The organism is Pseudomonas sp. SBT1-2 (genome assembly GCF_028640875.1).
Classification (GTDB): Bacteria; Pseudomonadota; Gammaproteobacteria; order Pseudomonadales; family Pseudomonadaceae; genus Aquipseudomonas; species Aquipseudomonas chlororaphis_I.
In genome coordinates, this window is the sequence record NZ_JAQZAA010000044.1 from 55,949 (window position 1) to 106,271 (window position 50,323).

The 50,323-nt window shown below is 61.4% G+C and carries 47 protein-coding genes, 1 tRNA gene and 2 pseudogenes (1 of these 50 only partly in view); 35 read left to right on the forward strand and 15 right to left on the reverse strand.

From position 1 onward, the window contains the following. Positions 1–648, reverse strand: the 5' portion of a protein-coding gene (locus PVZ78_RS03995) for an RDD family protein (protein WP_009050491.1). Its footprint begins 75 nt before the window's first position; the window shows 648 of its 723 coding nt (coding positions 1–648); it begins with the start codon at positions 646–648; its stop codon lies off the left edge, out of view. 182 nt (positions 649–830) lie between these two features. On the opposite strand from PVZ78_RS03995, the gene sbcB reads away from it, so the two are divergent. Next, on the forward strand, positions 831–2,261 hold the full coding sequence (gene sbcB / locus PVZ78_RS04000; protein WP_124314277.1) for an exodeoxyribonuclease I: 1,431 nt from the start codon (positions 831–833) through the stop codon (positions 2,259–2,261). 104 nt (positions 2,262–2,365) lie between these two features. Here the strand turns inward: sbcB and mvaT are convergent, their stop codons facing one another. Beyond that, positions 2,366–2,740, reverse strand: a complete 375-nt coding sequence (gene mvaT / locus PVZ78_RS04005) for a histone-like nucleoid-structuring protein MvaT (RefSeq protein ID WP_007931174.1) — start codon at positions 2,738–2,740, stop codon at positions 2,366–2,368. Between the two features lie 338 nt (positions 2,741–3,078). On the opposite strand from mvaT, the gene purU reads away from it, so the two are divergent. Both purU and PVZ78_RS04015 read left to right on the forward strand, forming a co-directional pair. Then, the gene (gene purU, locus PVZ78_RS04010; RefSeq protein ID WP_007931173.1) at positions 3,079–3,927 is read left to right on the forward strand and encodes a formyltetrahydrofolate deformylase; all 849 of its coding nucleotides are present in this window, start codon (positions 3,079–3,081) and stop codon (positions 3,925–3,927) included. Positions 3,928–4,036: 109 nt separating this feature from the next. After that, a complete protein-coding gene (locus tag PVZ78_RS04015; RefSeq protein WP_016703378.1) occupies positions 4,037–4,219 on the forward strand; it encodes a hypothetical protein in 183 nt (60 codons plus the stop codon). Here PVZ78_RS04015 and PVZ78_RS04020 read toward each other — a convergent pair. The 5 genes and pseudogenes from PVZ78_RS04020 to PVZ78_RS31720 form a co-directional block, all read right to left on the reverse strand. After that, a complete protein-coding gene (locus tag PVZ78_RS04020) occupies positions 4,206–5,201 on the reverse strand; it encodes a lysylphosphatidylglycerol synthase transmembrane domain-containing protein (protein WP_009050488.1) in 996 nt (331 codons plus the stop codon). The two genes, PVZ78_RS04015 and PVZ78_RS04020, sit on opposite strands and share 14 nt — an antisense overlap. Next, entirely contained in the window at positions 5,198–5,974 is a 777-nt protein-coding gene (locus PVZ78_RS04025; protein WP_273828255.1) for a polysaccharide deacetylase family protein, read from the reverse strand. The genes PVZ78_RS04020 and PVZ78_RS04025 overlap by 4 nt, the downstream gene beginning before the upstream one ends. After that, positions 5,967–7,088, reverse strand: coding sequence for a glycosyltransferase family 4 protein (locus PVZ78_RS04030; RefSeq protein WP_273828256.1), 1,122 nt, complete (start codon positions 7,086–7,088; stop codon positions 5,967–5,969). The genes PVZ78_RS04025 and PVZ78_RS04030 overlap by 8 nt, the downstream gene beginning before the upstream one ends. 169 nt (positions 7,089–7,257) lie before the next feature. Then, positions 7,258–8,022 (reverse strand): methyl-accepting chemotaxis protein, encoded by a 765-nt coding sequence (locus tag PVZ78_RS31715; protein WP_371920946.1) that lies wholly within the window; start codon positions 8,020–8,022, stop codon positions 7,258–7,260. 93 nt (positions 8,023–8,115) lie between these two features. Next, a pseudogene (locus PVZ78_RS31720) lies at positions 8,116–9,147 on the reverse strand (HAMP domain-containing protein); the annotation flags it as partial. Between the two features lie 180 nt (positions 9,148–9,327). On the opposite strand from PVZ78_RS31720, the gene PVZ78_RS04040 reads away from it, so the two are divergent. Beyond that, positions 9,328–10,815, forward strand: coding sequence for a helicase HerA-like domain-containing protein (locus PVZ78_RS04040; RefSeq protein WP_009050484.1), 1,488 nt, complete (start codon positions 9,328–9,330; stop codon positions 10,813–10,815). Between the two features lie 15 nt (positions 10,816–10,830). Here PVZ78_RS04040 and PVZ78_RS04045 read toward each other — a convergent pair whose 3' ends face one another. Beyond that, positions 10,831–11,286: a DUF721 domain-containing protein gene (locus tag PVZ78_RS04045; RefSeq protein WP_009050483.1), complete on the reverse strand. Its 456-nt coding sequence runs from the start codon at positions 11,284–11,286 to the stop codon at positions 10,831–10,833. 306 nt (positions 11,287–11,592) lie between these two features. Between PVZ78_RS04045 and secA the strand changes: the two genes are divergently transcribed. The 4 genes from secA (at position 11,593) to PVZ78_RS04065 (ending at position 17,347) form a co-directional block, all read left to right on the forward strand. Further along, complete coding sequence (gene secA, locus PVZ78_RS04050) at positions 11,593–14,334, forward strand: preprotein translocase subunit SecA (RefSeq protein WP_009050482.1); 2,742 nt, start codon at positions 11,593–11,595, stop codon at positions 14,332–14,334. A gap of 123 nt (positions 14,335–14,457) precedes the next feature. Continuing rightward, entirely contained in the window at positions 14,458–15,675 is a 1,218-nt protein-coding gene (gene argJ, locus PVZ78_RS04055; protein ID WP_016703382.1) for a bifunctional glutamate N-acetyltransferase/amino-acid acetyltransferase ArgJ, read from the forward strand. A 104-nt stretch (positions 15,676–15,779) separates the two neighbouring features. Continuing rightward, entirely contained in the window at positions 15,780–16,412 is a 633-nt protein-coding gene (locus tag PVZ78_RS04060; RefSeq protein ID WP_273828257.1) for a glutathione S-transferase, read from the forward strand. Next, on the forward strand, positions 16,409–17,347 hold the full coding sequence (locus PVZ78_RS04065) for a Nudix family hydrolase (protein ID WP_273828258.1): 939 nt from the start codon (positions 16,409–16,411) through the stop codon (positions 17,345–17,347). Before PVZ78_RS04060 ends, PVZ78_RS04065 begins: the two co-directional genes overlap by 4 nt. A 79-nt stretch (positions 17,348–17,426) precedes the next feature. On the opposite strand, the gene PVZ78_RS04070 is transcribed toward PVZ78_RS04065, so the two are convergent. From PVZ78_RS04070 to PVZ78_RS04080, 3 genes are read right to left on the reverse strand one after another with little or no spacing between them, the layout of a single operon-like run. Next, positions 17,427–18,005 carry a cob(I)yrinic acid a,c-diamide adenosyltransferase gene (locus tag PVZ78_RS04070; RefSeq protein ID WP_016703383.1) on the reverse strand — a complete coding sequence of 193 codons (579 nt, stop codon included), beginning with the start codon at positions 18,003–18,005 and terminating at the stop codon, positions 17,427–17,429. Between the two features lie 2 nt (positions 18,006–18,007). Next, the gene (locus tag PVZ78_RS04075) at positions 18,008–20,044 is read right to left on the reverse strand and encodes a sensor histidine kinase (protein ID WP_016703384.1); all 2,037 of its coding nucleotides are present in this window, start codon (positions 20,042–20,044) and stop codon (positions 18,008–18,010) included. A 45-nt stretch (positions 20,045–20,089) separates the two neighbouring features. Further along, positions 20,090–21,007 (reverse strand): putative 2-dehydropantoate 2-reductase, encoded by a 918-nt coding sequence (locus tag PVZ78_RS04080; RefSeq protein WP_273828259.1) that lies wholly within the window; start codon positions 21,005–21,007, stop codon positions 20,090–20,092. Between the two features lie 145 nt (positions 21,008–21,152). Between PVZ78_RS04080 and PVZ78_RS04085 the strand changes: the two genes are divergently transcribed. Both PVZ78_RS04085 and PVZ78_RS04090 read left to right on the forward strand, forming a co-directional pair. Beyond that, positions 21,153–21,638, forward strand: coding sequence for a YajQ family cyclic di-GMP-binding protein (locus PVZ78_RS04085; protein WP_023966912.1), 486 nt, complete (start codon positions 21,153–21,155; stop codon positions 21,636–21,638). Between the two features lie 137 nt (positions 21,639–21,775). Further along, the gene (locus tag PVZ78_RS04090) at positions 21,776–22,615 is read left to right on the forward strand and encodes a mechanosensitive ion channel family protein (protein WP_009050475.1); all 840 of its coding nucleotides are present in this window, start codon (positions 21,776–21,778) and stop codon (positions 22,613–22,615) included. Between the two features lie 192 nt (positions 22,616–22,807). Here the strand turns inward: PVZ78_RS04090 and PVZ78_RS04095 are convergent, their stop codons facing one another. Then, entirely contained in the window at positions 22,808–24,154 is a 1,347-nt protein-coding gene (locus tag PVZ78_RS04095) for an OprD family porin (protein WP_273828260.1), read from the reverse strand. A gap of 923 nt (positions 24,155–25,077) precedes the next feature. On the opposite strand from PVZ78_RS04095, the gene PVZ78_RS04100 reads away from it, so the two are divergent. Together PVZ78_RS04100 and PVZ78_RS04105 are read left to right on the forward strand one after the other, a co-directional pair. Then, positions 25,078–25,503 (forward strand): HIT family protein, encoded by a 426-nt coding sequence (locus tag PVZ78_RS04100; RefSeq protein ID WP_028683237.1) that lies wholly within the window; start codon positions 25,078–25,080, stop codon positions 25,501–25,503. A 3-nt stretch (positions 25,504–25,506) separates the two neighbouring features. Continuing rightward, entirely contained in the window at positions 25,507–25,713 is a 207-nt protein-coding gene (locus tag PVZ78_RS04105; protein WP_009050472.1) for a SlyX family protein, read from the forward strand. Between the two features lie 78 nt (positions 25,714–25,791). Here PVZ78_RS04105 and PVZ78_RS04110 read toward each other — a convergent pair whose 3' ends face one another. Beyond that, the gene (locus tag PVZ78_RS04110) at positions 25,792–26,397 is read right to left on the reverse strand and encodes a cold-shock protein (protein ID WP_009050471.1); all 606 of its coding nucleotides are present in this window, start codon (positions 26,395–26,397) and stop codon (positions 25,792–25,794) included. Between the two features lie 458 nt (positions 26,398–26,855). Here PVZ78_RS04110 and PVZ78_RS04115 point away from each other — a divergent pair, with 458 nt between their 5' ends. From PVZ78_RS04115 to PVZ78_RS31725, 22 genes and pseudogenes are all read left to right on the forward strand, one after another. Further along, positions 26,856–27,329, forward strand: a complete 474-nt coding sequence (locus PVZ78_RS04115) for a Dps family protein (protein ID WP_009045289.1) — start codon at positions 26,856–26,858, stop codon at positions 27,327–27,329. A gap of 262 nt (positions 27,330–27,591) precedes the next feature. Continuing rightward, entirely contained in the window at positions 27,592–27,813 is a 222-nt protein-coding gene (locus tag PVZ78_RS04120) for an FmdB family zinc ribbon protein (protein WP_007931131.1), read from the forward strand. 96 nt (positions 27,814–27,909) lie between these two features. Next, positions 27,910–29,685: an aspartate--tRNA ligase gene (aspS, locus tag PVZ78_RS04125; protein ID WP_009050470.1), complete on the forward strand. Its 1,776-nt coding sequence runs from the start codon at positions 27,910–27,912 to the stop codon at positions 29,683–29,685. 117 nt (positions 29,686–29,802) lie between these two features. Then, positions 29,803–30,549: a YebC/PmpR family DNA-binding transcriptional regulator gene (locus PVZ78_RS04130; protein ID WP_007931120.1), complete on the forward strand. Its 747-nt coding sequence runs from the start codon at positions 29,803–29,805 to the stop codon at positions 30,547–30,549. A 162-nt stretch (positions 30,550–30,711) separates the two neighbouring features. Beyond that, the gene (ruvC, locus tag PVZ78_RS04135; RefSeq protein ID WP_007931118.1) at positions 30,712–31,236 is read left to right on the forward strand and encodes a crossover junction endodeoxyribonuclease RuvC; all 525 of its coding nucleotides are present in this window, start codon (positions 30,712–30,714) and stop codon (positions 31,234–31,236) included. A gap of 114 nt (positions 31,237–31,350) precedes the next feature. Beyond that, positions 31,351–31,959 carry a Holliday junction branch migration protein RuvA gene (ruvA, locus tag PVZ78_RS04140; protein ID WP_273828261.1) on the forward strand — a complete coding sequence of 203 codons (609 nt, stop codon included), beginning with the start codon at positions 31,351–31,353 and terminating at the stop codon, positions 31,957–31,959. Beyond that, a complete protein-coding gene (gene ruvB, locus PVZ78_RS04145) occupies positions 31,960–33,018 on the forward strand; it encodes a Holliday junction branch migration DNA helicase RuvB (protein ID WP_009050468.1) in 1,059 nt (352 codons plus the stop codon). It abuts the gene before it with no gap. Between the two features lie 139 nt (positions 33,019–33,157). Continuing rightward, positions 33,158–33,625, forward strand: coding sequence for a tol-pal system-associated acyl-CoA thioesterase (ybgC, locus tag PVZ78_RS04150; RefSeq protein ID WP_009050467.1), 468 nt, complete (start codon positions 33,158–33,160; stop codon positions 33,623–33,625). After that, on the forward strand, positions 33,615–34,310 hold the full coding sequence (gene tolQ / locus PVZ78_RS04155; RefSeq protein WP_009050466.1) for a protein TolQ: 696 nt from the start codon (positions 33,615–33,617) through the stop codon (positions 34,308–34,310). Before ybgC ends, tolQ begins: the two co-directional genes overlap by 11 nt. A gap of 14 nt (positions 34,311–34,324) precedes the next feature. Further along, on the forward strand, positions 34,325–34,777 hold the full coding sequence (gene tolR, locus PVZ78_RS04160; RefSeq protein WP_007931110.1) for a protein TolR: 453 nt from the start codon (positions 34,325–34,327) through the stop codon (positions 34,775–34,777). Continuing rightward, positions 34,777–35,856 carry a cell envelope integrity protein TolA gene (gene tolA, locus PVZ78_RS04165; protein WP_007931108.1) on the forward strand — a complete coding sequence of 360 codons (1,080 nt, stop codon included), beginning with the start codon at positions 34,777–34,779 and terminating at the stop codon, positions 35,854–35,856. The genes tolR and tolA overlap by 1 nt, the downstream gene beginning before the upstream one ends. A 38-nt stretch (positions 35,857–35,894) precedes the next feature. Further along, on the forward strand, positions 35,895–37,154 hold the full coding sequence (tolB, locus tag PVZ78_RS04170) for a Tol-Pal system beta propeller repeat protein TolB (RefSeq protein ID WP_007931107.1): 1,260 nt from the start codon (positions 35,895–35,897) through the stop codon (positions 37,152–37,154). 52 nt (positions 37,155–37,206) lie between these two features. Then, positions 37,207–37,704, forward strand: coding sequence for a peptidoglycan-associated lipoprotein Pal (pal, locus tag PVZ78_RS04175; protein WP_003178634.1), 498 nt, complete (start codon positions 37,207–37,209; stop codon positions 37,702–37,704). A 6-nt stretch (positions 37,705–37,710) separates the two neighbouring features. Next, positions 37,711–38,535: a tol-pal system protein YbgF gene (ybgF, locus tag PVZ78_RS04180; RefSeq protein ID WP_028683233.1), complete on the forward strand. Its 825-nt coding sequence runs from the start codon at positions 37,711–37,713 to the stop codon at positions 38,533–38,535. A gap of 166 nt (positions 38,536–38,701) precedes the next feature. Beyond that, entirely contained in the window at positions 38,702–39,349 is a 648-nt protein-coding gene (gene queE, locus PVZ78_RS04185) for a 7-carboxy-7-deazaguanine synthase QueE (RefSeq protein WP_009050465.1), read from the forward strand. 1 nt (position 39,350) lies between these two features. After that, positions 39,351–40,052: a 7-cyano-7-deazaguanine synthase QueC gene (gene queC / locus PVZ78_RS04190; protein ID WP_053269774.1), complete on the forward strand. Its 702-nt coding sequence runs from the start codon at positions 39,351–39,353 to the stop codon at positions 40,050–40,052. 63 nt (positions 40,053–40,115) lie between these two features. Then, positions 40,116–40,191: transfer RNA gene (locus tag PVZ78_RS04195), tRNA-Lys, on the forward strand. Between the two features lie 546 nt (positions 40,192–40,737). Continuing rightward, complete coding sequence (locus PVZ78_RS04200; RefSeq protein WP_009050463.1) at positions 40,738–43,038, forward strand: hypothetical protein; 2,301 nt, start codon at positions 40,738–40,740, stop codon at positions 43,036–43,038. Positions 43,039–43,133: 95 nt separating this feature from the next. After that, the gene (locus tag PVZ78_RS04205; protein ID WP_016703391.1) at positions 43,134–44,816 is read left to right on the forward strand and encodes a hypothetical protein; all 1,683 of its coding nucleotides are present in this window, start codon (positions 43,134–43,136) and stop codon (positions 44,814–44,816) included. Between the two features lie 4 nt (positions 44,817–44,820). Next, positions 44,821–45,789 carry a hypothetical protein gene (locus PVZ78_RS04210; protein WP_028683230.1) on the forward strand — a complete coding sequence of 323 codons (969 nt, stop codon included), beginning with the start codon at positions 44,821–44,823 and terminating at the stop codon, positions 45,787–45,789. Continuing rightward, the gene (locus PVZ78_RS04215; protein WP_273828262.1) at positions 45,786–46,709 is read left to right on the forward strand and encodes a hypothetical protein; all 924 of its coding nucleotides are present in this window, start codon (positions 45,786–45,788) and stop codon (positions 46,707–46,709) included. The genes PVZ78_RS04210 and PVZ78_RS04215 overlap by 4 nt, the downstream gene beginning before the upstream one ends. Positions 46,710–46,806: 97 nt before the next feature. Further along, a pseudogene (locus PVZ78_RS31725) lies at positions 46,807–46,935 on the forward strand (DNA polymerase V subunit UmuC); the annotation flags it as partial. A gap of 14 nt (positions 46,936–46,949) precedes the next feature. Here the strand turns inward: PVZ78_RS31725 and PVZ78_RS04220 are convergent. Both PVZ78_RS04220 and PVZ78_RS04225 read right to left on the reverse strand, forming a co-directional pair. Then, a complete protein-coding gene (locus PVZ78_RS04220; RefSeq protein ID WP_009050459.1) occupies positions 46,950–47,672 on the reverse strand; it encodes a FadR/GntR family transcriptional regulator in 723 nt (240 codons plus the stop codon). A 109-nt stretch (positions 47,673–47,781) separates the two neighbouring features. After that, positions 47,782–49,518 (reverse strand): IlvD/Edd family dehydratase, encoded by a 1,737-nt coding sequence (locus tag PVZ78_RS04225; protein ID WP_016703395.1) that lies wholly within the window; start codon positions 49,516–49,518, stop codon positions 47,782–47,784. 193 nt (positions 49,519–49,711) lie between these two features. Between PVZ78_RS04225 and PVZ78_RS04230 the strand changes: the two genes are divergently transcribed. Next, on the forward strand, positions 49,712–50,323 hold a 612-nt coding region (locus PVZ78_RS04230), incomplete at its 3' end, for an MFS transporter (RefSeq protein ID WP_273828263.1).

Consider the following 50,323-nt stretch of genomic DNA (forward strand, 5'->3'; position numbering starts at 1 on the left):
CTCGGCGAGCAGGGCGGCCAGTTCCTGGACCCGCTGCGCGGACAGTTGCTCCTGGCGTTCGGCGAAGCTGAGGATAGCCCGCTGTTCGGCCAGGCTCAGGGCGAAGGCGGCGGTTTTGGCGGGCACGGCCGGCAAGGTTGGGCGGACCACCGGCTGCTCGCGATAGATCACCAGCGTGCCGGCGGCCAGGTCACCGAGGCGCTTGAAGGTCGGGTGCTGCAAACAGCTGATGGCGCCGAGGAAATAACCGAACGGCAGCATGTCGACAAAACGCAGCAGGTTGCGGGTCAGGGAAGGGCCCCAGCCGATCGGCGTGCCATCGTCCTGCACGACCCGCAGGCCCATCAGTTGCTTGCCGGGCGAGCGGCCCTGGTTCAACACCTCGAACAGCACCATGTACCACCAACTGACCAGAAACAGCAGGATCGAGCCCAGCCCCATGCCGAGCTGTCCGAGAAACCCCAGGACAATAAACAGTACGCCGAGGATCAGGCCGCGAAAGCCCAGGTCGATGGCAAAGGCCAGGGCGCGCGACATCAGCCCCGCCGGCCGCAGCGGCAGGTCGATGCCTTCTGGCGTTTCGACCTGGTAGCGAGTGTCCAGTGGCGGGGGCAATGCTTTCCCTGGCAGTGCTGTCGTCTCGAGCATAGGCAACGTGAGGCTGGCCTGGTGGCGATGAATGACCGCCTGATGCTAGCAGTGTCGGAGGGGCGAACGACATCATTAACTGTCCCGCGTGACGTGCGCCGTTACCCTTGAATCGCAAGAAGGCTGGCCGCGGCCGGTGCCAAGCGCCTAGACTTTGCCGGTCTTTTGCTCAGGAACAGCCCGTGACTTCCATCTTCTGGTACGACTACGAAACCACCGGCATCAACCCGCGCAGCGATCGGCCGTTGCAGGTGGCAGGGATTCGCACCGACTTCGAACTCAACGAGATCGGCGAGCCGGTCAATCTCTATTGTCAGCCCAGCGACGACATCCTGCCCCATCCGGCGGCCTGCATGATCACCGGCATTACCCCGGGCCGGCTGGCCGAGCAGGGGCTGAGCGAAGCCGATTTCATGACCCGGGTGCACGCCCAGCTGGCGGCGCCGGGCACCTGTGGCGCCGGCTATAACACTCTGCGCTTCGACGATGAGATGACCCGCTACAGCCTGTACCGGAATTTCTTCGACCCTTATGCCCGCGAGTGGCAAGGCGGCAACAGCCGCTGGGACCTGATCGATGTGGTGCGCACCGCCTATGCTTTGCGCCCGGAAGGAATCGTCTGGCCACGGGACGAGGAAGGGCGGGTGACCCTGAAGCTGGAGCGCCTGACCGCCGCCAATGGCATCGATCACGGGCATGCCCACGAAGCGCTGTCCGATGTGCGCGCCACCATTGCCTTGGCCAAGTTGATTCGCGACAAACAGCCGAAGTTGTATGAATGGCTGTTCCAGTTGCGCAGCAAACAGAAGGTCATGGACCAGATCCGCCTGCTGCAACCGCTGGTGCATATTTCCGGACGCTTTTCCGCGGCGCGCAGTTATGTCGGCGTGGTCCTGCCGCTGGCCTGGCACCCGCGCAATCGCAACGCCCTGATTGTCTGCGACCTGCACCTGGACCCGCAGGGATTGCTCGACCTGGACGCCGAGACGCTGCGCCAGCGCCTGTATACCCGCCGCGAAGACCTGGCCGAAGGCGAGCTGCCGGTGCCGTTGAAGCTGATCCATATCAACCGCTGTCCGGTCGTCGCGCCGCTGAATGTATTGCGCGGCGAAGACCAGCAGCGCTTGCAACTGGACATGGCGGAATATAAGGCCCGGGCGCTGCGGCTAAGTGACGCACAAGAAGTTTGGCGGGATAAACTTGCGGCGATTTATGCCAGCGAGGATTTTGCTCCCAGCCTCGATCCCGAGCAGCAGTTGTACGACGGTTTTATCGGTGATCGCGACCGACGCTTATGCGAACAAGTGCGCAATGCCGAGCCGGTTCATTTAGGGCAAGAGCAATGGCCGTTCGATGATGAACGTTTGCCGGAATTATTATTTCGTTATCGCGCCCGTAACTTTCCTGACACCTTGAACGGGGAGGAGCAAGAGCGCTGGAAAACATTCTGTCAGCAGCGTCTGTGCGACCCGCAGTGGGGAGCGCCCAATACCCTGGAAAGTTTCAATCAGGCGGCTGCCGAACTACTGGCGAGTGCTACATCGATTCAGCGTCAGGTGCTGGATGAATGGCAGGATTACAGCCGGTCGCTGGCCCTGCGCTTCGGCCTTTGATTGTTCGGCTTAGAACATTTCGGGTATTTGCCGGAAATAAAAAAACGCCAGCAAGCTGGCGTTTTTTCATAAGGTCGCAAATCCCTCTGTGACGGGCGTACGGCTTAACCCAGCAGGGTTGCCCAGCCTTCGACCACGTCGCCGCCCCACTTGGCTTTCCACTCTTTCAGGGTTTTGTGGTTGCCACCCTTGGTTTCGATGACTTCACCGTTGTGCGGGTTCTTGTATTGTTTGACCTTGCGCGCGCGCTTGGTGCCGGTAGTTTTGGCGGCAACACGTGGCGCCTTAACTTTCGAGTCCGGATCCAGCAGCGCGATGATGTCGCGCAGGGACTTGGAGTATTCACCCATCAGGGCGCGCAGTTTGCCTTCGAATTCCAGCTCGGCTTGCAGTTTGTCGTCTTGCGACAGGTTCTTCAAACGGGCTTGCAGCTCTTTGATAGCTTCTTCTGTGGCGCGGTATTCGTTGATCAGGGACATGAGAATTGCCTTATGTTGAGTGCTGAGTGGCAGGTGATAATGGCGTAATAATAGTCAGGCAGTTTGCCCAAGTAAACAATAAAGCCGGCTTTTATTTAATTTGATTAGAGTGTTTAGCAAAGAAGCTGAGTGATGAGTTAAATGTTGTGAGCGAGTCCGCAGGAATATTTCCCAAAGAGTTATGGGACTATTTCCAAGTGTGACTGATTTCCCGCTCGCATCGGGCATGAGCCCTACAGGTGGCTCAGAGGAATCGGATTCCGACATCACGAATACTGCAGTTTTGTCGCGCAATCGCTAGAATGGCGGCCTTTGCGAAGTTCTGGAGTTTCCCCCTCATGCGCACTTTTCGGTTGGTGATTTCTTGCCCGGACCGCGTTGGCATCGTTGCCAAAGTCAGTAACTTTCTGGCGTCCCACAACGGCTGGATCACCGAAGCCAGTCACCACTCGGATGACCTGAGCGGCTGGTTCTTCATGCGTCACGAAATACGTGCCGACTCTTTGCCGTTCGGCCTTGAAGCCTTCCGTGAAGCCTTCGCACCGATTGCCGAAGAATTCTCGATGGACTGGCGTATCACCGATACCGCGCAAAAGAAGCGCGTGGTGTTGATGGCCAGCCGCGAGTCCCATTGCCTGGCTGACCTGCTGCATCGCTGGCACAGCGACGAACTCGACTGCGAAATCTCCTGTGTGATTTCCAACCACGACGACTTGCGCAGCATGGTCGAGTGGCATGGCATTCCTTATTACCACGTACCGGTCAACCCGCAGGACAAGGAGCCGGCGTTCGCCGAGGTCTCGCGCCTGGTCAAGCAGCACGACGCCGAAGTGGTGGTGCTGGCGCGCTACATGCAAATCCTGCCGCCGGAACTGTGCAGCGAATACGCGCACAAGGTGATCAACATCCACCACAGCTTCCTGCCGTCGTTCGTCGGCGCCAAGCCTTACCACCAGGCTTCCCTGCGTGGTGTGAAGCTGATCGGCGCGACCTGCCACTACGTGACCGAAGAGCTGGACGCCGGCCCGATCATCGAGCAGGACGTGGTCCGTGTCAGCCACAGCGACAGCATCGAAGACATGGTGCGTTTCGGCCGTGACGTCGAGAAGATGGTCCTGGCCCGCGGCCTGCGCTACCACCTGGAAGACCGCGTGCTGGTGCACGGCAACAAGACTGTAGTGTTCTAATCGAGAGTATTCTGATCGAGAGTGCTCTGATCAAAAAATGCTCTGATCGAATTCGCCGGGCCCGGGCATCCAAGCTCCAGGCCCGGCGATTTTTGATGAGGATCGGCCGATGAGTGATCCACTGGATAAAGCCACATCCAAGGCACCCGCCACCCTCGGCGAGGGCTGCCTGAGTCGCTACGACCCGGACGACATGAGCGCCGAGGACGGTACCGAGTTTCCCGGCGCCGCCGAGTTGTGGCAGCAGTTGCAGCAGGATGCCCCGGACACAGACCCGCCTAAGCCTGCTTGAGCTTCATCAGGGTGCGCAGCAAGGGGCGCCCGACCATCAGCAGGAATACCGGCCCGCCGGCCAGCAGATAGAAATAATAGGTAACGGCCCGCCAGATCAGGATGGCCGCGGCCGCCGTCGTTTTCCCCACCATGGGCGCCAGCAGCGCCGCCGATGTCAGCTCCGCCGCTCCCGCGCCGCCGGGCAGCAGGCTGAATTGCCCTGCGCTCAGGGCGAGCATCTGGATCAGAAAGGTCCAGGCCCATTGCAGGTCCACCCCCAGCCCGCGCAACGCCAGGTACAGCATGCTGTAACGCAGCGCCCAATGCAGGCAGGTCAGGGCAAAGACTCCCGTCAGGGTCTGCCAGGGCAGTTTCAGGCTGTCGCCGAAGGCCTTGAGGAAGTGCAGCCACTTGCGCGCCAGGCGTCGACGGGTAGCGGGGCGAACCTTGAAGGGCGCCAGTAGATGGCCGCTGAGCAGGATCAGGCGACGGTGGTAGAGGGCTATCGCCAGGCAGATGCATAACCCGCCGAACAGCGAAAGGCTGCTGAGGATCAGCAGCCATTCCAGGCGCTGGCTGAGGTTCTGGAACAGCGCGTAGAACAGGATCCCCAGCAGCGCGCAGAGGAAAAACAGCAGGTCGCTCAACTGATCCATGGCAAACACCGCACTGCCGCGGGCCGGGCGCACGCCATTGCGCGCCAGCAGGGCCATCAGCGTCAGGGGGCCGCCACTGCCGCCGGGCGTGGCGCAGATGGCGAACTCGGTGGACATCACCACCGCGAGGCTCTTCCAGCGTCCCAGCTGGCTGCGGTGTCGGCCCAGCAGCAGGCTCAGGCGCAGCGAATTGATGACCCAGCACAGCAGGATCATGCTCAGCATGCCGAGCAGTAACGGCAGGGAAAAACGCTGGACTCGCCCCCACAGTTCGCCGCCGCCCAGCAGCAGCGGCACCAGGATCGCCACCAGCAAGGCCATGGCCAGCCAGATCGCCCGGCTCATGGGGTACCGCGCGCCCTTGGCGGCTGGGTGTCGAGCCAGTCGGCCTTGGTCAGCGGCTTTCGTCCTTGTTCCAGCAGGCGCTCGAGGGTGTCCAGCCAGTACTGGCGCGAGTCGGGGTAACGCATGTCCACCGGGTGCAGGCCGAGGCGAATCACCGGTGCCTGCCGCCAGCGTCGTTCACGTTGCAGGCTGACCAGTCGGGAGGCTTTTCGGCGCCAGGCGCTGCGGGCACTCCACACCAGGCCGGGGGCGGCGATCGGCGAGAAGTCCGGCAGCCGGTACAGCTGTTGCGGGCCGCTGGTGTAGCGCAGAGGCAGTTGGCGCAGGGCCTGGCGTGTGCCCGGGCTCATCAGCCAGGCGGGGGCGACGAACCCCTGCAGGGGCCAGTTATAGCGCTGGAACAGTTCCAGGCCAGCATGCAGGCGTGCCAGGGCAGCATTTTCCGAGAGGCTGTAGAACTCGCCCTCATGGGTGTACACGCGGCGCATGAACCCGTCATACGGGGTACGCGGTGGCGGACCCTCATCGCAATGGAAGTAACCGTGCAGCACCAGTTCGTCGCCCCGTTCCAGGCGCGCGCTGAGCAGCCGGCGAAAACCGGGATGAGCGTCGAGCGGGTTGTGCCGGTGAAAATCCGGTACCACCAGCCAGGTCATCGGCACGTTGCCCATGGCGTCGACGGCTTCGACGAAGGGTTGGTAGTCGATCCAGGTCTGTGGCGCGACATCGTGCAAGACCAGCAGCACGCTGTGCACACCGGCGGACTCAACCATGGGCCAGCATCGGCTGTTGGATGCCGAGTACGGCGCGGTAGTGCTCCAGCAGGCTGGCGACCACCGTATCCCAGGCGTAGTAGCGTTCGACATGGCGGCGCGCCCGTTGGCCTCGCTCGGCACAGCCTTGGGCGAACAATTCCTGTACGGCCTGGGCCATCGCCAGCGGATTGTTTGGCGCGCACAGCAGGCCACCTTCCGCGGTGACGATTTCCTGAAAGGCCCCGGCGGCCACCGCGACCACGGGAATGCCACTGGCCATGGCTTCCAGGATCACCAGGCCAAAGGTTTCCTGATCCCCGGCATGTACCAGGGCGTCGGCGCTGGCCATCAGGCGGGCGACCTGAGGGGCCGGGCAGAACTGGTCGATCACCGTGACATTCTCCGGCACCGCGGTCGGCATGGCCGAGCCCACCAGCAACAGGTGGTAGCGCTTGTCCAGGCGCTGCATACAGTTGAGCAGCACCGGCAGGTTCTTTTCCTTGGAGCCACGGCCGGCAAAGATCAGCAGGCGGCTGTCTTCGGCAATCCCCAGTGCGGCGCGCAGGCCAGGGTCGCGGTGGCTCGGGTGGAAGGTCTGCAGGTCCACGCCCAGGGGTTGCACATAGACGTTGCGCACGCCCAGGCCGATCAGTTTGTCGGCCATGACCTGGCTGGGGGCCAGGACCCGGTCGAAATTGCCGTACAGCTTGCGCACATAGGCCTCGACATTCGGGGTGAACCAGGGGCCCATGCGGTTGCTGACCAGCAGCGGCAGGTCCGAGTGATAAAAGCCGATCACAGGTACATCCAGCTGGCGGCGGGCATCCAGGGCCGCCCAGGCGGTGAGGTAGGGGTCGCCGACTTCGATCAGGTCCGGTTGCAGGTCATGGAGCACATTGCGCCAGGGCCCCAGGCGCAGGGGAAAACGGTAGCCCTTGCCAAAGGGCAGGGCGGGAGCGGGGACTTTATAGATGCCGTCGCGTTCGCTGAAGTGAGCCCCGGGGATCAGCAAACTGTGGCGGATTCCTGGTTGGCGTCCCAGGCGACGATGCTTGGCGTCCAGATAAGTGCGCACGCCACCGCTGGCAGGGGCGTAGAACATGGTTATGTCAGCGATATGCACGATGATCATCCCTCCGATCCGGTGTTCTCCTTAGGGTTGACCCTTATCAAGGATAGATGTTCGGTCGGGATGCCGTGGCGGTTGGCGACGCGTCTGGATGAACGGCTTGCTGTGGATCCAGGGGCGATTGTTGCCAGCCGATGCCTGGGTTTTGCCCAGGCATCGGCTGGCGGAAGGGTCAGATACGGAAGCTGCCGACCAGTTGCTTCAGGCGGGCGGCCTGCTGCTCGAGGTCGGAACAGGCACGCAGGGTCGACTGCAGGTTTTCCACCCCTTCCTGGTTCAGGGTGTTGATTTCGGTGATGTCCATGTTGATCGACTCCACCACCGAGGTCTGTTCCTCGGTCGCGGTGGCGACCGACTGGTTCATGCCGTCGATCTCGCCAATGCGCTGGGTCACGCTGTTCAGGCGTTCGCCGGCCTGGTTGGCGATCTCCACGCTGTCCTGGCTGTGGCGCTGGCTGTTGCTCATGGTGCTGACCGACTCGCGGGCACCAACCTGCAGCTCCTCGATCATGGTCTGCACCTGTTGCGCCGATTCCTGGGTGCGATGGGCCAGGTTGCGCACTTCATCGGCGACCACGGCGAAACCGCGTCCGGCCTCGCCCGCCCGCGCCGCTTCGATGGCGGCGTTGAGGGCCAGCAAGTTGGTCTGCTGGGAGATGCTGGTGATGACTTCGAGGATCTGCCCGATGTTCACCGTCTTGCTGTTGAGGGTTTCGATGTTGCTGCTGGAGGCGCTGATCATGTCCGACAGCTGGTTCATCGCCAGGATGCTGCGGTCCACCACCTGCTGGCCGTCCTCGGCCAGGCTGCGCGCATCGCTGGCCTGCTGCGAAGCCTGGGCGGCGTTGCGGGCGATTTCCTGGGCGGCGGCGCCGAGCTGATTGATCGCCGCGGCCACGCTGTTGGTGCGGCTGGCCTGCTCGTCGGAGTTGAGCATCGACGAATTGGAGGCGCTGACCACCCGCAGGGCGACTTCGTTGACGTGCTCGGTGGCCGACGACACTTCGCGGATCGAACCGTGGATGCGCTCCACGAAGCGGTTGAACGCGGTGCCGAGGATGCCGAATTCATCCTGGTTCTGGATGGTCAGGCGACGGGTCAGGTCGCCTTCGCCGTCGGCGATGTCCTGCATGGCGCGGGTCATGACGTGCAGGGGCTGCATCAGCACCCGGATCAGCATGCCCAGCAGGGCGATGATGATGGCCACGGCGATGATAGTGGCAATGATGGCGGAGGCGCGGAACTCGCTGAGCATCGAGAACGCCTTGTCCTTGTCCACGGACAGGCCGATGTACCAATTCACCGACGGCAGGCCCTTGATCGGGGTGAAGGTGACGATGCGGGTCTTGCCCTCGACTTCGATTTCGCTGAAGTCGCCACTGATGCGTGGGGTGTTCTGCGGATAGGCCTCGCTCAGGCTCTTCATCACCAGCGCCTTGTCCGGGTGCACCAGGATCTTGCCGTCGGCGCTGACCAGGAAGGCATAGCCCATGCCGTCGAAATCCAGGGCATTGAGGGTTTCGACCAGGGTCTGCAGGCTCAGGTCGCCACCCACCACGCCGATGCTCTGCCCGGCATGACGCGAGGCGGTGGCGACGGAAATGATCAGCTGGCCGGTGGCGGCATCTATATAGGGTTCGGTGAGGGTCGAGCCGCTGCTGCTTTCGGCGCCCTTGTACCAGGGGCGAACCCGGGGATCGAAACCGTCGGGCATCTTCGCATCCGGGCGGATGGTGAAGCTGCCGCTGGCATCGCCCAGGTAGGAGGCCATGAAGGTCGAGGTCAAGGCCTTCTGTTCGAGCAGGCTGGCGACCTTGGTCGATTGCGGGTCGATTGCCAGGTTCTGCGCCAGGTTTTCGATCAACAGGATGCGCCCGGTGAGCCAGGTCTGGATGTTGCTCGCGGTCACATCGCCCATTTCATGCAGGTAATTGTCCAGGTCTTCGCGGATCGCGTTGCGCTGTAAATAATCGTTGTACAGCGTAAAGGAGGCGAAGGCGGCAATAACGATGAGGGCGGCGGCAAGCAGGATTTTATGGCTGAAGCGCAGGTTTTTGTTCATGGCTTGTGGTGTCCGCTAGGTCTTAATGTCACGAGCGTGCTCTTATAAAAGCGCGCAAAATGGGCGGGGTTGAAAGTAAGTTGATATTTCCACCTCTCCTTGGGGAATTATCTGGCCTATTTTTCAGTCTTTTCTGATCTATCGGCCGGTCAAGGCTAAAGATTAACCATGGGTGACAAAATGCCGGATTCATCGCAACTCGTTATCGGTGCCGATCTCGCGGGGCAACCGATTGCCCAGGCCATGCGCCTGGCAAATCGTCACGGGCTGGTGGCAGGCGCTACCGGGACAGGGAAAACCGTCACCTTGCAACGGCTGGCAGAAACCTTCAGCGATGCCGGTGTCGCGGTGTTCGCCGCGGACATCAAGGGTGACCTGTGTGGCCTGGGCGCCGCGGGCAATCCCCAGGGCAAGGTTGCCGAACGTATTGCCGGGATGCCGTGGCTGAACCACAAGCCCCAGGCTTATCCGGTCACGTTGTGGGACATTCACGGGCAGTCCGGGCACCCGCTGCGGACCACCCTGAGCGAAATGGGCCCGCTGCTGCTGGGCAGCCTGCTGGAACTGACCGACAGTCAGCAATCGGCGTTGTATGCGGCATTCAAGGTGGCTGACCGCGAAGGCTTGTTGCTGCTCGACCTGAAAGACCTCAAGGCGTTGCTCAACCACCTCAAGGACAACCCGCAGCTGCTGGGGGATGACGCGGCGCTGATGACCACCGGCTCCAGCCAGGCCTTGTTGCGGCGCCTGGCCACCCTGGAGCAGCAGGGCGCCGAAGCCCTGTTCGGCGAGCCGGCCCTGCAACTGGAAGACATCCTGCAACCGGCCAGTGATGGGCGCGGGCGGATTCACCTGCTCGACGCCAGCCGCCTGGTGCACGAGGCGCCCAAGGTCTATGCGACCTTCCTGTTGTGGCTGCTGGCCGAGCTGTTCGAGCAACTGCCGGAGCGCGGCGATGCGGAAAAGCCGCTGCTGGCGCTGTTTTTCGACGAAGCCCACCTGTTGTTCGCCGGCACGCCCAAGGCGTTGCAGGAGCGGCTGGAGCAGGTGGTACGGCTGATTCGCTCCAAAGGCGTGGGCGTGTACTTCGTCACCCAGTCGCCAGGCGACTTACCGGACGACGTGCTGGCGCAACTGGGGCTGCGCGTCCAGCACGGCTTGCGGGCATTCACCGCCAAGGAACAGAAATCCTTGCGCGCCGTGGCGGACGGCTTCCGGCCGAACCCGGCGTTCGATGCCCTGTCGGTGCTCACCGAGCTGGGGATTGGCGAGGCGCTGGTCGGTACCCTGCAGGAAAAAGGTACGCCGGAGATGGTCCAGCGAGTGCTGGTGGCACCGCCGCAGTCGCGCATCGGGCCGTTGACCGAGGCCGAGCGTGCGGCGCTGATCAACAGTTCGCCGTTGGTCGGTCGTTATGACAAGCCGGTCGACCGCGAGTCGGCCTATGAAGTGCTGATGGGACGCAAGGGCCTGGCACCGGAGGCCGAGGTTGCGCCAGGCAAACCGGCCGCCGAGGAGCCGAGCTTTACCGATCGGGCTGGCGAGTTCCTCGGTACCGCCGCCGGTCAGGCCCTGAAGTCCGCCATGCGCCAGGCCGCCAATCAATTGGGGCGGCAGCTGGTGCGTGGGCTGATGGGGTCTCTGCTGGGTGGCAGCAAGCGCCGCTGATCGGCGGTTGGCCAGTTACGTCCGTGATTTGGCGTGGCTGGCCAGGCGCTCCAGGGCGGCGCGCAGGTTGGGATCGGTGATGCCGTCGGCAGTGGCCTGAATGGTCTCGGCGGCGTTGCTCGACAGGTCCATGGTGTGTCCGGTCGCACCGCGTTGCACGGTGGGAGGCTGCACTTTGAACAGGATTCGCGTCAGATTGTTGAACTCATTGAACTCCAAAAGCTGACGTTGCAGGCGTTTTTGCTGATAACGCAGGCGCGTCGCCCAATGGCCGTCGGTGACGATCAGCAGCAGGCTGCCTTCGCGCCAGGACGCAACATGGCAGTGCTCGCGCGCGGCCGGTTGCAGCTGGCTTTCCAGCAGGCGCTGCAAGTGCGCCAGGCGCTGGGCGTGGCCGAGTATGGCTTTGAGAGGCTTGGCTTCGCGAAGGAGTACGGCGGGTGCTCTGGCCGTAAGAGGGCGAAATGCCATGATCAGACACCTGAAGTTACAGAGCCGCCATGGTAGCAGAAAGCGCCGGCCTGACCTCGTTCATCGCTGCGACGAGGCTTTATCCATTAAATCAATGGTTAACTTCGTACTCGTCCGGGTTGAAACTGGCGTAAAAGGCCTTATTGTAAGTGGGCCCCGTCACAGCGCTGTACCAGCATCGTGGAATAACGCCACTTTCCTCACCATCGTTTCCGGGTAGAATACTCGTTCGCATGCGGCCATGAGGGCTGCACGGGCGACTCACGGGGCCGCCCTCCATCCCTATGTGTGGAAGATCCTGCCGATATGTTTGCGCCTTTGTTAAAGAAACTTTTTGGAAGCAAGAACGAGCGTGAAGTCAAACGCATGCTCAAGACGGTACAGATCGTCAATGCCTTCGAAGAGCAAATGGTGGCCCTTTCGGACGATCAGTTGCGCGCCAAGACTGCAGAGTTCAAGGCCCGCATAGCCAAAGGTGAATCCCTCGACAAACTGCTTCCCGAAGCCTTTGCGGTCGCCCGCGAAGCCGGCAAGCGGGTCATGGGTATGCGCCACTTCGACGTACAGTTGATCGGCGGCATGACCTTGCATGAAGGCAAGATCGCCGAAATGCGTACCGGTGAAGGCAAGACCCTGGTGGCAACACTGGGCGTTTACCTCAACGCGCTGTCCGGCAAGGGCGTGCACGTGGTTACGGTGAACGACTATCTGGCCCGCCGCGACGCCAACTGGATGCGCCCGCTCTATGAATTCCTCGGCCTGACGGTCGGCGTGGTCACGCCGTTCCAGCCGCCGGAAGAGAAGCGCGCTGCCTACGCCGCCGACATCACCTACGGCACCAACAACGAATTCGGTTTCGACTACCTGCGCGACAACATGGCTTTCAGCATGGAAGACAAGTTCCAGCGCGAGCTCAATTTTGCCGTGATCGACGAAGTCGACTCGATCCTGATCGACGAGGCCCGTACCCCGCTGATCATCTCCGGCCAGGCCGAAGACAGCTCCAAGCTCTACACCGAGATCAACAAGCTGATCCCGCGCCTTGAGCAGCACATCGAGGAAGTGGAAGGCGAGGTGACCAAGGCCGGTCACTTCACCGTCGACGAGAAGACCCGTCAGGTCGAACTCAACGAAGCCGGTCACCAGTTCATCGAAGAGATGCTGACCCAGGTCGGCCTGCTGGCGGAAGGCGAGAGCCTGTACTCGGCGCACAACCTGGGCCTGCTGACCCACGTGTATGCCGGACTGCGCGCGCACAAGCTGTTCAACCGCAACGTCGAGTACATCGTCCAGGATGGCCAGGTGGTCCTGGTGGACGAGCACACCGGTCGTACCATGCCGGGTCGCCGTCTGTCCGAAGGCCTGCACCAGGCCATCGAAGCCAAGGAAAACCTCAACATCCAGGCCGAGAGCCAGACCCTGGCGTCGACCACCTTCCAGAACTACTTCCGTCTGTACACCAAGCTGTCCGGCATGACCGGTACCGCGGACACCGAAGCCTTCGAGTTCCATCAGATCTACGGTCTGCAGGTGATGGTCATCCCGCCGAACAAGCCGCTGGCGCGCAAAGACTACAACGATCTGGTGTTCCTGACCGCGGACGAGAAATATGCCGCGATCATCAACGACATCAAGGAATGCATGACCCAGGGCCGTCCGGTTCTGGTGGGCACCGCGACCATCGAAACTTCCGAGCACATGTCCAACCTGCTCCAGAAGGAAGGCATCGAGCACAAGGTCCTGAACGCCAAGTTCCACGAAAAAGAAGCGGAAATCATTGCCCAGGCCGGCCGTCCGGGTGCCCTGACCATCGCCACCAACATGGCCGGTCGCGGTACCGACATCCTGTTGGGCGGTAACTGGGAAGTCGAAGTCGCCTCCCTGGAAAACCCGACTCCTGAGCAGATTGCTCAGATCAAGGCCGACTGGCAGAAGCGTCACCAGCAGGTGCTGGAATCCGGCGGCCTGCAGGTGATCGCGTCCGAGCGTCACGAATCGCGCCGAATCGACAACCAGCTGCGTGGTCGCGCCGGTCGTCAGGGCGACGCCGGTTCCAGCCGTTTCTACCTGTCCCTGGAAGACAGCCTGATGCGCATCTTCGCCTCCGACCGGGTGAAGAACTTCATGAAGGCCCTGGGCATGCAGTCCGGCGAAGCGATCGAGCACCGCATGGTGACCAACGCGATCGAAAAGGCCCAGCGCAAGGTAGAAGGCCGTAACTTCGACATTCGCAAGCAACTGCTCGAGTTCGACGACGTCAACAACGAACAGCGTAAAGTGATCTATCACATGCGTAACACGTTGCTGGCCGCGGACAACATCGGCGAGACCATCTCCGACTTCCGCCAGGACGTGCTCAACGCCACCGTCAGCGCGCACATCCCTCCACAATCGCTGCCTGAGCAGTGGGACGTGGCCGGTCTGGAAGCAGCGTTGCAGAGCGACTTTGGTGTCACCCTGCCGATCCAGCAATGGCTCGACGAAGACGATCACCTGTACGAAGAAACCCTGCGCGAGAAACTGCTGAACGAGCTGGTGGCGGCGTACAACGAGAAAGAAGACCAGGCCGGTGCCGAAGCACTGCGCACCTTCGAGAAGCAAATCGTCCTGCGCGTCCTGGACGACCTGTGGAAAGACCACCTGTCGACCATGGATCACCTGCGTCACGGTATTCACCTGCGTGGTTATGCGCAGAAGAACCCGAAACAGGAATACAAGCGCGAGTCCTTCACCCTGTTCTCCGAACTGCTGGATTCCATCAAGCGCGACTCGATCCGCGTGCTGTCGCACGTTCAGGTTCGTCGCGAGGATCCGATCGAGGAAGAGGCGCGCCTGCGCCAGGAAGCCGAGGCACTGGCTCAGCGCATGCAGTTCGAGCACGCCGAAGCTCCGGGCCTTGAGCAGCCGGAAGCGCTGGAAGAGGGCGTCGATGTCGACGTGGCCCTGGCCTCCGCTCCGGTACGCAACGAGCAGAAACTGGGCCGCAATGAACTGTGCTACTGCGGTTCGGGCAAGAAGTACAAACACTGTCACGGCCAGATCAACTAAGATTTTCGCCAGACACTGAAATACCCGCGCCGCGACCGGCATCAGCCGTCGCGGCGTTTTTCCATTCGCCGCCCTGCCTTTCGCGATGGCAGTGCACACATCAGGTTAAAGAGGAGCGCATTCATGGCTGTTGGTCTTGGTCCTTTGCCAACGTTGCACCCGGTTGCCGGTTTTGAACTCGGTATCGCTTCGGCGGGCATCAAGCGCCCGGGGCGCAAGGATGTTGTGGTCATGCGCTGTGCCGAAGGTTCCACGGTGGCTGGTGTGTTCACCTTGAACGCGTTTTGCGCCGCCCCGGTGATCCTGGCCAAGCAGCGTGTGCAAGGCCCTGTGCGTTACCTGCTGACCAACACCGGCAACGCCAACGCCGGTACCGGCGAGCCAGGCCTGGCCGCCGCGACCCGCACCTGCGCCAAGCTGGCCGAGCTGACGGGCGTCGATGCCAGCGCCGTACTGCCGTATTCCACCGGGGTCATCGGCGAGCCACTGCCGGTCGAGAAGATCGAAGGCGCGCTGCAGGCCGCGCTGGACGACCTGTCCGTGGACAACTGGGCCGCCGCGGCCACTGGCATCATGACCACCGACACTCTGCCCAAGGGGGCCAGCCGCCAGTTCCAGCACGACGGCGTGACCATCACTGTCACTGGTATCAGCAAGGGCGCGGGCATGATTCGTCCGAACATGGCGACCATGCTCGGCTACATCGCCACCGATGCCAAAGTGTCCCGTGAAGTGCTGCAGAACCTGCTGCTGGACGGCGCCAACAAGTCGTTCAACCGCATCACCATCGACGGTGATACTTCCACCAACGACTGCTGCATGCTGATCGCCACCGGCCAGGCAGCCCTGCCGGAAATCACCGAGGCCAGCGGCCCGTTGTTCGCCGCGCTGAAGCAGGCGGTATTCGAAGTGTGCATGGACGTGGCCCAGGCCATCGTGCGTGACGGCGAAGGGGCGACCAAGTTCGTCACGGTCGAAGTCAACGGCGGCGGCAATCACCAGGAGTGCCTGGATGTCGGCTACACCGTGGCCCACTCGCCGTTGATCAAGACCGCGCTGTTCGCGTCCGACCCGAACTGGGGGCGTATCCTGGCCGCTGTCGGTCGTGCCGGCGTGCCGGACCTGGATGTGAGCAAGATCGACGTTTTCCTCGGCGAAGTCTGTATCGCCAGCCGTGGCGCGCGTGCCGCCAGCTACACCGAAGCCCAGGGCGCGGCAGTAATGCAGCAGGAAGAAATCACCATCCGCATCGAGCTGGGACGCGGTGATTGCAGCGAAACCATCTGGACCACCGACCTGTCCCACGAGTACGTGAAAATCAACGCGGAATACCGTACCTGATACACCGCTACTCGCTTCTACATGGACGCGACGCATCACGTGTAGGAGCGAGCCTGCTAGCGATGGAGGCCCATGGCCTCCATCTCCTCTGAAAGGTGCCCGACATGAATCTTCACCTGATCATCGGCGACAAGCTCTATTCCTCCTGGTCGCTGCGCGCCGCCCTGGCGCTTGAGCTGGCCGGCGCGACTTACACCGAAGAACTGATCAAGCTGAACCAGCCCGATACCCGCGAGCGGATTCTCAAGCATTCGCCGACCGGCAAAGTCCCGTTGCTGAAGACCGAACACGGCACCATCGCCGATTCCCTGGCGATCGCCGAATACCTGGTCGAGCGTTTCCCCGAAGCCGAGCTCTGGCCGCGCGATGTGGCTGCCCGGGCCCAGGCCCGCTCCGCCTGTGCGCAGATGCACAGCGGTTTCTTCGGCCTGCGCGGCAACCTGCCGTTCGACCTGAGCCGAGATGCCGCGCTGTCGCCCATGCCACCCGAAGCCCAGGCCGATATCGAGCGGATGCTGGCCTTGTGGGCCGAGTGTCGCGCGGCCGCGACCGAGCCAGGACCTTTCCTGTTTGGCCGGGTCAGCCTGGCGGACGTCTTTTTTGCGCCGATCGCCGTGCGCCTGCGCACCTATCGGGTGGCGCTGCCGGCTGTCGATGCAGCCTATGTTGAAACGATCTATCAATGGCCAGCCTTCAAGGCGTGGCAGAAAGCCGGTTTAGAGGAAGTAGTGCGGTGAAACGAGTACATGTGGCGGCGGCCGTGATCCGTGATGCCGACGGCAGGATCCTGATTGCCCGACGTGCCGATACCCAGCATCAGGGCGGCCTCTGGGAGTTTCCCGGCGGCAAGGTCGAAGCGGACGAGGCGGTGGAAGCGGCGCTGACCCGTGAGCTGCAGGAAGAGCTGGGCATTCTGGTGTCCCGGGCGCGGCCATTGATCAAGGTGCAGCATGACTACCCGGACAAGCAGGTGTTGCTGGATGTCTGGGAAGTTTCCGCCTTTACCGGCGAGCCCCATGGCGCCGAGGGCCAGCCTTTGGCCTGGGTCACGGCCCGCGAGCTGGAGAACTACGAGTTCCCGGCGGCCAACCAGCCGATCGTGGCGGCAGCGCGCTTGCCGAGCGAATACCTGATCACCCCGGAAGGGTTGGAAACGTCGGCGCTGTTGCGGGGCATGCAGAAAGCCATTGCCGGTGGCAGCAAGTTGATCCAATTACGTGCCCCCAACGGTTACGACCCGCAATACCGCGACCTGGCGGTGGATGCAGTCGGCCTGTGCGCGGGCAAGGCGCAATTGATGCTCAAGGGGCCGTTCGAATGGTTGGGGGATTTCCCCTCGGCGGGCTGGCATATCACCTCGGCGCAGCTGCGCAAATACGCCAGCGCCGGGCGTCCCTTTGGCAAGGAGCGCTGGCTGGCGGCGTCCTGCCATGACGCTGAAGAGCTGTCCTTGGCGCAGCAGATGGATGTGGACTTCGTGACGCTGTCGCCGGTCCAGCCGACCCAGACCCACCCTGATGCGCAGCCGCTGGGTTGGGAGCAGGCCGCCCGACTGATCAGCGGTTTCAACAAGCCGGTGTACCTGCTGGGCGGCGTCGGTCCGGACCAGCGCGAGCAGGCCTGGCAGGCCGGGGCGCAAGGGGTGGCGGGGATTCGCGCGTTCTGGCCCTGAGGCCAGTCACCGGCCGGTTCGCTCCCGTATAAGCTGCAGGAGCGGGCTTGCTGGCGATCAGAGAGGGTAAAGGCGCCTGCTATTCGGGTTTCGCCGCCGCCTGCCAGAGAATCTCGGCGATCCCCTGGCGCTTGGCAATCAGGCGCGCCGCCACGAACAGCAAGTCGGACAGGCGATTGATGTAGGCCAGGCCGACCCCCTCCAGCGGTTCCACTGCATTCAAGTGCTGGCAACGTCGCTCGGCACTGCGCGCCAGGCTGCGGCAAACATGAGCCTGGGCGATCAAGGCCGAACCGCCCGGCAAAATGAAATTCTCCAGCGGCCCCAACTCTTCGTTCCAGGTATCGATAGCTGCTTCCAGGCGTTCGACTTCCGTGGCATTCAGTGCCTGATACACCGGCATGGCTAACTCACCACCCAGGTCGAAGAGGCGGTGCTGGCAGGGCGCCAGGACATCGATCAATTCCTGCAAACCCGGATGCTCGGTGCGCTGTTCAATCAGCCCGGCCAGGAGCAGCCCGAGCTGGCTGTTCAGCGTATCGACTTCGCCGATGGCTTCGACCCGCGGATGGTCCTTGGGAACCCGGCGCCCGTCACCCAGCCCGGTTTCGCCTTTGTCGCCGGTGCGGGTGTAAATCTTCGACAAGCGAAAGCCCATGCTTACCTCTCCAGTGGGGGATGTTCCAGTGGTGGCGGCTGACTGCCCGCCAGTGGCAAACGCAAGGTGAAGCATGTGCCCTGGCCCTGCGTCGACTGCACTTCCATCTGGCCTTTGTGATTGTTGGTGATGATGAAGTACGAAACCGACAGCCCAAGGCCGGTGCCCTGGCCGATTTCCTTGGTGGTGAAGAACGGCTCGAAGGTCCGTTTGCGCACGTTTTCGCTCATGCCGATGCCGTTGTCCTCGACCTGGATTTCCGCCCAGGGCGGGTTCAGCCGAGTACGCAGGATAATGCGCCCGGGTTCGCTGTCGTCTACCCGCTGGTGAATGGCCTGGGCGGCGTTTTTCAGCAGGTTGAGCAGGACCTGTTCCAGTTCGTTGGCGGTACCGGGCACCGGCCCCAGTTGCGGGTCGAACTGGCGGATGATGGCCTGGCCCTTGAAGTCGAAGCCTATGGCCAGGTCGAAGTCGTTGCCGGCAATTTCCACGGCCTGGTCGATCAGTGCCGGCAGGTCACAAGGCGCCATCTGCCGGTTGCTGCGCCGGCTGAAGCTGAGCATATGGGTCACGATCTTCGCCGCCCGGGCGCCGGCCTGCTGGATGCCGTCGAGCAGTTGCGGCACTTCGCGGCTCTGCAGGTAATGGTTGACGGTTTCCAGTTCGATGCCCAACTGCTCGGCATGCTCCAGGTTCTTCGGCAGCTCGGGTGACAGGCGCCGACGAATGTTCTGCACGTTGTGCAGGATCGCTCCCAGCGGGTTGTTGATTTCATGGGCCATGCCGGCGGCCAACCCTCCCACGGAGAGCATTTTTTCCGACTGCACCATCATTTCTTCCAGGGACAGGCGCTGGGTGATGTCGTCGATCCGGATCACCACGCCGCGCCCGGCACCGCCCATCAGCGGGTAGAAGGTAAGGGCGTAATGCCGGGCCTCGTCGTCCTTGACCCAGGTGACCCGCTCGACCTTGGTGACCGTATGCTGCTCCACGGTTTCCTTGAGTTGCGGCAGGAACGGCTTGAGTGGTTCGAAGGCGAGGAAGATCGGCTGGTTCAGCGCTTCGTCCAGGCGCGTGCCTGAGAGGGCGCTGGCTTCCTGGTTCCATTGGGTGACATAGAGCTGCTCGTCCAGGGCGATCAGGGCCGAGGGCATCGAGTCGATGATGCTGTTGAGGTAGTTCTGGAAGCCGGTGAGTTTCTTTTCGATCTTGCTGCGCACCTGGACTTCCAGTTCCAGCTTGCGGTTGGTGTGGCGGGTTTCTTCGGCCAGGCCCTGGGCCTGGTCATAGGCCGCCTGGGAGTCGTCGCGGGCGCGCTTGAGTTGCTGCTCTCGCGCCTCGATGCGCGACAGCATGGTGTTGAAGGCCTCGGCCAGGCTTCCGATCTCATCGCGGTTGCCGCGGGCGGCGCGCAGGGAATAGTTTTCCTCGCGTGTCACTTGTCGGGACAGTTCTTCCAGCTGGTGGATGGGTTGGGTGATCAGCCGCTTGATCTGCCGGGCAATGATCAACCACAGCAGCACACTGAAGATCAGGATACCCAGGCTCGCGGTCAGGGTGCCGGTGTAGAAGGCCATCGGCAGTTCACTGCTGGCCACCAGCAACAGATGGCCGGGGGGCTGGCCGGCGCGGGGCAGGGTGATGATCTGGTTGCTGCGAAATTCGGTCAGTTGCCAGGCTTCGATATGCCGATAGCGCTCCGGCAGGCTCAGGCGTTCGCCATGTTGCAGTTGGGCCAGGCGCATGCCTTTGCCGTCATAGATCGCTGCGGCGCGCAGGGGGGAGTAGCTGTTGAGTTCGTTGAGCAGCTTCTCGGCGTTTTGTGGCGAATCCAGCGCCTGCGCAGCCAGGGTCGGGTTGGATACCAGCCTTCCGATGGTCTGCAAGGCTTGCGGCGCCATGCTTTCCTGGGAGATCCAGTAGGCGGCGCTGATAAAGGTCAGGTTGGCGACCAGCAGTACGGTAATCAGCAGGACGAGCAAGGCGGCCAGCAGTTTTTGGCCGACCGGTAGGTTTTCAAGGCGCTGGCGCAATGGCATCGGGGACGTCGCTAGAGAGGAACACGTGGGCAGCGTAGCCGCTGCTCAGTCGCTGGGCAATCCGCGCTGTCGCAGGTGTTCCACCAATAGCCGGCGCAGGCGGCTGAGGTTGGGCAGGTGCAGTTGGTGCCTGGCGGCAACGTCGCAGGCATGCCCCAATAAGTAGCTGATTTCGGTCCTGCGCCGGCTGGCGACGTCCTGGTACATGGAGGAGTAGTTGACGGCGGTCGCCTGGATCACCCGCTCCACTTCCTGCTGCAGGTTCTCGGCCGCGGCGGGCTGGCCGCAGCGTTCCAGCAGTTCGCTCAGCTCGACGCACAGCATCGCCACTTCGCAATGATGCTGCAGCAGGCCACCGTTGCGGCAGTCATGCAGGACCGTCAGGGGATTGATCGCGCAGTTGAGCGCCAGCTTGCGCCAGAGGCGGGTCAGGATGTCCGCGCTCCATTCATGGGGGATGCCGCTGGCGCTCAGGTCGTCGAGCCAGAAGGGCGCGGTGGGGTGGCTGGCGTCCCCCAGCCAGGTGTAGCCATGACCGGCGAACACCACGCGCCAGTCGCCATCGCGAAAGGCGCCTTCGGTGCTCGAGGCATAAATGCAGCGGGCCTGCGGTACCTGGGCGGCCACGGCGTCCTGGCTGCCCAGGCCGTTCTGCAGCAGGATCAGTTCGGCATCGGGCGTCAGGCGCGTGGCCAGCTGGCTGACGGCCTGTTGCGCGTCATAGGCCTTGCAGGCCACCAGCAGGCGGGCAATGGGCTCAGGGCTATCGACGGTTTCGCCGGGAATGGCATGGAAACTGGCCTGTCCCTGTTCCACCAGCGTCAGTCCGCCCGCGGCCTGATAGGCCTGCAGGCGAGCCTGGTCGCGCAGAATCAGGCGTACCGGCAAGCCGGCCCGGGCCAGGCGTGTCGCCCAGAGGGTGCCGAGGCTGCCCGCGCCCAGAATGTGCCAGGTGGTCGACATCAGCGTGGTGCTCGGTTTGGCAGGCGCATGCGCGGCTCGCAGTGAAGGAGGGGAAAGACCCGTTATAATGAGCCCGGATTTTAACCGCAAACCGGGCGTGCTCCATCTTTATCGAGCTGCGCCCCTTTTTTATTGGAGAAATTACATGCCGTCGTTCGACGTGGTATCCGAACTGGACAAACACGAAGTCACCAATGCCGTGGAAAACGCCGTCAAGGAGCTGGACCGCCGCTATGACTTGAAGGGCAAGGGCAGCTTCGAGTTCAAGGAAAAGGAACTCACCGTCAACCTGACCGCTGAAGCTGAATTCCAGCTGGAAGCGATGATCGAGATCCTCAAGCTGGCCCTGGTCAAGCGCAAGATCGATGTGCAGTGCCTTGAGGTCAAGGACGCTTACGCTTCGGGCAAGGTGATGAAGCAGGAGGCGGTGCTCAAGGAAGGTATCGACAAAGAGCTGGCGAAAAAGATCGTTGCCCACATCAAGGACGCCAAGCTGAAGGTCCAGGCTGCCATCCAGGGCGAGCAGGTACGGGTGACCGGCAAGAAACGCGACGACCTGCAGGAAGCCATCGCCGCCCTGCGCGCGAAAGAGTTCGGCATGCCGCTGCAGTTCAACAACTTCCGCGACTGATCGGTTTTTTCGGGAACCTCGCAAGCTTATTGGCGTCCGAGGCCCGAGTAATGGGCAGAAACGATTGAGCCTTTATAAAGCTACTCGTTCTGCCCTTGTTTTTTGTGTGCCCGACCGTCGGGAATCAGGAGAGATAGATGGATTTGAATGCTGAAGTGGACAACCTGGTCAAGGCTTCCCAAGCCTGGATTCCGATGATCATGGAGTATGGCAGTCGGGTACTGCTGGCCGTCATCACGCTGGCCATCGGCTGGTGGCTGATCAACAGTCTGACGCAAAAAGTCGGCAAGCTGCTGGCGCTGCGTAATGCCGACCAGGCCCTGCAGGGGTTTATCAGCAGCCTGGCGAACGTCATTCTCAAGGTGCTGCTGATTGTCAGCGTGGCCTCGATGATTGGTGTCGAAACCACTTCGTTCGTTGCCGCGATCGGTGCGGCGGGCCTGGCCATCGGCCTGGCCTTGCAAGGTAGCCTGGCCAACTTCGCCGGTGGCGTGCTGATCCTGCTGTTCCGTCCATTTCGCATCGGTGACGTGATCGAAGCCCAGGGCATCAGCGGTACGGTCGACAGCATCCAGATTTTCCACACGGTGCTGCGTACCGGCGACAACAAGACTGTTATCGTGCCTAACGGCAACCTGTCCAACGGCATCATCACCAACCACAACCGCCAGCTGACCCGCAAAGTGATCTTCGATGTCGGCGTGAACTACGAGGCTGACCTGCAAAAGGCCCGTGAGGTCCTGCTGGACCTGGCCAAGGACGAGCGCGTGCTGGCCGATCCGGAGCCAGTGGCGGTGGTTTCCATGCTGGGTGACAGCGCCATCACCCTTTCCCTGCGTGTCTGGGTGAAAACCGCGGATTACTGGGACGTGATGTTCCGCTTCAACGAGTTGTCCCGTGATCGCTTGAAGGAAGCTGGTATTGATATTCCGTTTCCACAACGAGTGATTCGTGTGGTTCAGGAAGCGGCTGTTTGAGTAAGTAAGGGGGATAGGGGTTAAGAGTCTGATCGAGTGGTCAGACTTTTAACGCGTTACTTGCTGGAGGATGTTTGAAACCTGGTTGTAACAATAAACTGTCGATAACCGGAGCTTCAGCGAGTCGCCAGCCCCAACAAAAAAGGCCCATCGAATGATGGGCCTTTTTTATTACTTGCTAAGTAACCGCTATTACAAGATCGACAGTGGGTAGTCGACGATCAGGCGGAACTCGGCGATATCGCCTTCGCCTTGATCTGCGTTGGCAGTGTGCCAAGCTTGGCGAGCACGGAACGACAGGTCTTTGGCTGGGCCAGTCTGGATGACGTATTTGGCTTCCAGGTTGGTTTCGTGGTGTTTGCCATCTTCACCGTAACCGTAGTTGCGGTATGGGCTGTCAATGTCCATTTTGGTGCCGTCGATGTCCCAGCCTTTCACGTAGCGGGCCATGAAGCTCAGGCCTGGAACGCCGTATTCAGCCATCTTCAGGTCATAACGAGCCTGTACCGATTTCTCGCCTGGGCCGTTGAAGTCGGAGTACTGGATGGAGTTGGCGAGGAAGATCGAGTCGCCGCCGCGGTTGTTGTCACCCACACCGATATAGTCGAATGGAGTGTCACCGTTGACCTTCTGGAAGCCCAGGGTAAGGGTGTGCGCCTTCAGGAACGAGTAGGCCGCTGCCAGCGAGTAGGTGGTGTTGCTGATATCACCAGCTTTGGCTTTGCCGGTATCGGTGGTGCGGTAGATGTTACCGTCCAGGTTGATCGACTGGTCGCCGCCCAGTGGAATGGTGTAGTTCAGGTTGGCGTAGTACTGGTTCCAGACGTCTTCCAGTTTGCCGCCATAGAGCGAAGCACTCAGCTCTGGGGTGATCGCGTACTTGCCACCAATGTAGTTCATGGTCTTGGAGGTGACAGCAAGTGCGTCAGAACTGGCGTAATTAGCATGCAACTCACCGTCGCGGTTCATTTCGTCCTGGCTGGAAGCCGAGTAGAAATGACCAGCCTCGAGATCGAGACCTTCGAGTTCGCTGCTCTGCAGTTGGATACCGCTCGCAGTTTGAGGCAGCAGACGAGAACCGCCTACGGCGAACACTGGGCTGGTGGAAGGCTGCATGTCGCCGATTTTCAGCTCGGTCTTGGAGACGCGGAACTTCACTGCCGCACCGGCTTTACCGAAGCTGTCATGGTTATGACCTTCACTGTCGGTGCTCAGGTTGCCCGAACCGGAATAACGGTCTTCACCGTCCAGTTTGATACCCAGGTAACCGAAAGCGTCAACGCCAACCCCTACAGTGCCTTGGGTATAGCCGGACTTGAAGACGCCATGGAAGCCTTGGGTCCAGTCTTTGTCGTCACGGTTCTTATAGCCAGTCTTGTTACGGTTGTAGTAGTAGTTGCGAAGCAGCAGGTCGAGCTTGCTGTCTTCAACGAAACCTTTAGCGTCAGCCTGGTTGCCAACAAAAGGTTCGGCCATAGCCACTTGTGTACCGGCTGCAGCTACTGCCAGTGCGATCATGCTCCACTTCATCACGCGCATCGTGATTTGCTCCTTTGGTTTTTAGAAGAGTACTGCCGTCCCACCTGTTTTATTATCTGGGCGGCTCTTTCTTTTTGTGTCGGCGCAAACTTATATCACGCCGACAATGTTGGCGATACTTGCGTATCAGTCCTTTCAGCTTCTTTACGACCCTGTCGCAAAATGCTCGATCAATGTCGCAAATCCGCAGTCCGCATGTATCCGGACTGACAACTTCAGCGCTGTTTTCGAAGGCTTGAACCTGGAACAAAAAGAACTTTGGTCAAGCAGTCAAATCTCCATGGGGCAGCCTTGCCACTATTGTTATTAGTCTCAGGAAAGGCCGTTTTTCGATGGCTTCTCCCTGGGACAATATGGGTGTGAATGCAACAAGCGTGCACAAAACGCGAAGGCACCGATTTTTTTTCGGTGATCGCCCTTCAGGCTGTAAAAACCGCATAAAACAGTGGTTTTAAGGTCGTTTTGTTTGGGCTTGACGTTCCCTGTCCTCCTGGTGTTGCTCCCTGAAAAAAACGTATGCCATTCCAAAACGTTACCGGTTCACCCTGGTGAGTGAGTAGATGGCGGATGGTCAACGCACTGAGCGTAGACGCACTGTGAGATTTTGGTGCAAAAGTTTCTTGATGCAGCTCAGTCATCATGTGGCGTCGGGCACTGGAAGAATGCGCAGGGAAGGGGCTCTTTCGCGGTTTTCTCCTTGTTTTTTATGAGCTTCGTTCTGTCATGGTGCAGCCCGCCGGAAAATGTTCCAGGTCGGGGCGCTCTGACGTGTGGCATCTAGGATGAGTGTTGAGGCGGATCTGCGCAGCAGAGCGATGAACGCAAGAGCTTTCGCAGGTATGCTGCCGTTCTGTCGCTTGGCGGGCAGCCGGTCATGGCGTTCGCTAAGCTGAAACTTGATGAGCTGAGCGGGAGTGCGCGCGGTGTTCGCTTTAGATCCACGACTTCAACAAGACACATTGCCCATTGGGGATTTCCCCCTTTGCCGGCTGCTGTTGTCCAACGATTCCAATTACCCGTGGTTCATCCTGGTACCGCGCCGGGAAGATATCCGCGAGTTGTTTCAACTGGATGACGCGGACCAGCAGCAACTGTGGCGAGAAACCACGGCGCTGGCGGAGTTGCTTAAAGACTCGTTCGATGCGGACAAGTTGAATGTGGCGACTCTGGGTAATGTCGTCAGCCAGTTGCACATGCACGTTATCGTTCGCAAGCGCGACGACGCGGCCTGGCCTGCTCCGGTATGGGGCAAGCTGCCTGCCAAGCCCTACGACGCCGAACAGGTGGCCGTGATTCGTGAGCGGTTACGACTGGTACTGACCGATGATTTCAAGTTTCTGGAGGGCTGAGTCATGAGCCTGGAAGAACGGGTAACAGATCTGGAAAGCCGATTGGCTTTTCAGGATGACACCATTCAAGCCCTGAACGACGTGCTGGTAGGGCAGCAGCGGGTGGTCGAGCGTCTGCAGTTGCAGATGGCCGCTTTGCTCAAGCGTCAGGAGGAAATGGTGGGGCAGTTCGAGTCATTCGAAGAAGAGGCTCCGCCACCACATTACTGAGCGCCGGACGGTCTGCCGTCCAGGCAATAAAAAACCGCGAGCAGCCTGGCTGCGTCGCGGTTTTTTATTGGGCGTGAATCAGCGGCGTGGCAGTGCCGCAATCACGTCTTCAGCTTGCAGGCCCTTGTCACGATTCATGACGGAGAACTCCACGCGCTGGCCTTCCACCAGGACGCGGTGACCTTCGCCACGGATGGCGCGGAAATGCACGAAGATGTCATCGCCGGAGTCGCGAGAGATGAAGCCGAAACCCTTCGAAGTGTTGAACCACTTGACGGTGCCGGTATCGCGATTGCTCATGTCGTAGGTTTGCGAAGTGTTAGCCGAAGGAGACGATTTGTAGAAGCTGACAGCCAGGTGCAGAAGAACGGCAATCGCCGCGGTCACCAGGCTGAACAGCACAGCCGGCTGACCTGCGATAACCGGCATCGGCGCCAGCAGGGTCAAGGTCTGCAAGACCACCGCCAGCACCAGAAGCGCGCTGACCAGGTTTTGCAGTTGGTGACGCGGGCCTTTGTTCCAGTAGGGGATAACCGGAGCCAGTGTCAGGTTGAGCAGGCCGAAAAAGGCCAGGTAAAGAGCATCGGGTTGTTGCAGGAAGGGAACGGCTTCGGATCGCAGGCTAGGGATAAAGGACAGCAGCAAGGCTGCTGCGCCCGTTAGCAGGTGGACGATTTTCAACATTTTAATGAACTCACGTTAAGACGGATCACAAGGAAGAGCTGAGCGTGCACGGTTCGCTTCTGAACAATGGGAGGCGGTGAGCACGTGCGCGGGATCAGCCTATGCGCTGAGGCCGAGAAATAGGCAACAGCGACACGGCCTCTATTTAACAGCAAAGCCCAGGCCTTCTCAAATCAGGTGCTGTAGCCGGGTGAAGGGCGAAAGTCCTGATTGTCCTGAGGGAATACCGGACTATCGGGCAAAGCCTTGTTCTAGAGGCCAGCATCTAAAAAATCGGGAACGGTGGCTTCTCAGGTGGGTCACAACCGGCGTGGGCTTTCTTGCAGGTACTGGTCGCCCGCTCGGGGGGGCAATCTGTCGCACGGTCTCGGGCAATCCCGGGCTGCGGGTGCAGGGTAGTCTTGCTAGAGTGGTCCGGTACCTGACCTGTTGAATTCAATGTGCTAACGGAGATAGACATGGCAATCGATATCGGTATCAGCGCAGAAGATCGCAAATCCATCGTGGAGGGGCTCTCTCGCCTGCTTTCAGATACTTATGTGCTGTATCTGAAGACCCATAATTTCCACTGGAACGTCACGGGCCCGCAGTTCCGTACGCTGCACCTGATGTTCGAAGAGCAGTACAACGAACTGGCGCTGGCGGTGGACCTGATCGCCGAGCGTATCCGCGCCCTGGGGTTCCCGGCGCCAGGCGCCTATTCCATCTACGCGCGTCTTTCTTCGATCAAGGAAGAAGAGGGCGTACCAAGCGCCGATGAGATGATCAAGCAACTGGTGGCGGGGCAGGAAGCGGTGACTCGCACCGCCCGTGGCATTTTCCCGATCATCGACAAGGTCAGCGACGAACCCACCGCGGACCTGCTGACCCAGCGGATGCAGGTGCATGAGAAAACCGCGTGGATGCTGCGCTCGCTGTTGAGCGAGCAATAATCCCGCAGACCGAATGGCGCCGTTATCGGCGCCATTTGCTTTTATGGGGCATGACTTGTCGTCCGATCATGGCGGTTCGCCCTCAGGCCCGATGGCTGGGGTATGGCAGCGGAGTGCTGGCTTCGTTTCGGCGGGCGGTGGTCTATCGGTGCCGTCATACGGCTGCACAGGGCCGATTTAATGGATATAATCCCGCCCTTTGCTATATAACCCGGGCCTCGGCACGGGTTAAGCCAGACGTTAAGTACGCCGAGACGCTCTCATGCCCATGTACGACTACCAATGTGCTTCCTGTGGTCATCAGCTGGAAGCCATTCAAAAGATCAGCGCGCCTGCGTTGGTCGATTGCCCTGCCTGCCAGGCGCCCGAGCTGAAAAAAATGCTGTCCATGCCAGGTTTCCGCCTCAGCGGTTCGGGCTGGTATGAGACCGACTTCAAGACCGGCGCCAAGAAGAACCTGGCCGGTGGCGACAAAGCTGATTAAGTTGAACGACACGCGCGAGCTCTTGCATTATCCGGTACCCCGAGGTGCGCAAGGCCTCCCATCGAATTTCGAATTACGAGAAGTGAAACCACTACCATGATGCGCAGCCATTATTGCGGCCAACTGAACGAAAGCCTGGAAGGTCAGGAAGTTACCCTTTGCGGATGGGTCCACCGTCGTCGCGACCATGGCGGGGTGATCTTCCTCGATATCCGTGATCGTGAAGGTCTGGCCCAGGTGGTGTTCGACCCGGACCGCGCTGAAACCTTTGCCGCCGCCGACCGTGTGCGCAGCGAATACGTGGTCAAGATCACCGGCAAGGTGCGCCTGCGTCCGGCCGGTGCCGGCAACGCCAACATGGCTTCGGGCATGATCGAAGTCCTGGGCTACCAGCTGGAAGTGCTGAACGAAGCGGAAACCCCGCCGTTCCCACTCAACGAATACTCCGACGTGGGCGAAGAAACCCGCCTGCGCTATCGCTTCATCGACCTGCGCCGTCCAGAAATGGCCGAGAAGCTGCGTCTGCGCTCGCGCATGACCACCAGCATCCGTCGCTACCTGGACGAGAACGGTTTCCTCGACGTCGAAACCCCGATCCTGACCCGTGCCACCCCTGAAGGCGCGCGTGACTATCTGGTGCCGAGCCGTACCCACGCCGGCAGCTTCTTCGCTCTGCCGCAGTCGCCACAGCTGTTCAAGCAGTTGCTGATGGTCGCCGGCTTCGACCGCTACTACCAGATCGCCAAATGCTTCCGCGACGAAGACCTGCGTGCCGACCGTCAGCCTGAGTTCACCCAGATCGACATCGAAACCAGCTTCCTCGATGAAAAAGACATCATGGGCCTGACCGAAGGCATGATCCGCAACCTGTTCAAGGAAGTGCTGGATCTGGAATTCGGCGAGTTCCCGCACATGACCTTTGAAGAGGCCATGCGTCGCTACGGTTCCGACAAGCCGGACCTGCGTATCCCGCTGGAACTGGTGGACGTTGCCGACCAGCTCAAGGAAGTCGAATTCAAGGTGTTCAGCGGCCCGGCCAACGATCCGAAATGCCGTATCGCCGCCTTGCGCGTTCCTGGCGGGGCGAGCATGCCGCGCAAGCAGATCGACGACTACACCAAGTTCGTCGGCATCTACGGTGCCAAGGGCCTGGCCTACATCAAGGTCAACGAACGCGCCAATGGCGTTGACGGTCTGCAGTCTCCAATCGTCAAGAACATCCCGGAAGCCAACCTGAACGTGATCCTCGATCGCGTGGGTGCGGTCGACGGCGACATCGTGTTCTTCGGCGCCGACAAGGCCAAGATCGTCAGCGAGGCCCTGGGCGCGCTGCGGATCAAGCTCGGTCACGACCTGAACCTGCTGACCTGCGAATGGGCTCCGCTGTGGGTCGTCGACTTCCCGATGTTCGAAGAGAACGACGACGGCAGCTTCACCGCGCTGCACCACCCGTTCACCGCGCCGAAGTGTTCGCCGGAAGAATTGGAAGCCAACCCGGCGACCGCACTGTCCCGTGCCTACGACATGGTGCTCAACGGCACCGAACTGGGCGGCGGTTCGATCCGTATCCACCGCAAGGAAATGCAACAGGCGGTCTTCCGTCTGCTGGGCATCGATGAAGCGGAACAGGAAGAGAAATTCGGCTTCCTGCTGGACGCCCTGAAGTACGGCGCACCGCCGCACGGCGGCCTGGCGTTCGGTCTGGACCGTCTGGTGATGCTGATGACCGGCGCCCAGTCGATCCGTGAAGTGATTGCCTTCCCGAAAACCCAGAGCGCTGCTTGCGTGATGACCCAGGCTCCTGGCCTGGTCGACGCCAAGGCGCTGCGCGAGCTGCACATCCGCCTGCGCGAACAGCCAAAGGCTGAGTAAGGCCGACCTGAAGGCGCATCTGCGGATGCGCCTTTTTCTATTGGGTCGAGATATTTGTTGCCCGCCCGCCGTTACAGGCGTTGCGGGCATTGTTTCAAAGAGAATTTGGAGCGCGTTATGGCAGGTCATTCCAAGTGGGCGAACATCAAGCACCGCAAAGAGCGTCAGGATGCCAAGAGAGGCAAGATTTTCACCAAGTGGATCCGTGAGCTGACGGTCGCCGCTCGCCAGGGCGGTGGCGAACCCGGTTCCAACCCGCGTTTGCGTCTGGCCCTGGACAAGGCCCTGGGCGCCAACATGAGCCGCGACATCATCGATCGCGCCATTGCCCGTGGCGCTGGTGCGACCGAGGCCGACAACGTCGAAGAGCTGACCTATGAGGGGTATGGCCCGGGCGGCGTGGCGGTGATGGTCGAATGCATGACCGACAACCGCAACCGTACCGCAGCGGCCGTGCGCCATGCGTTCAGCAAATGTGGCGGCAACCTGGGTACCGACGGTTCGGTGGCGTATCTGTTCGAACGCAAGGGGCAGATCAGCTTTGCGCCGGGCGTCGATGAGGACGCACTGACCGATGCGGCGTTGGAAGCCGACGCCGATGACGTGGTTGTTCACGAAGACGGCTCGATCGATGTGTTTACCTCGTTCACTGGCTTCTATGCGGTACGCAACGCACTCGAAGAGGCCGGTTTCAAGGGCGACGACGCGGAAATCGTCATGCAGCCGACCACCAGCGCCGAGCTGGACCTGGAAGGCGCCGAGAAGATCCTCAAGCTGATCGACATGCTCGAAGACCTGGACGATGTGCAGAACGTCTACTCCAACGCGGATATTCCCCAGTCGGTGGCCGAGCAACTCGGCTGATGCTGATAGCACGATAAAAGATCGCAGCCTTCGGCGGTTTCCCCCCTTTACACACAGGGTTACGCTGTACCTGTAGGGGAGCTGTCGAAGGCTGCGATTTTTTGTTTCTCCAGCTTCTCCCGGCGTTACCTTAGGCAACCGAATTTTCTCTTTGCAGGCGTTATGACTCTTATTCTTGGTATCGACCCGGGTTCGCGCATCACCGGTTACGGCGTGGTACGTGATACCGGGCGTGGCTGCGTGTACGTGGCTTCGGGCTGTATTCGCACGGGCGCCGGCGAGCTGCATGAGCGGCTGCAAATCGTCTATCGCGGGGTTCGTGAGGTCATTCAGACCTACGGTCCGGTGACCATGGGCATTGAAAAGGTGTTCATGGCGCGTAACGCCGACTCGGCCCTGAAACTGGGCCAGGCCCGTGGCGCGGCGATTGTGGCGGGGGCCGAGGAAAGCCTGGAAATCGCCGAATACACCGCCACTCAGGTCAAGCAGGCCGTGGCGGGCACCGGCGGGGCCAACAAGGAACAGGTGCAAATGATGGTCATGCACTTGCTCAAGTTGACCAGCAAGCCGCAGATCGACGCTTCGGACGCCCTGGCGATTGCCATCTGTCATGCCCACACCCGTTCCAGCCTGCTGCCCCACGGCCTGGGTACCGCACGCAGTCGTGGCGGCCGCCTGCGTCTCTGATAGCATCTGCGCAAACATTTGATGAGTGGAGCATCCCGCGCCTGTCTGCCCGGCCCGGATCTTCGCTCTGTGACCCGTCGGCCGCTGTTCTGGCCTGAGCTAAGGATCTGAAACGTGATTGGACGCTTGCGCGGCACCTTGACTGAAAAACAGCCGCCGCACCTGATTCTCGATGTAAACGGTCTGGGTTACGAGGTGGAAGTCCCCATGACCACCCTGTACCGCCTGCCGTCGGTCGGTGAACCGCTCACCCTGCACACCCATTTGGTCGTGCGTGAAGATGCCCAGTTACTCTATGGCTTTGCCAGCAAGCGCGAGCGGGACTTCTTTCGCGAACTGATTCGCCTCAATGGTGTAGGGCCGAAACTGGCGCTGGCGCTGATGTCCAGCCTGGAGGTCGACGAACTGGTGCGTTGCGTGCAAGCACAGGACACCTCGGCGCTGACCAAGGTGCCGGGGGTCGGTAAAAAGACCGCGGAGCGTCTGCTGGTCGAGCTCAAGGACCGCTTCAAGGCCTGGGAAACCGTGCCGAGCATGTTTGCCCTGGTGCCGAACCAGCCGGACGCGCCGATGCCGGTGGCCAGTGCCGAGACCGATGCGGTCAGTGCCTTGATCTCCCTGGGCTACAAGCCGCAGGAAGCCAGCAAGGCGGTTTCCGCGATCAAGGAAAAAGGCCTGAGCAGTGAAGACATGATTCGCCGCGCGCTGAAGGGAATGATTTAAGTGATAGAAGCAGATCGTCTGATCGCCGCCACGGGCCCCCGTGAGCGCGAGGAAGTCCAGGACCGTGCGATTCGCCCCGTCAGCCTGGCCGAATACATCGGCCAGCCGACGGTGCGCGAGCAAATGGAGCTGTTCATCCAGGCTGCCCGCGGGCGCAACGAGTCGCTGGACCACACCCTGATCTTCGGCCCGCCGGGGCTGGGCAAGACCACGCTGGCCAACATCATCGCCCAGGAAATGGGGGTGTCGATCAAGAGCACCTCGGGCCCGGTGCTGGAGCGCCCCGGGGACCTGGCGGCGCTGCTGACCAATCTCGAACCGAACGACGTACTGTTTATCGATGAGATCCATCGTCTGTCGCCGATCGTCGAGGAAGTGCTGTACCCGGCCATGGAAGATTTCCAGCTGGACATCATGATCGGCGAAGGGCCAGCGGCCCGTTCGATCAAGCTCGACCTGCCGCCGTTCACCCTGGTGGGGGCGACGACTCGCGCGGGCATGTTGACCAACCCGCTGCGCGATCGCTTCGGCATTGTCCAGCGCCTGGAGTTCTATAGCACCGCGGACCTGGCGACCATTGTCGGGCGTTCCGCCGGCATTCTCGGTTTGCCGCTGGACCCGGACGGCGCCTTCGAAATCGCCCGGCGCGCCCGCGGCACGCCGCGTATCGCCAACCGTTTGTTGCGTCGGGTGCGGGACTTTGCCGAGGTTCGTGCCAAGGGCCACATCACCAAGCCCATCGCCGACCTGGCGCTGAACCTGCTGGATGTCGACGAGCGTGGCTTCGACCACCAGGACCGGCGCCTGTTGTTGACCATGATCGAGAAGTTCGACGGCGGGCCGGTGGGGGTCGACAGCCTGGCGGCCGCGATCAGCGAAGAGCGGCACACCATCGAGGACGTACTCGAGCCCTATCTGATCCAGCAGGGCTATATCATGCGTACGCCGCGGGGCCGTGTAGTGACCCGGCATGCCTATCTGCACTTCGGTCTTAACATCCCGTCACGATTGGGCGAGATGCCCGTAGTAGACGAATTCCTCGATGCCGTGGACGATTAATAACCGCTTGGGCAGCGATTTATTCGCAGCCTGTGTGGTCCTAGGGGGCTGGCATTGCCGTTATTTCGCCAGAAAGGCGTTCGAGAATGAAAAACAGTTGCCTGGCCGGATTGGCAACCTGAGGAGTAAGCACTAGAGTATGCGCGCGCAAAACGGGCTTGGGTCGTTCGCACATCGTTGTCGCGTTTATTACGAAGACACCGATGCCGGCGGCATCGTGTATTACGTTAATTACCTTAAGTTTATGGAACGGGCTCGAACCGAGCGGCTACGAGATCTGGGCTTTGCCCAATCGCAGCTGGCAGGGGAGAACCTGTTGTTCGTCGTGCATTCCAGCGAAGCGCGCTACCACGCGCCGGCGCGACTGGACGACGAGCTTCTGGTAAGTGCAGAAGTCATCGAATTGAACCGGGCCAGCCTGCGCTTCAAACAGCAGGTCAGGCGAGCCACGGATAATGCACTGCTCTGCGAAGGGCAGTTTCTGGTGGCCTGTGTGCGCACCGACAATTTGAAACCCCGGGCCATTCCCGAAGCTCTACGTGCGGCCTTTGCCGACGTGAGCGGCGCGGGTACACACTCAGAGCAGGAGATAAAGCGTGGAAGCTAACGTCGTCGACCATTCCTCCATGTGGAGCTTGGTCAGCAATGCCAGCATCGTTGTGCAGTTGGTAATGCTGACCCTGGTAGCCGCATCGGTGACCTCATGGGTCATGATCTTTCAGCGCAGCAACCTGCTGCGCGCCGGTCGACGCGCCCTGGAGAGCTTCGAAGAGCGCTTCTGGTCGGGCATCGACCTGTCCAAGCTGTACCGTCAGGCGGGCAGCAACCCGGACCCTGATTCCGGTGTGGAGCAGATCTTCCGTGCCGGTTTCAAAGAGTTTTCGCGCCTGCGCCAGCAATCGGGCGTTGATCCCGAGGCGGTCATGGAAGGTGTCGCGCGTGCCATGCGTGTCGCCATCTCCCGCGAAGAAGAGAAGCTCGAGCAGAGCCTGCCGTTCCTCGCCACCGTCGGTTCGGTCAGCCCGTACATCGGTCTGTTCGGTACCGTCTGGGGGATCATGAACTCCTTCCGCGGCCTGGCCAGCGCCCAGCAGGCGACCCTGGCGACCGTAGCACCGGGTATCGCCGAAGCCCTGATCGCCACCGCGATCGGCCTGTTTGCCGCGATCCCGGCCGTTATTGCCTATAACCGTTTTGCGGCCCGTGGCGAGACCCTGATCAGCCGTTACTACACCTTCGCCGACGAGTTCCAGGCGATCCTGCACCGTAAAGTGCACACCAGCGAAGAGTGAGCAGGTAAATCCCCATGGCCCGAGTTCGCCACAAACGCAAGCCGGTTGCCGAGATGAACGTGGTGCCCTACATCGACGTGATGTTGGTACTGCTGGTTATCTTCATGGTGACCGCGCCGATGCTCAATCAGGGCGTGAAAGTCGATCTGCCCAAGGTTTCCAGCGAAGCCTTGCCGCAGGACAACAACACCCAGGTCCTGACCATTTCGATCAAGGCTGACAAGACCTACTACTGGAACCTTGGTAGCGAAGTCGACACCGACAAGCAGATGGACAAGGCCATGACCTTGCCGCAGATGACCGACGCCGTGACCAAGATCATTCGCGCCGGCAATGAAGGCGGCAAGCATACCCAGGTGTTCATTCGCGGCGACAAGTCCGTTGACTACGGTGCCGTCATGGGCGCCATGGGCGGGCTGCAGAAGGCCGGCGTCGGTAACGTTGGCCTGATTACCGAGGCGCCCTGATGCAGCAACAGCGAGAGCCGTCCGCCTCGGAAAGCTACTTCTGGCCTAGCGTGTGGGCAATTGCCCTGCACGTTCTGGTGTTCGGCATGCTGTTCGTCAGTTTTGCCATGACGCCGGAGTTGCCGCCGTCCAAGCCGATCGTCCAGGCGACCCTGTATCAGCTGAAATCGAAAAGTCAGGCGACCACCCAGACCAATCAGAAGATTGCGGGAGAGGCGAAGAAATCCGCCGCGCGCCAGACCGAAGTCGAGCAGATGGAGCAGAAAAAGGTCGAGCAGGAAGCGGTCAAGGCTGCGGAACAAAAGAAAGAAGAGGCTGCTCAAAAAGCCGAGGAAGCGAAAAAGGCCGACGAAGCCAAGAAAGCGGATGAGGCGAAGAAGGCTGATGAAGCCAAGAAAGCCGACGACGCGAAGAAGGCTGCGGAAGCGAAAAAGGCTGAAGAGAAACAATTGGCTGATATAGCCAAAAAGAAAGCCGAAGAAGAAGCCAAGAAAGCCGCCGAAGAAGAGGCCAAGAAAAAGGCCGCTGAAGAGGCGAAGAAAAAGATAGTCGAAGACGCGAAGAAGAAAGCCGCGGAAGACGCCAAGAAGAAAGCTGAAGCAGACGAGGCGAAGAAGAAGGTCGCCGAGGACGCGAAGAAGAAAGCCGCCGCCGACGCAGCCAAGAAAAAGGCTCAGGAAGCAGCGCGTAAATCCGCCGAAGATAAAAAGGCCCAGGCCCTGGCTGATTTGCTTTCCGACACGCCGCAGCGTCAGCAGGCCTTGGCGGACGAGCAGGGCGACGAAGTCGCGGGCAGTTTCGACGATCTGATTCGTGCTCGTGCGGCGGAAGGCTGGGCTCGTCCTCCTTCGGCGCGCAACAACATGACTGTCGTGCTGCAAATCGGCATGTTGCCGGATGGTACGGTGACTTCCGTGTCGGTGGCCAAGTCCAGCGGCGATGGTCCGTTCGATGCCTCGGCGGTAGCTGCGGTCAAGAACATTGGACGTTTGACAGAAATGCAGGGAATGAAGCCGAGCGATTTCGCTCCGTATCGTTCATTCAAGATGACATTCACACCTGAGGATCTAGCCTTGTGAGAAACCTTCTTCGAGGATTGCTTGTCGTTATTTGCTGTATGGCAGGGATAGCGACAGCGGATGAAAAGAACATTCTGGTCACCAGTGGCAGTGACCGGGCCACGCCCATCGCCGTAGTGCCGTTCGGTTGGCAAGGGGGCAGCGTGCTGCCCGACGACATGGCTGAAATCATCGGCAACGACCTGCGCAACTCGGGTTACTACTCGCCGATTCCAAAGCAGAACATGATCAGCCTGCCGACCCAGGCCAGCGAAGTCATCTACCGTGACTGGAAGGCCCTGGGCGCCCAGTACATCATGGTCGGCAGCATTGTCCCGGCGGGCGGTCGCCTGCAGGTGCAATACGCCCTGTTCAACGTCGCCACCGAACAGCAAGTGCTGACCGGTAGCGTCTCGGGCAGCGTCGACCAGCTGCGCGACATGGCTCACTACATCTCCGACCAGTCGTTCGAGAAGCTCACCGGTATCAAGGGCGCCTTCTCGACTCGCATGCTGTATGTCACGGCAGAGCGTTTCTCCGAGAAGAACACGCGCTACACCCTGCAACGCTCCGACTATGACGGCGCGCGTGCGGTGACCCTGCTGCAATCCCGTGAGCCGATCCTGTCGCCGCGCTTCGCGCCGGACGGCAAGCGCATTGCCTATGTGTCGTTCGAACAGAAGCGTCCGCGCATCTTCGTTCAGCACATCGACACTGGCCGTCGCGAGCAGATCACCAACTTCGAAGGCCTGAACGGCGCGCCTGCCTGGTCGCCGGACGGCCAGCGCCTGGCGTTCGTGCTGTCCAAGGACGGCAACCCGGACATCTATGTGATGAACCTGGGGTCGCGTCAGATCTCGCGTGTGACCGCAGGTCCTGGCATCAACACCGAACCGTTCTGGGGCAAGGATGGTTCGACCATCTACTTCACCTCGGACCGTGGCGGCAAACCACAGATCTACAAGACCAGCGCCGGTGGTGGCGGTGCGGAACGGGTGACTTTCGTGGGCAACTACAACGCCAACCCGAAACTGTCCGCGGATGAAAAAACCCTGGTCATGATTCACCGGCAGGACGGCTTCACAAACTTCAAGGTAGCTGCCCAGGATTTGCAGCGTGGCAACGTAAAAATCCTTACCGACAGCACACTTGATGAGTCGCCTACTGTTGCGCCCAACGGCACCATGGTAATCTACGCCACCCGCCAGCAGGGCCGGGGAGTCTTGATGCTCGTGTCCATTAATGGACGCGTGAGGCTCCCGCTTCCTACCGCTCAAGGCGAAGTCAGAGAACCGTCCTGGTCCCCTTACCTGAACTGACGCGGCGCTTTACGTTTTACTTAACACACTGGGGTTCATTAGGAGTTTCACGATGGAAATGCTGAAGTTTGGTAAGTTTGCTGCGCTGGCTCTGGCCATGGCTGTAGCTGTAGGTTGCTCCTCCAAAGGCGGCGACAACGCTGGTGAAGGCGCTGTTGATCCAAACGCTGGTTACGGCGCTAACACCGGTGCAGTTGACGGCTCCCTGAGCGAAGAAGCCGCTCTGCGCGCAATCACCACCTTCTACTTCGAATACGACAGCTCGGACCTGAAGCCAGAAGCCATGCGCGCTCTGGACGTTCACGCCAAGGACCTGAAAGCAAACGGCGCTCGCGTTGTTCTGGAAGGCAACACCGACGAACGTGGTACTCGTGAGTACAACATGGCTCTGGGCGAGCGTCGTGCGAAAGCCGTTCAGCGCTACCTGGTGCTGCAAGGCGTTTCCCCAGCTCAGCTGGAACTGGTTTCCTACGGCGAAGAGCGTCCAGTTGCTACCGGCAACGACGAGCAGTCCTGGGCTCAAAACCGTCGCGTCGAACTGCGTAAGTAATTCGTCATGCGAACGTGCCGTCGTGCTCTAACTGTCTTGGCTCTCAGCCTCGCGCCGTTTTCGGTGTGGGCTGCGGTTCCTGTGGTCGATAACAACTCGGGCTATAACAATAGCGGAGGCAGTTATCCGCCAGCGGGTTATGGCACGAACGGCGCCTATGCCGGGGGAGGGGTTTCGACCCCTGTCTCGGCACAGGGCGAGCTGTTCCAGCAACTGCAGCAAATGCAGGATCAAATCGCACGGCAACAAGGTGTGATTGAAGTACTGCAAAACGATATTGCGCGCATGAAGCAGGAAAGCCTGGAGCGTTACCAGGATCTTGATCGGCGCATTGGAGCGGGCGGTGCACCTGCCGCGACTCCTGATAATTCTTCTGCCGGTGGTGATGCAAGTGCCGCCGGTGCCGCTGCCGGGGCTGCCTCGCAAGCTCCAGCGGCAAGCAGTGAACCGGGCGATCCGGCGAAGGAAAAGCTGTATTACGAGGCAGCCTTCGACCTGATCAAGGCCAAGGACTTCGACAAGGCCAGCCAGGCTTTCGCCGCGTTCCTGCGTAAATACCCGAATAGCCAGTACGCGGGTAATGCCCAGTACTGGTTGGGCGAAGTGAACCTGGCCAAAGGCGACCTGCAAGGGGCCGGCCAGGCATTCGCCAAGGTATCCCAGCTGTATCCGAAGCATGCCAAGGTGCCGGACTCGCTGTACAAGCTGGCTGACGTAGAGCGCCGCCTGGGTCACACTGACAAGGTCAAGGGCATTCTGCAGCAGGTGGTGGCCCAATATCCGGGTACTTCCGCCGCCCAGCTGGCTCAGCGCGATCTGCAACGCATGTAATCGAGTTTGAGCTGTTTGGAAGAAACCCGCGCTTGCCGCGGGTTTTTTCGTTAGAATCCATGCCCTTTTTATGAAACACGCTTCCTGGGATTACCGTGTTTGCGGGATTCCTCGAGGTGCCTGACGGAGGCGGACAGCCTGTTTAGCTGTTACGCCCGTGGCGACTATGCAAGACACATTGAGAATTACCGAAGTTTTCTACTCGTTGCAGGGTGAAACTCGGACTGCCGGCCTGCCCACGGTATTTGTGCGCCTGACCGGTTGTCCGCTGCGTTGCCAGTACTGCGACAGTGCCTATGCCTTCAGCGGCGGCACCATCCGCACCCTCGAGAGCATTCTCGAGCAGGTCGCCGGTTTCCGCCCGCGTTACGTCTGTGTGACCGGGGGCGAACCTCTGGCGCAACCTAACGCCATTCCCCTGCTCAAGCAGCTGTGTGACGCCGGTTACGAAGTCTCGCTGGAAACCAGCGGAGCCCTGGATATTTCCGCGGTCGATCCGCGGGTCAGTCGAGTGCTCGACCTGAAGACGCCGGGATCGGAAGAGGTCCAGCGCAATCGTTATGAAAACATCGAGCTGCTGACGCCGAACGACCAGGTCAAGTTTGTCATCTGTTCCCGTGAGGACTACGACTGGGCGGTTTCCAAGCTGATCCAGTATGGTCTGGAGCGGCGGGCGGGCGAGGTGCTGTTCTCGCCGAGCCATCACGACCTGAATGCGCGCGATCTGGCCGACTGGATCGTCGCGGATAACCTGCCGGTGCGCCTGCAATTGCAGCTGCATAAATATCTTTGGAATGACGAGCCGGGGCGCTGATATGACTGATCAAGCACAGAACCAAGTGGCCGCTGAAAAGCGTGCGGTAATCCTGCTGTCCGGCGGTCTGGATTCGGCCACCGTGGTGGCCATGGCCCGTGCCGAAGGTTACCGCTGCTACACCATGAGCTTCGATTACGGCCAGCGTCATCGCGCCGAGTTGCAGGCGGCCGAGCGTGTCGCTCGCGACCTGGGCGTGGTCGAGCACAAGGTGATCGGCCTCAACCTCAACGGTATCGGCGGCTCCGCGCTGACCGACAGCTCCATCGATGTGCCCGAGGCTCCGAGCGAAGGGATCCCCGTCACCTACGTGCCGGCACGTAACACCGTGTTCCTGTCCCTGGCACTGGGCTGGGCGGAAGTGTTGGGCGCGCGGGACATCTTCATTGGTGTCAACGCCGTGGACTATTCGGGGTACCCGGATTGCCGTCCGGAGTTCGTCGAGGCCTTCGAGCGCATGGCCAACCTGGCGACCAAGGCCGGGGTAGAGGGGCAGGGATTCCGTATCCAGGCACCACTGCAGAACCTGAGCAAGGCCGATATCGTCAAGGCAGGCGTCAAGCTCGGGGTTGATTACGGCCTGACCGTGTCCTGCTACCAGGCCGATGATCAAGGGCGTGCCTGCGGCAAGTGCGACAGCTGCCGTCTGCGTGCAGAAGGTTTTGCCGCGGCCGGTGTCAGCGACCCAACAGCTTATTTTTGATTTTTTTCATATTGGGTGTTGAATTCTTTTTATAAATCAGTATTATACGCGCCACCACACAGCGGGTCGTTAGCTCAGTTGGTAGAGCAGTTGGCTTTTAACCAATTGGTCGTAGGTTCGAATCCCACACGACCCACCATTTTCTAGCAGTATTTAAAATCCGAAAGGCCCACGAAAGTGAGGATTTTCGGGTTTTTTTTTGCCTGCAGAAAAGAGGGGGCGGGGCTGGAAGGTGTTCAAGGTACAACAGGGGCCTCTAAGGTCTACGTACTTGTGATGGTCCTACCGCGCTTCTTTCGGCCCATACCGCCCATGGCCCTTCATGATCTTGTGGCTTCAGCATTCTCCCCCTCATGAAGGGAGCACAGGCCACTACCCATCCATGTCGTCTCACATGCACGAACGCGTTGCGACGATGCACGCCTGCACCAGACCCGATGCCATTCGGCCACTCAAAGGCCGCGATCGGACAGCATCCGGTTCGATACGAAAAAGCAGAATACATGCCACATGCACCTACCAACTCTGGTAGTTGCCGGTGCTCAAAAATGCCCGAATGATGATCCGGCCGCTCACTCGTCCTTATCAATGACTCAAACAACGCTCGCCGGAACGCGGGTGACAAGGTCGAGCGCTCCGGCACGACGCTCACTTCATGTCACAGGACGTTACGGGAGACAGAGTTATGTTGGATATCGGAACCTCGGATACCTTGAAGTACGATTTCGGCGGAAGGTCATACACGATCCAGATTTACAAGGACAATCAGGACGCGAAAAAGTATTACATCGTTCCGCAGCCGCAATTCGCGATCGCCACGAGCGGTCTGCCGGAATTCTCGCTGCAGCAGTTCACGAATGGCGCGGGCGTTTCCGGACAGTGCAATTTCCAGACTGTGCTGCAAACTCCGCCGGGGGCCATCGAGGCCGTGCAGCAGAAGTTCGGCAGCGACGTCCGGATCGGCGGCTGGGACTGGACTCTCGGTACCACCTGGTTCAACTACCAGTATCCCGACAAAGACGGGCAGATACACAGCTATTCGGCGGTGGCCTGGCCTTCTCTGGCGCCGACCACCGGTGATATCGGGCAGGCGAGCGCCCGTGCGTCGTTCTTGATCTCCCTGCCGGACCAGGCCGCGGTCGCGGCGTTCATCACCGCGTTCAGCAGCCCGGGTGGTGGTGGCACGTACGATGTCCAGTACCAGATGCACGTGCCGGGATCGTTACCGGGCGTGACGGTCACGATTGGATTCGACTCGAGCGTCGCCTATCAGTACGAGCAGACCATCCAGGTCGACAAAAACGTCTGGGGTTCGGAAACCAGCCGCACCGTCGAAATCAATCAGTACCTGAGCCAGTCGCAGTCCGGCACGATCGATTATATCTGGGGCAAGATCGACCCGATGTCGGCGCAGGGGCAGGCGATCACCAACTGGGCGCAGCAAACCTTGCAGAATGCCGTCACCCAGTCCGTCAACGCGACCATCGCGATGATGCAGACGAACAATCCATCAGGAAACGACTACTCCTTCAGCATGAGCCAGGTGAGTTCGTTCTCGTACACCTACTCGCAGAACACGGTGGTCGATTGGATTGCGCAGTCGTCGAGCCTGCTGCCTGCCTTCCCGGCGGATGTGTGGGATCGGGTCTACAAGGTGGTCGACTACACCCCGCTCTCGGTCGTGTTCCAGCTGACCAACGTCGACCTGATCAGCGCCGGGGTCGCCTCGGTGCAGGTTCTGGTGCAATCGCCGTCGGGCAACGACTCCGCGACCCTGACCAAGGACAACACCAGTTGGCCCTTCAAGCGCCCCGCGGTCAGCAATCCGGATGGCTCGCCCAACCTGCGCTATTCGTACAAATACATCGTTACCTACACGGACAAAACGTCGTATGAGTCGCCGACGATCCAGGGCGACGCCGCCGCCGTGGGAGGCGCGAGCGTGACATTCACTGCCGGTTCGCTCGCAGCGCTGGCCGTTACGTTCCAGACGTCGGGCATCCAGTTTGGGACCTCTGCGCAATCGGTGCGGCAAGTGCAAGTCGACTTCGTATTCGTCAATACCAACGTGGCACCCGGCCAGGCGGCAGAGGCCAAGACGCTGAACTATGTGTTCTATGCGAACGAGGAAAAGTGGCCCGTATCGTTCCTGACCGCGCTCCCTTATACGACGAACTACACCTACTCGGTGATCTACGTCATGGGCGACGGTTCGCGCGTGTCCCTCGCGCCCAGCCAGCCAACCAACCAGAACTCTGTGCAGATCGGATCCCCGCTGGCCCTGCAGCAGGTCACCCTGTATCCGGTATGGACGCCGGGCATGGAAAACGTCTATGTATCCGCGTACTACGTCGATCCGGACAACAGCATTTCGGTGCAGGGCAATGTCTGGCAGGTCGACCAGAAAGGCGATCCGATCGACCCGTGGAAATTCCTCGCGCCGAACAACAAGAACGCCTACTGCGACGTGACGGTGCAATACGTAGACGACGGCGAAATCATCGGTTACCCGACGCCGTGGTACGTGCCGCAGCGGCAACCGATCAACGTTACCGCAAAGCAGACTCCGACCATGGTGACCATCGATCCGTCGCTGATCCAGTGGAACCTGTATGACATGGTCAAGATCGACATCTACCTGCTGAATGCGACCGGGCAACCGATCAAGCAGCACCCGTTCCAGTTCCTCAAGGGAACGGGCAGTCAGTACTACTCGTTCATGCTCGACGGGCAGGAGCCCAGCCTGACCTGGTACTACTCGGGTGCCTACTATCCGAAGGACGCAGCGCCAGTCGTCATCCAACAGACGAAGATGACATCGGCGTTGCTCGTGCTGCCAAGGACATGGAGCGAGAGGCAGGTGCTGGCCAACGAACGGCCCTACCTCGTTCCGCAAGAGCATGCGCACGCGATCGAGGCAGCTCACCTTCGTCTAATCACGGGCGTCAACGTGGCCAGAGAGGAAGCGCTCACGAGTGTGAAATAACGTGCGCCACCGCCCGGCTTGCGCCGGGCGGACTGCAATGTCGCGGGGGCTGTTGCCCCCGCATTCCTGCACGTACTCATAGGTTCGGAGCCACCATGGCGAACATCCTCTATCGCATCGTCGGTCACGGGCTGGACGGGGATACCCCACCGCTCAGCTTGATCGTGCTGAATCTCGTTTATCTCGACACGGAGCACAATTACTGCGCGAACCACTGGTGCGCGCTCACCGCCGCGCATCCGGAGGACACGTGGCAGTTCGACCCTGGCCCCGCCACCGCCGGCGGTGTCCTGTATGAGGGCCAGCAATTCGGCCCCACCGGCGAAGCCACGCCGATTCCGCTCACGGTGGCCGACGGTACGACGATCCAGGTCGGCGCCGGCATTCCCGCCACCACCGCTGTCACCGTCACACCGCTGCTGATCGACTGGACCCGGGTCGCGCGCATCGACGTGGAGCTCGCCGGTCATTCGCTGACCTTCACCACCGCCAGCGCCACCGCCCGCTGGCTGTCGCTGCCGCCCGCAGGTTACCCATGGACGGCGACCTACACGCTGAACGACGACTCGACCTGGGTGCAGTCGGGCGCCGGTTCGACGCCGCTGCTGGTGCTACCGGCGCTGCCGCCCGTCACACCGGTCACTTTCTCGCCGGTCGCGGACTACTTCGAAACGCTGCCGATCGAATCGATCGCGCTGACCGTCGCCAACCCGGGCGGGGCGCCTGGTCACAACGTCTTCAATCCGGGCCGCACACAGCCATGGTCGACCGGCATCTTCCAGACGGCGATTTCCCCGGTCGCGTGGTGGCTCGACTACCACTATCGCTACGTCGTCACGTTCAAGCCGGAGGCGGGACTCCAGCCGTTCGACTCGGGCGAGATCGACGGGCTGGGCGCGACATCGATCACGCTCGACGAGGTCGGCATTCGCGACTTCGTCCTCGACGGCCAGATGCCCGCCCTCATCCAGAGCGTCAGCGTCCGCTATGAGTTCGGCGGGAATAGCGAGAGGAGCGCGCTGCCGGTGCGCCTCGTCGCGCGCAGCGACTATACGCCGGGTTCGTTCTCCTACTGGCTCGAGTACACGATCGCCGGCAAGACGCCGGACCAGGCCGGTCAGGAGACCGGCACCGTCATCCAGCCCGGCGCGCAGCCCGCCCTCGCGTTCGTCAAGGCCGAGTCTCCGTTGCAGGAGAAGTCGGTCACGTTGACCGCGCACAGGCTCGGCGTGGGGGATCAGGTGCAGCTTGCGCTCAGCACGAGCGAATCGGGCAACCTGGGTATCCCGTCATGGACATGGGCGATCCAGGGCTTCGGTCCGGCGGGTGTCACGCTCGACCGCGTCCATCCGTCCATCACGTACCGGTACATGGTGGTCGATCCGGATTCAGCCGCGACCAGCTTCGCGGGCACGCTGCAGGTCAACGATGAGCTCACGCCGTTCGATATCCCGACAGCCGCCGTCAGCGTGGACATCACGCCTCATACGCTGCCCGCGTCGGTCACGCTCGATCCATCGCGGATCGACTGGAGCGTGAACGAGCAGGTGAAGGTGACGGTAACGTTCACCAACCCGCCAGGCGACGGGCAAGACTTCACGTTCACCCGCGAAAGCGGCTACGAGTATGCAAGTAGCACATCCGTCGACGGTGTGACGCCGATCTACGATTACCTTGCCCTTTATTACCTGGCAGACGGGACGACGCGTATCGAGTCCGCGAACAATCAGACGAGCATGCTGCTGGTTCTGCCCCCGCGCGGCACCGGGCAGGGATAGCGCGATGGCCTGGCACCCGGCACTCGAGCGCACGCTGCAGATCGCCCGGCACTTTCACGGCAACGACGCGGAGCAGGCGCGTGCGCAGCTCCTGCGCCTGCTCGACGATCGGGTCCGGGCGGCCGACGGCTTCACGGGCAGCCTGCTGACCATGAGCGGCTTCCCGGTCGAGATCGCGTTCTCCACCGCTGACGATGCGTTGCGCTATACGTTCGACCCGGCGCTGCCCGGCAGCGATCCGCGCGGCAGGGTCGATACCGCGCTCGGGCAGCTGGCGGCGCTTGGCGCCGCGCCGGTGCCTGCGTCCACCGTCGACGCGGTTCGCCGGCTCCAGGCCGGTCATCCGCTGCGCTTCGGCGCGTATGTCGGTGGGCGGCATCGCGCGGGGCAGTGTCGCACCAAGCTCTACTTCGAGGTGCCGAAGGATGCGGCGGCCGATGCCGACGCCTTCGCCGCCGAGGTGATCGGCAGGCCCAAGTCGCTTCCGGACAAGCAGCAGCACATCGAGCTGATCGGCGTGGACCCCGACTCGCAGCGCACGGAGTTCTACTCGCGAATCGAAGGCATGATCGCGCCCGACCTGGTCGCGCTGCTGGCGCGGGTGAATCTTGCGTCGCGCTACCGCGAACTCGTCGAGCTGTTGGGCGAATGCTGCGTCCTGCCGATCTGGCGCGAACTCCCGGGCGATCTGTACGGTTTCAGCTATTCGGTCTCGGCGCGTGGCGAGCCAACCGCGTTCACGCTCTACACCCACGCACGCGCGTTGTTCGGCGGCGATGGACGGACCCGTGCGCGGATCCTGGAGCTTGGCCGGCGCCACGGATGGGATCTGCGCTTCTACGCGCAATTGACGGAGCCGCTCGCCGCGCTCGACGACCCGACAACCCATCACACCATGTTTGGCATCACCCTGTACGGCGACGCCGGACTCGGCGTCACCTTTGGCGTTGCGCCGCCACTGGAGCCGACATGAGCGGCGTCCACCCGGGCGCCAGCGCAGCCGCGCTGGATGCGCTGCTCGCCGCGCAATCGCCCAGCGGTGCGTTCGGCTCCATCGTCGATCTGCCGACAGGCCCGGTCGCCGACGAGAACGGTTTCGTGACCGCGCTGGTCCTGCATGAGCTCTCGGCATGGCCCGCGACACCAGCGCTGGCCACGGCACGCATGCGCGCGCTCGACTTCCTGGCGTGCTGCGAGCGGCCGGACCGGCGCGGCGCGTTCTCGTTCTATCCGCCCGATCGACAGCCGGAGTGGATGCCCATTGCGCTGTTGCCGGACGCCGACGACACCGCACTCTTCACCCTTGCGCTGGTCGACGGCGGCCGCTGGCCGGCGCAGCAGTTGACGCTCGCCGCGCGCCGGGTGCTCGAGGCGTTTCGCCTGAGGTGGGTCGCAGCCGATGCAAGGCCCTGGTATCGCGAAGGCGTCTATCTGACCTGGCTGGATGAATTGGTCTACCCGAACATCGTCGATCTATGCGTGAACATCAACGTTGCTGCATTGCTCAAGCGTGCGGGGCCTGAGCATGCCTGCGCACTGGCCGCGATCGTCGACATGGTGGATGCCGGACTCGCGTGGGCGGGCACATCGCCGCAGCGAGCGTTCCTGCTGACGCCTTACTATCCGCATCCGGCCGAACTCGGTCATGCGCTCGATCGCGCGATCCGCCTGGGTGTGACCGAGTTGCTGCCGTGCCGGGACAAGCTGCGGGACCTTGGCTGGTCGTACGCGGCCGATCCTGCCGGCTGGCCGCTCAATACCCCGGTCTGCAGTTCGGACGATGGGCGAATCGTCTGGCGTGCGCCTGTGCTCCAGCAAGCGCGGCAACTCTGTCGTCGCCCGTCAGCCATGACGGCTGCGTCATTGCTCGCAGCCACGACGCCAAGCCCTTAGTGAAGGGGGCGAGCCGTATTCCAGATCAAAGCAAGCTCGGGCAGCACGGCACGTCGCATTCTCCTCGAGCTACGCGCTCTAGCGGCGTAGTGAACATAAGCGCGACTGGGGGTTGCGCAACATCGATGTGTCCGAGGGCCGCCGAATGAAAACGCATTTTGAGGCGGTGGGCATCAAGACCGCCATGGACCTGGCCAGGGCCGACCCAGTGGCACTGCGTCACCGGTCTGCTGGCGTGGCTTACAGCGGGGTCAGGACATTCATCACGGTGTCCAGGGCTACGCGGGTGTCGTCCAGTTGCACCAGCGAGGCGTGCCGGGCGCCGAGGGCGTCGCGATTCTTGATGGCGGTCAGGATCGCCTTGTGCCGGGGCAGGCTGAGACGCTGGATGTCGGGGCGGCGGTTGGTGATGCTGATGGACTCGCGCAGCGGCAGCGACAGCATGTTGCACATGTAGGCGAGCAAGTCGTTGCGGGTGGCGTCGGCGATCGCCCGGTGAAAATCCAGGTCGGCCTGCAAGAGCTCCTCGTGGGTCTTGGCCGTCTCCATGGACTGGTAGGCTTTCTCGATCACCGCGATGTCCGGGTCGGTCGCGGTGGTGGCGGCCATGGCGGCGATTTCCGGCTCGAGGATGCGGCGCACGCCGGCCAGGGTGTTGAAGAACTCGCTGTGGGGCGTCGACTGCATCAACCAGGACAGCACGTCCGGGTCCAGCAAGTGCCATTTCGCCCGTGGCCGCACCACCGCGCCGACCCGTGGCTTGGAGTACACCAGGCCCTTGGCACTGAGCACCCGGGTGGCTTCGCGCAGCACCGAGCGGCTGACCTGGTATTCCTCACACAGCGTTGCCTCCAAGGGCAATCTATCTTCCGGCTTGAAGCGTCCGGAGACGATGTGCATGCCCAGATCCTGAACGATCCGGGCATGCATGCTCTTGCGGGGTTTGGAAGGCTGGTGATCCATAACAGGGAGGCTGCTCTGAAGAAATTGGCTGCATCATAACATCGCTCCCGTATCTATCAGGCGCTCCTGCATGCCTGAGCCGGTGGGCGACAGGCCCGCATCAGCCCCCTCAGTGGGAATGCCGCGGGACCTCGGCGCCCCGGCAACCCACCAGGAAATCGAAGTCGCAGCCCTGGTCCGCCTGCAGTACGTGGTCGATGTACAGCTGGCGATAGCCGCCGACGATCAGCGACTGCGGTGCCTGCAGGTCGGCCATGCGCGCCGCCAGTTCGTCCTCGGGGATATCCAGGTGCAGGCGCCCGCTGGCACAGTCCAGTTCGATCCAGTCACCTTCCTTCACCGCCGCCAACGGGCCGCCGGCCGCCGCTTCCGGTGCCACGTGCAGGACCACGGTGCCATACGCGGTGCCGCTCATGCGCGCGTCGGAAATCCGCACCATGTCGGTCACGCCCTGGGCCAGCAACTTGGCCGGCAAACCCATGTTGCCGACCTCCGCCATGCCGGGGTAACCCTTGGGGCCGCAGTTCTTCATCACCAGGATCGAGTCGGCGTCGACCTCCAGTTCCGGGTCGTTGATCCGCGCCTTGTACATGTCGAAGTTCTCGAACACCACCGCGCGGCCGCGATGCTGCATCAGTTCGGCGCTGGCGGCGGACGGCTTGAGCACGGCGCCGAGGGGCGCCAGGTTGCCGCGCAGCACACAGATGCCGCCGTCCGCGCGGATCGGATTGTCCAGGGTGCGGATCACTTCGTCCTGGCCGTAGATCGGTGCCTCCCGGGTGTTTTCGCCGATGGATCTGCCGTTGACCGTCAGTGCATCCGGGTGGGGAATCAGCTTGGCTTCGCCGAGGCGGCGCAACACTGCCGGCAGGCCGCCGGCATAGTAGAACTCCTCCATCAAGAAGCGCCCGGACGGTTGCAGGTCGACGATGGTCGGCATGCCGCGACCGATGCGGGTCCAGTCGTCCAGATCGAGTTCGACGCCGATGCGCCCGGCGATGGCTTTCAGGTGAATCACCGCGTTGGTCGAGCCGCCGATGGCGGCGTTGACGCGGATGGCATTTTCGAACGCCTCCTTGGTGAGGATCTTCGACAGCCTCAAGTCTTCGCGAACCATCTCCACCGCGCGCATGCCGGACATGTGCGCCAGTACATAGCGGCGGGCATCGACCGCCGGGATCGCCGCGTTGTGGGGCAGGGAAGTGCCCAGGGCCTCGGCCATGCAGGCCATGGTCGAGGCGGTGCCCATGGTGTTGCAGGTGCCCGCCGAACGCGACATGCCGCCCTCGGCCGCAAGGAAGTCGTCGAGGGTGATGGTGCCGGCCTTGACCTGTTCGCTGAGCTGCCACACCACGGTCCCCGAACCGATGTCCTGGCCCTTGTGCTTGCCATTGAGCATCGGCCCGCCGGTGACGACGATGGCCGGCACGTCGCAACTGGCCGCGCCCATCAGCAGTGCCGGGGTGGTCTTGTCGCAGCCGGTCAGCAGTACCACGCCATCGATCGGGTTGCCGCGAATGGCTTCCTCGACATCCATGCTGGCCAGGTTGCGGGTGAGCATGGCGGTCGGGCGCAGGTTCGACTCGCCGTTGGAGAACACCGGGAACTCCACGGGAAAGCCGCCGGCCTCGATCACCCCGCGTTTGACATGCTCGGCAATCTGGCGGAAGTGCGCGTTGCACGGGGTCAGCTCCGACCAGGTATTGCAGATCCCGATGATGGGCTTGCCATGGAACTGGTGGTCGGCGATGCCCTGATTCTTCATCCAGCTGCGGTACATGAAGCCGTTCTTGTCGGCGGTACCGAACCAGTGGGCGGAGCGCAGGTTAGGTTTCTTATCAGACATGGTCAGCTCTCTTATTGTAAGACTATATTGTTCTGGTATGGCCATAACATAAGCGCAAAATCTTGGGTTTGGAAGTATTGTTGACTAAATAGTAATACTATATAGTCGTTTTCAACTGAGGTATGGCCCTGGCGGTTTTCCGCGAGAGGCGTCCCCCGAGCTTCTATAAAAACAACAATCGGAGACCGATCTCATGAGCCAGGAGCTGCGGCTTGTCCGGCGCATCACGCTGAAACTGATTCCCTTCCTGATCCTGCTGTACCTGATCGCCTACGTGGATCGTTCCGCCGTCGGCTTCGCCAAGTTGCACATGGGCGCCGATATAGGCATTGGCGATGCGGCCTATGGGTTGGGCGCCGGCCTGTTCTTCATCGGCTACTTCCTCCTGGAAATCCCCAGCAACCTGATGCTCGACCGCTTCGGCGCACGGCGCTGGTTCGCCCGGATCATGATCACCTGGGGCGCCATCACCATTGGCATGGCGTTTGTCCAGGGCCCCTACAGCTTCTATCTGATGCGCTTTCTGCTCGGCGCGGCGGAAGCCGGGTTCTTCCCCGGCGTTCTCTACTACATCACCCAATGGTTCCCGGTGCGCCATCGCGGCAAGATCCTCGGGCTGTTCATCCTGTCCCAACCCATCGCGATGATGATCACCGGCCCGGTGTCCGGCGGCCTGCTGGGCATGGACGGCATCCTCGGCCTGCACGGCTGGCAGTGGCTGTTCATCGTCATCGGCACGCCGGCGATCCTGCTGACCTGGCCGGTGCTGCGTTACCTGCCCGACGGCCCGCAACAGGTCAGCTGG

Excerpts from the sequence above, each read along its gene's own strand:
- PVZ78_RS04210 (WP_028683230.1), top strand. The coding sequence starts at position 44,821 with ATGGCCTGGCACCCGGCACTCGAGCGCACGCTGCAGATCGCCCGGCAC.
- PVZ78_RS04075 (WP_016703384.1), bottom strand. The coding sequence starts at position 20,044 with ATGCCATTGCGCCAGCGCCTTGAAAACCTACCGGTCGGCCAAAAACTG.
- PVZ78_RS04115 (WP_009045289.1), top strand. The coding sequence starts at position 26,856 with ATGGCAATCGATATCGGTATCAGCGCAGAAGATCGCAAATCCATCGTG.
- PVZ78_RS04020 (WP_009050488.1), bottom strand. The coding sequence starts at position 5,201 with ATGAGCCGGGCGATCTGGCTGGCCATGGCCTTGCTGGTGGCGATCCTG.
- argJ (WP_016703382.1), top strand. The coding sequence starts at position 14,458 with ATGGCTGTTGGTCTTGGTCCTTTGCCAACGTTGCACCCGGTTGCCGGT.
- PVZ78_RS04130 (WP_007931120.1), top strand. The coding sequence starts at position 29,803 with ATGGCAGGTCATTCCAAGTGGGCGAACATCAAGCACCGCAAAGAGCGT.
- PVZ78_RS04225 (WP_016703395.1), bottom strand. The coding sequence starts at position 49,518 with ATGTCTGATAAGAAACCTAACCTGCGCTCCGCCCACTGGTTCGGTACC.
- PVZ78_RS04025 (WP_273828255.1), bottom strand. The coding sequence starts at position 5,974 with ATGGTTGAGTCCGCCGGTGTGCACAGCGTGCTGCTGGTCTTGCACGAT.
- PVZ78_RS04045 (WP_009050483.1), bottom strand. The coding sequence starts at position 11,286 with ATGGCATTTCGCCCTCTTACGGCCAGAGCACCCGCCGTACTCCTTCGC.
- PVZ78_RS04015 (WP_016703378.1), top strand. The coding sequence starts at position 4,037 with ATGAGTGATCCACTGGATAAAGCCACATCCAAGGCACCCGCCACCCTC.
- PVZ78_RS04060 (WP_273828257.1), top strand. The coding sequence starts at position 15,780 with ATGAATCTTCACCTGATCATCGGCGACAAGCTCTATTCCTCCTGGTCG.
- PVZ78_RS04200 (WP_009050463.1), top strand. The coding sequence starts at position 40,738 with ATGTTGGATATCGGAACCTCGGATACCTTGAAGTACGATTTCGGCGGA.
- PVZ78_RS04030 (WP_273828256.1), bottom strand. The coding sequence starts at position 7,088 with ATGATCATCGTGCATATCGCTGACATAACCATGTTCTACGCCCCTGCC.
- purU (WP_007931173.1), top strand. The coding sequence starts at position 3,079 with ATGCGCACTTTTCGGTTGGTGATTTCTTGCCCGGACCGCGTTGGCATC.
- pal (WP_003178634.1), top strand. The coding sequence starts at position 37,207 with ATGGAAATGCTGAAGTTTGGTAAGTTTGCTGCGCTGGCTCTGGCCATG.
- tolR (WP_007931110.1), top strand. The coding sequence starts at position 34,325 with ATGGCCCGAGTTCGCCACAAACGCAAGCCGGTTGCCGAGATGAACGTG.
- ruvC (WP_007931118.1), top strand. The coding sequence starts at position 30,712 with ATGACTCTTATTCTTGGTATCGACCCGGGTTCGCGCATCACCGGTTAC.
- secA (WP_009050482.1), top strand. The coding sequence starts at position 11,593 with ATGTTTGCGCCTTTGTTAAAGAAACTTTTTGGAAGCAAGAACGAGCGT.
- queE (WP_009050465.1), top strand. The coding sequence starts at position 38,702 with ATGCAAGACACATTGAGAATTACCGAAGTTTTCTACTCGTTGCAGGGT.
- ybgF (WP_028683233.1), top strand. The coding sequence starts at position 37,711 with ATGCGAACGTGCCGTCGTGCTCTAACTGTCTTGGCTCTCAGCCTCGCG.
- aspS (WP_009050470.1), top strand. The coding sequence starts at position 27,910 with ATGATGCGCAGCCATTATTGCGGCCAACTGAACGAAAGCCTGGAAGGT.
- PVZ78_RS04090 (WP_009050475.1), top strand. The coding sequence starts at position 21,776 with ATGGATTTGAATGCTGAAGTGGACAACCTGGTCAAGGCTTCCCAAGCC.
- PVZ78_RS04070 (WP_016703383.1), bottom strand. The coding sequence starts at position 18,005 with ATGGGCTTTCGCTTGTCGAAGATTTACACCCGCACCGGCGACAAAGGC.
- PVZ78_RS31715 (WP_371920946.1), bottom strand. The coding sequence starts at position 8,022 with ATGCTCAACTCCGACGAGCAGGCCAGCCGCACCAACAGCGTGGCCGCG.
- PVZ78_RS04105 (WP_009050472.1), top strand. The coding sequence starts at position 25,507 with ATGAGCCTGGAAGAACGGGTAACAGATCTGGAAAGCCGATTGGCTTTT.
- PVZ78_RS04040 (WP_009050484.1), top strand. The coding sequence starts at position 9,328 with ATGCCGGATTCATCGCAACTCGTTATCGGTGCCGATCTCGCGGGGCAA.
- PVZ78_RS04215 (WP_273828262.1), top strand. The coding sequence starts at position 45,786 with ATGAGCGGCGTCCACCCGGGCGCCAGCGCAGCCGCGCTGGATGCGCTG.
- mvaT (WP_007931174.1), bottom strand. The coding sequence starts at position 2,740 with ATGTCCCTGATCAACGAATACCGCGCCACAGAAGAAGCTATCAAAGAG.
- queC (WP_053269774.1), top strand. The coding sequence starts at position 39,351 with ATGACTGATCAAGCACAGAACCAAGTGGCCGCTGAAAAGCGTGCGGTA.
- ybgC (WP_009050467.1), top strand. The coding sequence starts at position 33,158 with ATGCGCGCGCAAAACGGGCTTGGGTCGTTCGCACATCGTTGTCGCGTT.
- PVZ78_RS04110 (WP_009050471.1), bottom strand. The coding sequence starts at position 26,397 with ATGTTGAAAATCGTCCACCTGCTAACGGGCGCAGCAGCCTTGCTGCTG.
- tolA (WP_007931108.1), top strand. The coding sequence starts at position 34,777 with ATGCAGCAACAGCGAGAGCCGTCCGCCTCGGAAAGCTACTTCTGGCCT.
- PVZ78_RS04220 (WP_009050459.1), bottom strand. The coding sequence starts at position 47,672 with ATGGATCACCAGCCTTCCAAACCCCGCAAGAGCATGCATGCCCGGATC.
- PVZ78_RS04205 (WP_016703391.1), top strand. The coding sequence starts at position 43,134 with ATGGCGAACATCCTCTATCGCATCGTCGGTCACGGGCTGGACGGGGAT.
- PVZ78_RS04080 (WP_273828259.1), bottom strand. The coding sequence starts at position 21,007 with ATGTCGACCACCTGGCACATTCTGGGCGCGGGCAGCCTCGGCACCCTC.
- tolB (WP_007931107.1), top strand. The coding sequence starts at position 35,895 with ATGGCAGGGATAGCGACAGCGGATGAAAAGAACATTCTGGTCACCAGT.
- PVZ78_RS04095 (WP_273828260.1), bottom strand. The coding sequence starts at position 24,154 with ATGCGCGTGATGAAGTGGAGCATGATCGCACTGGCAGTAGCTGCAGCC.
- PVZ78_RS04120 (WP_007931131.1), top strand. The coding sequence starts at position 27,592 with ATGCCCATGTACGACTACCAATGTGCTTCCTGTGGTCATCAGCTGGAA.
- PVZ78_RS04085 (WP_023966912.1), top strand. The coding sequence starts at position 21,153 with ATGCCGTCGTTCGACGTGGTATCCGAACTGGACAAACACGAAGTCACC.